Origin of the sequence: Bacillus sp. PAMC28748, assembly GCF_014250415.1 — a bacterium.
Lineage (GTDB): Bacteria > Bacillota > Bacilli > Bacillales > Bacillaceae > Bacillus > Bacillus licheniformis.
The window spans coordinates 862,842-920,512 of record NZ_CP060192.1 but is presented as its reverse complement, the minus strand read 5'-3'; the positions used below and the strand labels follow the sequence as shown (position 1 = coordinate 920,512).

General features: G+C 46.2%; 54 protein-coding genes and 1 pseudogene (1 of these 55 only partly in view). 38 read left to right on the top strand and 17 right to left on the bottom strand.

Going from position 1 to position 57,671, the window contains the following annotated elements:
* Positions 1-119, top strand: partial view of an MFS transporter gene (locus H7F26_RS04785; protein ID WP_003186272.1) — the end only. The gene continues 1,243 nt to the left of window position 1, outside the view; only the last 119 of its 1,362 coding nucleotides appear in the window; its start codon lies off the left edge, out of view; the stop codon is at positions 117-119.
* Positions 120-342: 223 nt separating this feature from the next.
* Here H7F26_RS04785 and H7F26_RS04780 read toward each other — a convergent pair whose 3' ends face one another.
* A complete protein-coding gene (locus tag H7F26_RS04780) occupies positions 343-1,692 on the bottom strand; it encodes a M28 family peptidase (RefSeq protein WP_003186270.1) in 1,350 nt (449 codons plus the stop codon).
* Between the two features lie 229 nt (positions 1,693-1,921).
* Between H7F26_RS04780 and H7F26_RS04775 the strand changes: the two genes are divergently transcribed.
* The 6 genes from H7F26_RS04775 to H7F26_RS04750 all read left to right on the top strand — a co-directional run bounded on the left by H7F26_RS04775 (position 1,922) and on the right by H7F26_RS04750 (position 7,698).
* Positions 1,922-2,680 carry an IclR family transcriptional regulator gene (locus tag H7F26_RS04775; RefSeq protein ID WP_003186268.1) on the top strand — a complete coding sequence of 253 codons (759 nt, stop codon included), beginning with the start codon at positions 1,922-1,924 and terminating at the stop codon, positions 2,678-2,680.
* Between the two features lie 17 nt (positions 2,681-2,697).
* Entirely contained in the window at positions 2,698-3,651 is a 954-nt protein-coding gene (locus H7F26_RS04770; RefSeq protein ID WP_003186265.1) for a sugar kinase, read from the top strand.
* Between the two features lie 27 nt (positions 3,652-3,678).
* Positions 3,679-4,305: a bifunctional 4-hydroxy-2-oxoglutarate aldolase/2-dehydro-3-deoxy-phosphogluconate aldolase gene (locus tag H7F26_RS04765; protein WP_003186263.1), complete on the top strand. Its 627-nt coding sequence runs from the start codon at positions 3,679-3,681 to the stop codon at positions 4,303-4,305.
* A 16-nt stretch (positions 4,306-4,321) separates the two neighbouring features.
* Complete coding sequence (gene dgoD / locus H7F26_RS04760) at positions 4,322-5,470, top strand: galactonate dehydratase (protein WP_003186261.1); 1,149 nt, start codon at positions 4,322-4,324, stop codon at positions 5,468-5,470.
* Between the two features lie 61 nt (positions 5,471-5,531).
* Complete coding sequence (locus H7F26_RS04755) at positions 5,532-6,863, top strand: MFS transporter (RefSeq protein WP_003186259.1); 1,332 nt, start codon at positions 5,532-5,534, stop codon at positions 6,861-6,863.
* A gap of 94 nt (positions 6,864-6,957) precedes the next feature.
* Entirely contained in the window at positions 6,958-7,698 is a 741-nt protein-coding gene (locus H7F26_RS04750; protein WP_003186257.1) for a YwaF family protein, read from the top strand.
* Between the two features lie 96 nt (positions 7,699-7,794).
* On the opposite strand, the gene H7F26_RS04745 is transcribed toward H7F26_RS04750, so the two are convergent.
* From H7F26_RS04745 to H7F26_RS04735, 3 genes are all read right to left on the bottom strand, one after another.
* Positions 7,795-9,969, bottom strand: a complete 2,175-nt coding sequence (locus H7F26_RS04745; RefSeq protein WP_003186255.1) for an MMPL family transporter — start codon at positions 9,967-9,969, stop codon at positions 7,795-7,797.
* 116 nt (positions 9,970-10,085) lie between these two features.
* Positions 10,086-10,724 (bottom strand): two-component system response regulator YdfI, encoded by a 639-nt coding sequence (locus H7F26_RS04740; protein ID WP_003186252.1) that lies wholly within the window; start codon positions 10,722-10,724, stop codon positions 10,086-10,088.
* Positions 10,717-11,940, bottom strand: coding sequence for a two-component system sensor histidine kinase YdfH (locus H7F26_RS04735; RefSeq protein WP_011198417.1), 1,224 nt, complete (start codon positions 11,938-11,940; stop codon positions 10,717-10,719). Before H7F26_RS04735 ends, H7F26_RS04740 begins: the two co-directional genes overlap by 8 nt.
* 270 nt (positions 11,941-12,210) lie before the next feature.
* Here H7F26_RS04735 and H7F26_RS21860 point away from each other — a divergent pair, with 270 nt between their 5' ends.
* The 4 genes from H7F26_RS21860 to H7F26_RS04720 all read left to right on the top strand — a co-directional run bounded on the left by H7F26_RS21860 (position 12,211) and on the right by H7F26_RS04720 (position 14,625).
* Positions 12,211-12,381, top strand: coding sequence for a hypothetical protein (locus H7F26_RS21860; protein WP_003186246.1), 171 nt, complete (start codon positions 12,211-12,213; stop codon positions 12,379-12,381).
* A complete protein-coding gene (locus H7F26_RS04730) occupies positions 12,378-12,554 on the top strand; it encodes a hypothetical protein (protein ID WP_085959885.1) in 177 nt (58 codons plus the stop codon). Before H7F26_RS21860 ends, H7F26_RS04730 begins: the two co-directional genes overlap by 4 nt.
* 121 nt (positions 12,555-12,675) lie before the next feature.
* A complete protein-coding gene (locus H7F26_RS04725; protein ID WP_003186243.1) occupies positions 12,676-13,539 on the top strand; it encodes a glycosyltransferase family 8 protein in 864 nt (287 codons plus the stop codon).
* Positions 13,540-13,677: 138 nt separating this feature from the next.
* On the top strand, positions 13,678-14,625 hold the full coding sequence (locus tag H7F26_RS04720) for a phosphoglycerate dehydrogenase (protein WP_003186242.1): 948 nt from the start codon (positions 13,678-13,680) through the stop codon (positions 14,623-14,625).
* Positions 14,626-14,655: 30 nt separating this feature from the next.
* On the opposite strand, the gene H7F26_RS04715 is transcribed toward H7F26_RS04720, so the two are convergent.
* A complete protein-coding gene (locus H7F26_RS04715) occupies positions 14,656-15,036 on the bottom strand; it encodes a VOC family protein (RefSeq protein ID WP_003186240.1) in 381 nt (126 codons plus the stop codon).
* Between the two features lie 142 nt (positions 15,037-15,178).
* Here H7F26_RS04715 and H7F26_RS04710 point away from each other — a divergent pair, with 142 nt between their 5' ends.
* The 3 genes from H7F26_RS04710 (at position 15,179) to H7F26_RS04700 (ending at position 18,229) form a co-directional block, all read left to right on the top strand.
* The gene (locus H7F26_RS04710) at positions 15,179-16,369 is read left to right on the top strand and encodes a class I SAM-dependent rRNA methyltransferase (protein WP_003186238.1); all 1,191 of its coding nucleotides are present in this window, start codon (positions 15,179-15,181) and stop codon (positions 16,367-16,369) included.
* Between the two features lie 98 nt (positions 16,370-16,467).
* Positions 16,468-17,934 carry a sodium/proline symporter PutP gene (putP, locus tag H7F26_RS04705; RefSeq protein ID WP_003186236.1) on the top strand — a complete coding sequence of 489 codons (1,467 nt, stop codon included), beginning with the start codon at positions 16,468-16,470 and terminating at the stop codon, positions 17,932-17,934.
* 10 nt (positions 17,935-17,944) lie between these two features.
* Positions 17,945-18,229 (top strand): hypothetical protein, encoded by a 285-nt coding sequence (locus tag H7F26_RS04700; protein WP_009329830.1) that lies wholly within the window; start codon positions 17,945-17,947, stop codon positions 18,227-18,229.
* 56 nt (positions 18,230-18,285) lie between these two features.
* Here H7F26_RS04700 and H7F26_RS04695 read toward each other — a convergent pair whose 3' ends face one another.
* Together H7F26_RS04695 and H7F26_RS04690 are read right to left on the bottom strand one after the other, a co-directional pair.
* Positions 18,286-18,969: a CidB/LrgB family autolysis modulator gene (locus H7F26_RS04695; protein WP_003186234.1), complete on the bottom strand. Its 684-nt coding sequence runs from the start codon at positions 18,967-18,969 to the stop codon at positions 18,286-18,288.
* Positions 18,951-19,337, bottom strand: a complete 387-nt coding sequence (locus H7F26_RS04690; protein ID WP_003186233.1) for a CidA/LrgA family holin-like protein — start codon at positions 19,335-19,337, stop codon at positions 18,951-18,953. Before H7F26_RS04690 ends, H7F26_RS04695 begins: the two co-directional genes overlap by 19 nt.
* A gap of 483 nt (positions 19,338-19,820) precedes the next feature.
* Between H7F26_RS04690 and H7F26_RS04685 the strand changes: the two genes are divergently transcribed.
* The 5 genes from H7F26_RS04685 (at position 19,821) to thiE (ending at position 23,035) form a co-directional block, all read left to right on the top strand.
* On the top strand, positions 19,821-20,249 hold the full coding sequence (locus tag H7F26_RS04685; RefSeq protein WP_017474084.1) for a YwqH-like family protein: 429 nt from the start codon (positions 19,821-19,823) through the stop codon (positions 20,247-20,249).
* Complete coding sequence (locus H7F26_RS04680) at positions 20,246-20,515, top strand: YwqI/YxiC family protein (RefSeq protein WP_009329829.1); 270 nt, start codon at positions 20,246-20,248, stop codon at positions 20,513-20,515. Before H7F26_RS04685 ends, H7F26_RS04680 begins: the two co-directional genes overlap by 4 nt.
* 120 nt (positions 20,516-20,635) lie before the next feature.
* Complete coding sequence (gene cidR, locus H7F26_RS04675) at positions 20,636-21,553, top strand: cidABC operon transcriptional activator CidR (RefSeq protein ID WP_003186230.1); 918 nt, start codon at positions 20,636-20,638, stop codon at positions 21,551-21,553.
* Positions 21,550-22,359, top strand: a complete 810-nt coding sequence (gene thiM, locus H7F26_RS04670; RefSeq protein WP_003186229.1) for a hydroxyethylthiazole kinase — start codon at positions 21,550-21,552, stop codon at positions 22,357-22,359. The genes cidR and thiM overlap by 4 nt, the downstream gene beginning before the upstream one ends.
* 1 nt (position 22,360) lies before the next feature.
* Positions 22,361-23,035: a thiamine phosphate synthase gene (gene thiE / locus H7F26_RS04665; protein WP_009329828.1), complete on the top strand. Its 675-nt coding sequence runs from the start codon at positions 22,361-22,363 to the stop codon at positions 23,033-23,035.
* A 202-nt stretch (positions 23,036-23,237) separates the two neighbouring features.
* Here the strand turns inward: thiE and H7F26_RS04660 are convergent, their stop codons facing one another.
* A complete protein-coding gene (locus tag H7F26_RS04660; RefSeq protein WP_003186224.1) occupies positions 23,238-24,401 on the bottom strand; it encodes an ROK family transcriptional regulator in 1,164 nt (387 codons plus the stop codon).
* Between the two features lie 191 nt (positions 24,402-24,592).
* Between H7F26_RS04660 and xylA the strand changes: the two genes are divergently transcribed.
* Together xylA and xylB are read left to right on the top strand one after the other, a co-directional pair.
* Positions 24,593-25,939: a xylose isomerase gene (gene xylA, locus H7F26_RS04655; RefSeq protein WP_003186222.1), complete on the top strand. Its 1,347-nt coding sequence runs from the start codon at positions 24,593-24,595 to the stop codon at positions 25,937-25,939.
* On the top strand, positions 25,939-27,438 hold the full coding sequence (xylB, locus tag H7F26_RS04650) for a xylulokinase (RefSeq protein WP_003186220.1): 1,500 nt from the start codon (positions 25,939-25,941) through the stop codon (positions 27,436-27,438). The genes xylA and xylB overlap by 1 nt, the downstream gene beginning before the upstream one ends.
* Positions 27,439-27,490: 52 nt before the next feature.
* Here xylB and H7F26_RS04645 read toward each other — a convergent pair whose 3' ends face one another.
* The 4 genes and pseudogenes from H7F26_RS04645 to H7F26_RS04630 all read right to left on the bottom strand — a co-directional run bounded on the left by H7F26_RS04645 (position 27,491) and on the right by H7F26_RS04630 (position 30,769).
* Positions 27,491-29,029 (bottom strand): solute symporter family protein, encoded by a 1,539-nt coding sequence (locus H7F26_RS04645; protein WP_003186218.1) that lies wholly within the window; start codon positions 29,027-29,029, stop codon positions 27,491-27,493.
* Positions 29,026-29,340 (bottom strand): DUF485 domain-containing protein, encoded by a 315-nt coding sequence (locus H7F26_RS04640; RefSeq protein ID WP_003186216.1) that lies wholly within the window; start codon positions 29,338-29,340, stop codon positions 29,026-29,028. Before H7F26_RS04640 ends, H7F26_RS04645 begins: the two co-directional genes overlap by 4 nt.
* 168 nt (positions 29,341-29,508) lie before the next feature.
* Positions 29,509-30,078, bottom strand: a pseudogene (locus H7F26_RS22190) (flavodoxin family protein).
* A 541-nt stretch (positions 30,079-30,619) separates the two neighbouring features.
* Positions 30,620-30,769 (bottom strand): anti-repressor SinI family protein, encoded by a 150-nt coding sequence (locus H7F26_RS04630; RefSeq protein WP_003186207.1) that lies wholly within the window; start codon positions 30,767-30,769, stop codon positions 30,620-30,622.
* Between the two features lie 802 nt (positions 30,770-31,571).
* Between H7F26_RS04630 and galE the strand changes: the two genes are divergently transcribed.
* The 13 genes from galE (at position 31,572) to H7F26_RS04565 (ending at position 46,475) form a co-directional block, all read left to right on the top strand.
* Entirely contained in the window at positions 31,572-32,561 is a 990-nt protein-coding gene (gene galE / locus H7F26_RS04625) for a UDP-glucose 4-epimerase GalE (protein ID WP_003186203.1), read from the top strand.
* Positions 32,562-33,032: 471 nt separating this feature from the next.
* Positions 33,033-34,001, top strand: a complete 969-nt coding sequence (qoxA, locus tag H7F26_RS04620) for a cytochrome aa3 quinol oxidase subunit II (RefSeq protein ID WP_003186201.1) — start codon at positions 33,033-33,035, stop codon at positions 33,999-34,001.
* Between the two features lie 17 nt (positions 34,002-34,018).
* Positions 34,019-35,968, top strand: coding sequence for a cytochrome aa3 quinol oxidase subunit I (gene qoxB, locus H7F26_RS04615; protein WP_003186199.1), 1,950 nt, complete (start codon positions 34,019-34,021; stop codon positions 35,966-35,968).
* A gap of 14 nt (positions 35,969-35,982) precedes the next feature.
* Positions 35,983-36,597, top strand: a complete 615-nt coding sequence (gene qoxC, locus H7F26_RS04610; protein WP_003186197.1) for a cytochrome aa3 quinol oxidase subunit III — start codon at positions 35,983-35,985, stop codon at positions 36,595-36,597.
* Entirely contained in the window at positions 36,597-36,962 is a 366-nt protein-coding gene (qoxD, locus tag H7F26_RS04605) for a cytochrome aa3 quinol oxidase subunit IV (RefSeq protein WP_003186195.1), read from the top strand. Before qoxC ends, qoxD begins: the two co-directional genes overlap by 1 nt.
* Before the next feature lie 342 nt (positions 36,963-37,304).
* Entirely contained in the window at positions 37,305-37,937 is a 633-nt protein-coding gene (locus tag H7F26_RS04600) for a response regulator transcription factor (RefSeq protein WP_003186191.1), read from the top strand.
* Positions 37,938-38,287: 350 nt separating this feature from the next.
* Entirely contained in the window at positions 38,288-38,560 is a 273-nt protein-coding gene (locus H7F26_RS04595; protein WP_061565870.1) for a PqqD family peptide modification chaperone, read from the top strand.
* Entirely contained in the window at positions 38,560-39,024 is a 465-nt protein-coding gene (locus tag H7F26_RS04590) for a lasso peptide biosynthesis B2 protein (protein WP_009329822.1), read from the top strand. Before H7F26_RS04595 ends, H7F26_RS04590 begins: the two co-directional genes overlap by 1 nt.
* Positions 39,021-41,021, top strand: coding sequence for an asparagine synthase-related protein (locus H7F26_RS04585; RefSeq protein ID WP_185855238.1), 2,001 nt, complete (start codon positions 39,021-39,023; stop codon positions 41,019-41,021). The genes H7F26_RS04590 and H7F26_RS04585 overlap by 4 nt, the downstream gene beginning before the upstream one ends.
* Positions 41,022-41,063: 42 nt before the next feature.
* Entirely contained in the window at positions 41,064-42,989 is a 1,926-nt protein-coding gene (locus H7F26_RS04580; protein ID WP_016885673.1) for an ABC transporter ATP-binding protein, read from the top strand.
* Complete coding sequence (locus H7F26_RS04575) at positions 42,983-44,791, top strand: ABC transporter ATP-binding protein (protein WP_003186181.1); 1,809 nt, start codon at positions 42,983-42,985, stop codon at positions 44,789-44,791. The genes H7F26_RS04580 and H7F26_RS04575 overlap by 7 nt, the downstream gene beginning before the upstream one ends.
* Before the next feature lie 11 nt (positions 44,792-44,802).
* Entirely contained in the window at positions 44,803-45,258 is a 456-nt protein-coding gene (locus H7F26_RS04570) for a GNAT family N-acetyltransferase (RefSeq protein WP_003186178.1), read from the top strand.
* Positions 45,259-45,275: 17 nt separating this feature from the next.
* On the top strand, positions 45,276-46,475 hold the full coding sequence (locus H7F26_RS04565) for a clostripain-related cysteine peptidase (protein WP_011198409.1): 1,200 nt from the start codon (positions 45,276-45,278) through the stop codon (positions 46,473-46,475).
* A 47-nt stretch (positions 46,476-46,522) separates the two neighbouring features.
* Here H7F26_RS04565 and ywcE read toward each other — a convergent pair whose 3' ends face one another.
* Together ywcE and H7F26_RS04555 are read right to left on the bottom strand one after the other, a co-directional pair.
* Positions 46,523-46,783 carry a spore morphogenesis/germination protein YwcE gene (ywcE, locus tag H7F26_RS04560; RefSeq protein WP_003186174.1) on the bottom strand — a complete coding sequence of 87 codons (261 nt, stop codon included), beginning with the start codon at positions 46,781-46,783 and terminating at the stop codon, positions 46,523-46,525.
* A 423-nt stretch (positions 46,784-47,206) separates the two neighbouring features.
* Complete coding sequence (locus H7F26_RS04555; protein WP_003186170.1) at positions 47,207-48,562, bottom strand: YjiH family protein; 1,356 nt, start codon at positions 48,560-48,562, stop codon at positions 47,207-47,209.
* A gap of 278 nt (positions 48,563-48,840) precedes the next feature.
* Here H7F26_RS04555 and H7F26_RS04550 point away from each other — a divergent pair, with 278 nt between their 5' ends.
* Complete coding sequence (locus H7F26_RS04550; RefSeq protein WP_003186169.1) at positions 48,841-50,025, top strand: FtsW/RodA/SpoVE family cell cycle protein; 1,185 nt, start codon at positions 48,841-48,843, stop codon at positions 50,023-50,025.
* Between the two features lie 111 nt (positions 50,026-50,136).
* Positions 50,137-51,306: an FtsW/RodA/SpoVE family cell cycle protein gene (locus H7F26_RS04545; protein WP_017474080.1), complete on the top strand. Its 1,170-nt coding sequence runs from the start codon at positions 50,137-50,139 to the stop codon at positions 51,304-51,306.
* Positions 51,307-51,333: 27 nt separating this feature from the next.
* On the opposite strand, the gene H7F26_RS04540 is transcribed toward H7F26_RS04545, so the two are convergent.
* A complete protein-coding gene (locus tag H7F26_RS04540; protein WP_003186166.1) occupies positions 51,334-52,509 on the bottom strand; it encodes a M20 metallopeptidase family protein in 1,176 nt (391 codons plus the stop codon).
* A gap of 144 nt (positions 52,510-52,653) precedes the next feature.
* Between H7F26_RS04540 and nfsA the strand changes: the two genes are divergently transcribed.
* Positions 52,654-53,403, top strand: a complete 750-nt coding sequence (nfsA, locus tag H7F26_RS04535; protein ID WP_003186165.1) for an oxygen-insensitive NADPH nitroreductase — start codon at positions 52,654-52,656, stop codon at positions 53,401-53,403.
* Positions 53,404-53,655: 252 nt separating this feature from the next.
* The gene (locus H7F26_RS04530; RefSeq protein WP_003186163.1) at positions 53,656-54,663 is read left to right on the top strand and encodes an LLM class flavin-dependent oxidoreductase; all 1,008 of its coding nucleotides are present in this window, start codon (positions 53,656-53,658) and stop codon (positions 54,661-54,663) included.
* On the opposite strand, the gene H7F26_RS04525 is transcribed toward H7F26_RS04530, so the two are convergent.
* Entirely contained in the window at positions 54,660-54,908 is a 249-nt protein-coding gene (locus H7F26_RS04525) for a hypothetical protein (RefSeq protein WP_009329815.1), read from the bottom strand. The two genes, H7F26_RS04530 and H7F26_RS04525, sit on opposite strands and share 4 nt — an antisense overlap.
* 123 nt (positions 54,909-55,031) lie before the next feature.
* Positions 55,032-57,452, bottom strand: coding sequence for a S8 family peptidase (locus H7F26_RS04520; protein ID WP_003186159.1), 2,421 nt, complete (start codon positions 57,450-57,452; stop codon positions 55,032-55,034).
* Positions 57,453-57,671: the final 219 nt, after the last annotated feature.

The window sequence follows — 57,671 nt, the reverse complement described above, 5'->3', positions numbered from 1 at the left end:
TGTTGTTTGGAGAAGAAATAACCGCGGGGCATTTTCAGGATCTGGGGATGGTCATGATTGCGGTTGCCATCGGCAGCATTTTGATGAGCTTCAGATTTATCAAGCTGATGAAGGATTGAAAAATGGAGCGCGAGATGCGGCTCCATTTTTTTGCTTTCTTTTGGAGATTGGAAAAGCAAAGAGACAAAAATTAACAAATTGATATTGGTTGCTTATTGATTGTTTGATAATAAAGATAACGAATAGCTGAAAAGGTGATGATACGGAAGCGGTGGGGAGGAAAGGCGCTTTGGGTCTATGAAAAGAAGGAGGAGCAGATTTTCAATCTGCTCCTTTTTAAAATTACTGGGCAACTGAGCTGTAAGACGGTTTTCTGTTTTCCTTCTTGGTGAAGTTATACACAGCTGTTCCCGCGATTTGACCGGCTGTTTTCAGCCTGTCTTTGCTGATATGTTCAATCGTGTCGTAAGGGGTGTGGTACCAAGGCTCCAAAGCGCCTGTTCCCGGCTCTCTCCAAATAAAGTTGGCCGAGTCGATGCCGGCTTCATGGAATGGGACATGGTCGGATGATCCGCCTTGATGTAAAAATAATACGTCTTTTCCAAGGCTTAAAGAAGCGGCTTTACTTAGCTGCCAGACGAGGTTTGCCGAACCGTCGGGCGTATTGATGTACAGCTGTGAAGCATTCTCCCAGCTTGTCGCCACCATATCTAAGTTAAAGTTGGCAACGCTCCGTTTGACTTCCTGATTTGACAATGTGCTGACATAATGGCGCGAACCGAGGAGTCCGATTTCTTCGGCTCCGAATGTAATAAAGCGAATTTCTTTGTCGGCTGGCACTGTCTTCAAAATTCGGGCCAGTTCAAGGACGACTGAAGTGCCGGAGGCATTGTCATTGGCTCCCGGTGCATATGGAACGCTGTCATAATGCGAAGTCACATAAACGATGTCAGGATTTTTGACACCTTTTGCTTTGCGGACGCCGATTACGTTTTGCGAGGTTTGATTTTTATGAGCTTTCAGCTTCAGGATCGCTTCTTGTTCAGAAAGCAGCTTTTCCCCGTCTTCCTTTTTGACGCCGACAACTGGAATATCGACTTTATTACCGCTTAGATTCGGAGTCAGAGGGACGAGGCTGTCGACGTTATTATAAATGATAACTCCGCTTGCGCCTGCGTCAGCAGCGTTTTTGGCCTTTTCATAGAATGTCAGCTCTCCTCTCAAAATGACGGCGATTTTTCCTTTCGCTTCTTCTGTGAAGTCGCCGGGCAAGCCGAGGCCGGCATCATAGAGAGGAGCGGCTAAGCCTTCTGCTGCAGTCGGGGCGGAACCGGCGGCAGGCCGCGCAGGCACGTTATTTCCCTGAACGGTAAGCGTTCCTTCCAGCCGGTCAGGTATGCTGAACTTTTGTGTGCTTACTTTCAGATTTGACTTTTTCATCTGTGAGGCGATAAAAGCGGCGCTCTTTTTTTCTTCTGCCGTGCCTGTCACACGCGGCCCGATCGTTTCGCTTAAATGGTAAATCGTTTGATAGGCGCGGTTCTCGTTGAATTTTTTGCTGAATTTTTCGATATCTTTTGCGATGGCTGTTTCCTGAGGGGCCGCTTGAGCTGCATTCCCCGTTCCATCGGCGACCACGCCGCCTGCAATGATCGATAGCGCCAATCCGAACATCATCATTTTTCTCTTCATACATAAACCCCCTTGATGGTCTTGTTTTCCTGAGAAGAGATATTCGCAGCAGAACGGGTGAATCCTGCATGCTTCAGATAAATGATTCGATAGACTGGTAATTTGAAGTTTAATAAAAAAATTTTTTTGTTTGATAGGATGGTTGACGTGAGCCTTCTTTCTGTTTAGAATACGTCCGAATTATCAGGATCCTGATTTTGAATCACATATGTGAATTTTGGAGGGTGTCATGTCAGTAAAATCCGCGGTACGTGTTGTACGTATATTTGAATTGCTGTCAAATCATCCGGATGGATTAACCGTAAAGGAAATCAGCAAAGAACTTTCGCTGCCTCAGAGCAGTACATTCAATTTGGCCGCTACACTTTTGGATGAAGGTTACCTTCAGCAGGATGCTGTCAAGCGTTACAGGCTGGGGGCAAAATTGATTCAAGTTGGAACCGCTGCCATGGAGTCGATAGACATTTCATCGCAGGGCGTTCCTTTTTTAAAACAGCTGATGGACGGCGTTCAGGAAACGGTGTTTATGGCCGTTCTATCCGATGATCAGCTCGTCTACATCGCAAAAATCGATAACAACAGGTCAATCAGAACAACCGCACAGCCCGGCTCGCGCAAACCGCTTTATTGCACCGGGCTTGGCAAGGCATTTTTGGCATTCATGCCGGAGGACAAAAGGGAAGGGCTGCTCGACCGCATGGAGTTTATCCGGTTTACCGGGCATACCATCACTGCCAGAGAAGAGCTGGAAAAGCAGCTGCAGACATTTTTGGAACAGGGATATGCCGTTGACAATGAAGAAAATGAAGAAGGTTTGTTTTGTCTGGCGGCGCCTGTCTATGGTCCGGATGGCGTGATGAAGGCGGCGATCAGCACCGCCGGGCCAAAGGAGCGCATGCTCGCAAGAAAGGCCGTTATCGTTGAGCAGCTGCTTCACACAGCCGGAAAAATTACAGAAAGCATTGGCGGATATAGAAAGCCGCTTTAGCAAAGGAGAGAGTTCTGATGGATGTTATTAGCATAGGAGAGACAATGGCGCTGTTCACTCCGAATGAAGACGGCCCTCTCAGATACGCAAGAAACTATCAGGTGAGAATAGCGGGCGCAGAAACCAACACGCTGATCGGGCTTTCGAAGCTCGGGAAAAAAGCCGGCTGGATTACACGGCTTGGAAAAGACGAGTTCGGGGCGATGATTCTTTCTTCTGTCAGAGGAGAAGGAGTCGATGTGAGCCAGGTGAAGCTCGATGACGCGGCGCCGACCGGTTTGTTTTTTAAAGAAAGGAAAAGCGCGGCCAAAGTCAATGTCTTCTATTACAGGACGCTTTCAGCGGCGAGTTTTTTAAAGAAATGCGATATTGATGAGCAATACATTGAGAAAGCGGGGCTTTTATACATTACGGGAATTACCCCGGCTTTAAGTGAAAGCGCTTCAGATGCGGTGTTTTATGCAGTGGAGCTCGCCAAAAAGCACAATAAATGCGTTGTATTTGATCCGAACTTTCGAAAAAAGCTCTGGGACGGAGAGCGGGCGCGGCAGACCATGTTTGAACTTATCAAACGGTCTGATATCGTGCTTCCGGGGTTGAGCGAAGGGCGTTTTTTGTTCGGCACCGCTGATGAGAAAAAAATTGCGGAAGCCATCCGCGGGCTGGGGGCTGAAACTGCGATCATCAAGCTTGGTTCAAAAGGCGCCTATTATGCCGGCGGGAACGAAAGCGGCTATGCGGAAGGCTATCAGATTCAGGCAGCAGCGGATCCCGTGGGTGCCGGAGACGGCTTTGCGGCCGGCGTATTATCGGGTTTGATTGATCAAATTCCGCTTTCAGAAGCTGTCAAACGGGGCTGTGCCGTCGGCGCCATGGTAGCGGCGGTAAACGGTGATATTGAAGGGCTGCCTGACCGCGAATCACTGTTTGCGTTTATGGAACAATCTGATGAAGAAGATGTCAGCCGATAAAAAAACCGTAGAGAAAGGGTGGCAGAAATGATGGTATTGTCACACATCGAAGAACAAAAACTGATTGCGATCATCCGCGGATACAATCCGGAGGAGGCAGTGAGCATTGCCGGCGCCTTAAAAGCGGGCGGCATCAGGCTTGTGGAGATTACGCTTAATTCCCCTCAAGCGATCAAAGCGATTGAAGCGGTTTCAGAGCATTTTGGGGACGAAATGCTTGTCGGAGCGGGAACCGTACTTGATCCCGAATCTGCGAGAGCGGCGCTTTTAGCCGGCGCGCGGTTTATCCTGTCTCCGACCGTCAATGAAGAGACGATCAAGCTGACAAAACGGTATGGAGCGGTCAGCATTCCAGGCGCTTTTACCCCGACTGAAATATTGACGGCGTATGAAAGCGGGGGAGACATCATCAAGGTATTTCCCGGAACAATGGGGCCTGGCTATATCAAGGATATCCACGGACCGCTTCCGCATATTCCGCTGCTTCCGACTGGAGGAGTCGGATTGGAAAACCTTCACGAGTTTCTGCAGGCCGGTGCGGTCGGAGCGGGAATCGGCGGTTCGCTTGTTCGGGCTAATAAAGATGTTAATGACGCGTTTTTAGAAGAGCTGTCCAAAAAAGCAAAGCAATTTGTTGAAGCAGCAAAACAGTAAAAAGGGGAGATCAGAGATGAAAATAACAGGATTCGAGTGTTTCCTAATTCCGCCGCGCTGGCTTTTCTTAAAAATCGAAACGGATGAAGGCATTACAGGATGGGGAGAGCCGGTAATCGAGGGAAAGGCCGCGACAGTTAAGGCGGCTGTGGGCGAGTTAATGGAATATTTGATCGGCAAAGACCCGATGAACATCGAAGACCATTGGAATGTCATGTACAGAGGCGGGTTTTATCGGGGCGGGCCCATTCTGATGAGCGCGATTGCAGGCATCGATCAAGCGCTTTGGGACATTAAGGGCAAGTTTTACAACGCTCCCGTGCATCAGCTGCTCGGAGGGAAGAACAGGGAATCGATCAAGGTCTATTCATGGATTGGCGGAGACAGGCCTCAAGACGTCGGCCTCGCTGCCAAACAGGTGGTTGATAAAGGCTTTACAGCCGTCAAAATGAACGGCACGGAAGAGCTGCAATACATCGATTCACATGAAAAAATCGATCAGGTGATTGAAAGAATATCAGCAGTCAGAGAAGCGGTCGGCCCGTACATCGGAATCGGCATTGACTTTCACGGCAGGGTGCACAAGCCGATGGCGAAGATCTTGGCAAAGGAGCTTGAACCGTTTCGGCCGATGTTTATAGAAGAGCCTGTTCTGCCGGAAAACAACGAGGCGCTCCGCGATATCGCCAGCCTCGTCTCAATTCCGATTGCGACTGGAGAACGGATGTTTTCAAAGTGGCAGTTTAAAAACCTGCTGACTGACGGCTATGTCGATATCATTCAGCCTGACTTGTCACACGCCGGCGGAATTACCGAATGCAAAAAGATCCTGTCGATGGCGGAAGCATTTGATGTCGCCGCCGCCCCTCATTGTCCGCTGGGCCCGATCGCTCTGGCGGCATGCCTTCAGGTTGATGCAACGTGCCACAATGCATTTATACAGGAACAAAGCTTAGGGATCCATTACAACAAAGGGACGGATTTGCTTGATTATATAGTAGATCAAAAGGTGTTTTTCTATGAGGACGGCTATGTCCGGATTCCGGATGGACCTGGCCTTGGGGTGGACATCAATGAAGATCACGTCCGTAAAATGGCTGATATCGGGCACAACTGGCGCAATCCGGTATGGCGGCACAAGGACGGAAGCATAGCTGAATGGTAAAAATGATACCGTTTTCAAAAGGTGTCCGTCATTACAATCAAATAAAAGGAGAGGGCCTGTCATGAAACAAACAACTTTAAAAGAGAAGCCGACAAAGGTTAGAGTGCGGGTACTGCTGTTTATTTTTGTATGTGTCGTGATCAATTATATGGATCGAAGCAATATCTCTGTTGCAGCTTCTGCAATCGGGGACGATTTAAACTTGTCTGCCGTTCAATTGGGCTTGATTTTTTCAGCTTTCGGCTGGGCTTACTGCGCACTGCAAATACCGGGCGGCGGGCTTGTCGACCGGTTTGGCCCGAGGCTTGTCTACGGCTTTACCTTGGTTACATGGTCGCTCGCAACATTGCTTCAGGGGTTTGTCCGCGGCTTCGGTTCGCTATTCGGCTTGCGTCTTGCGACCGGAGCGTTTGAAGCGCCGGCTTTTCCGACCAATAACCGGGTGGTGACTTCATGGTTCCCTGAACAGGAAAGAGCTTCAGCCATTGCATTTTATACGTCGGGGCAATTTGCCGGCCTTGCATTTTTGACGCCGGCGCTCAGCGCCATCCAGCATGTCGTCGGCTGGCGCGGCCTTTTTATTGTAACAGGGGTGATCGGCATCATCTGGGGCCTGATCTGGTATATCTTTTATCGTGATCCTGATCGTCATCCAAAGGTAAACAAGGCTGAACTTGACCATATTGAAAAAGGCGGGGGTATCGTCCGCCGCGGCCGGACTTCCGAGAAAGAGAAATTGGCATTTACTTGGAAGCATTTTAAACAAGTGACCGCTCATCGCAAGCTGTGGGGCATATATATCGGACAGTTCGCCGTTAATTCGACTTTATGGTTTTTTCTGACGTGGTTTCCGACATACCTTGTAAAATATAGAGGCCTTGATTTTCTCCAATCCGGTTTTCTCGCCTCGCTTCCATTTCTTGCGGCATTTACCGGTGTTCTGTTGTCCGGCTTCCTGTCCGACTTTTTGATCAAAAGAGGCGTATCGGCCGGGGTTGCCCGCAAAACACCGATTATTACCGGATTGTTCCTGTCTATTTCAATTATCGGTGCCAATTATGTCGATCAGACATCTCTGATCATTTTGTTTATGACGCTCGCCTTTTTTGGAAACGGTTTGGCCTCCATTACATGGGTGCTTGTATCGTCTTTAGCGCCTAAGCATTTGATCGGGCTGACCGGCGGAGTATTTAATTTTGTCGGCAGCCTCGCCTCCGTTATCGTTCCGATTGTCATCGGCTTTCTCGCCAACGGCGGAAGCTTTGCGCCCGCCCTCGTCTTTATCGGAGCCCTCGCCCTTGCGGGAGCGCTTTCCTACATCTTTCTTGTCGGAAAGGTTGAACGGATTCAGGTCAATGATAACGCAGAGGAAAACGATTCTATTTCTATGTGACACCCGGCTGCCGGATATTCGGCGGCCTTTTTGAATAATAGATCATGGTTTGTCACAAAATAACGTTCAAATATTTTGATGACAGGTGCTCAGGATGAAAACATACTTTCAAAAAGATTATCAGCTCGGCTCGTTTCAATTTTTTTCAACATCTCATATACTGACTTTGCTGGTGCTTGCAGCGCTCGGCGTTTGTTTGTTCGTCTTTCGCAAGACGTTGCAAAAACCGCGGTGGAACCGGGTGATTCGCTATGCCTTTGTGGCGGTTTTATTGATTTCTGAAATCAGCTACCACTCCTGGTTTATCTATGTAAATTCATGGACGCCGCGCTATTGTTTGCCGCTCCACCTCAGCGACCTTTCGGTTTATCTCGTCATCATTCTGTTATTGACGAAAAACCTCAACTTGTTTAAATTTCTTTATTTTGCCGGTTTGGGAAGCGCGCTGCAGGCGATTCTGACGCCTGACTTGGGAAGGTACGGCTTTCCTCATTTCCGCTTTTTTGAATTTTTCATTTCCCACGGGATCGTCGTTCTCGCCTGCCTCCTGATGATTGCAGCCGAAAGGTATAAGCCGACGGTTCGCTCTCTCTGGGTCACGTTTCTTCTTGTCAATGTTTATGGTGCTCTCATTTTTTTGATCAACCGTTTGCTGAACTCGAACTATATGTACATGATGAAGAAGCCCGGCGGCGGAGCATCGCTGTTAGATGTGCTCGGGCCATGGCCGTGGTATCTTTTATCAGCTGAAGCGGTCACGATCGTCTTCTTCTATCTTCTCTATTTGCCGTTTTGGATTGCCGGGAAGGTGAGAGAAAAAAAGGATCATGCATGATTCTTTTCCATGGCTGATATTAGCGATTAACCTTTTCTAAAAAATAAACGTTTGTATGAAGCAAAAAAGCAGATCTCGTAAAAGATCTGCTTTCTATTACATACTGATTTGTTTCTTTTGTTCATGAGCTGTTTCTGGCTGTATTTCCTTCGTGAGTTGATGCCCTTCTATGTCTACATTCGGAATAATCTTGTCCAGCCATTTTGGCAAATACCAGGCTGCATTCCCCATCAGCTTCATCAGACTTGGAATCAGTGTCATTCGTACAATAAATGCATCAAAGAGCACACCAAAGGAAAGAGCCGACCCGTTGGCTTTAATAGAAGCTTCACCAGCAAAGATAAACCCTGCAAAAACGAATATCATGATCAGGCCGGCTGCGGTGACAACAGGACCGCTGTGTTTTAATCCAGCCTGAATGGCTTGTACTGGATTCTTTGTTTTTACATATTCTTCACGCATTCTGCTTACAAGGAATACTTGATAATCCATCGCTAATCCGAACAGAATCCCAATGGATAAAATCGGCAGGAACGCGAGTATCGGCCCTTTTTCAGGTATTTTGAAAAAGTCGATGAGATTCCCGTCTTGTAAAACAAATACACAGATTCCAAGAGTGGCTGTCATCGTCAATATGAAACCTGCGACAGCAACAAGAGGCACAAGCAACGAACGGAATACGATTGTCAGCAATACAAACGCAAAACCAACAATGAGTACAGCAAACACCGGTATCGCATCATTAAGGCGATCTGAAATATCAATATTCACTGCGGTTGATCCAGTAACGAGCAAATCTACTCCGTTTTTATCTGATAAGCTGCGTACATCCTTTACCAAATCCTTCGTTGCTGCATCATTTGGACCTGTTTCAGGAACTACTGTAATGATGGCAAAGTTCCCTTCTTTATTAGGCATTGCCGGAGTGACACTCGCTACATGGTCCAGTTCCTTTATTTCTTTCACTGCATCTGCGAAGGCTTCCGCCTTATTTTCTGTTACACTTGCGGCATCCGCTACGATTGTTAATTGACCATTAAATCCTTCTCCAAAACCGTCGGCAAGCAAGTCATAAGCCCGGCGATCCGGGTTATCCTTCGCTTTCATCCCTGCATCAGGCAAGCCCAGCTCCAAATGCATAGATGGGATACTAATAACGAGCAAAATCAGAATGCTGCATACACTTAGCATGATAGGATTCTTTGTGACAAAGCGTCCCCAGACATTTGTTTCCGCGCTTTGTTTTTCTTTTTTCTTGTTTGCTTTCGGAACCATCCGTTTCCCCGCTATCGACAAGACGGCAGGCACAAGCGTGATTGAAGCGAGAACAGCCATCAGTACACTAAGTCCTGCTGTCAGCCCCATTGCAGACATAAAAGGAATGTTAACGACAGTCAATCCGCAAAGTGCTACGATAACAGTAAGTCCGGCAAAAACGACTGCACTCCCGGCTGTTCCTGTAGCTCTCGCAATTGATTCATTTTTTTGTATACCTTCGCCTAAAAACTGGCGGTGCTTCGTAAAAATAAATAAAGCATAATCAATTCCAACTGCAAGGCCAATCATTCCGGCTAATGATAGACTGACGGAAGCGATATCGAATACTTGTGTCCCAATCAAAACAAGCCCAATACTTACACCTAATCCAATCAGTGCTGTTAAAATCGGCAAACCTGCTATTAATAAAGAGCCAAACGTAATGGCCAAAACGATAAAGGCCAAAATAATGCCGACAATTTCAGAGATACCGCCTATCTCCATCTCAGCTCCTGGTACATCTCCGCTTAGTTCAGTTTGCAATCCTTCATAATCAGCCATTTTCAAACTGTCTTTTAAGTGTTTGATAGAGTAATCTTTAATATCATCTGCTGATGATTTATACTTGATATCAGCATAGGCAACTGTGCCATCTTTCGCGATTGTTCCTGTCACAAAAGGACTTGCAATCGAGTCAACGGAACCATCTTTATCGATTTCCTTTAACGTATTTTCTATTGCTTTTTCCGCTGACTTCGAAGTCAGTTTCTCCCCATCTTCAGCACCGAAAATAACCCGTATGCTCCCTTTATCAGGACCGTGGGGAAATTCTTTTTGAATGACATCCATCGCTTTTTCCGAAGGTGTGTCAGGTATGGACATATCCTCAGAAAAACTTGGTTTTAACGTGATTGCAAGGCCTATCGAAGCAACTAGCACAACGATCCATGCGCATATTACTTTTATGCGATTGCGAGCAACCCATCCTCCTAATTTATATAACATTTTTGACATGATAATCTCCTTTCAACACATTGCTTGATCACATTCTTTCTCATTGTAGTGGACAATGAAATAAAAAAAACGTACATTCGGGCATGTACGTTTGGGCAAATTTTAATTTGATATTATTAGTCTAATGTCAGAACGCCTCTTTGCATGGCAATCGTCACTGCTTCAGTTCTTGAATTCGCGCCTAATTTATTGTAAATGGACGTTAGTCTAGACTTTACTGTTCTCTCAGAGACGCCCAAATCAAAGGCAATCGCTTTGCTTTTAAGACCTTTAGCAATTGCTTTTAGAACTATGACTTCCTTTTCTGTCAGCTGCGTATCACTGCTCTGCTTCTTCATCCGCTCCAATTGGATTTCTTGCAGACGTTTTAAGATATCAGGCTGCAATAGTACGTTTCCTCTTATTGCTGCGTCCATCGTATGAAAAAGGGTTTCTGAACTTGTATCCTTCAATAGATATCCTTTCGCCCCTAATTCAATTCCTTCGATCATTAAGTGATCTTCATTATACGTAGTCAAAATAATGATGGGGATGTCGTGTTTTTCTTTTATTAGTTTAATGGCTTCTAACCCGCTCATCTCCGGCATATACAAATCCATGAGAATAATATCCGGTTTTAATTCATCTGCAAGGCGAACTGCTGCTTTGCCATTTTCCGCCTCTCCTATGATGATGTAGTGATCATTCGTTTCAATTAAAAGCTTCAGACCTTCCCTCACGACAAGATGGTCATCAACGATTAAAACCTTATTCATCTGGCATCTCTCCCTGAATTGGTACAGTGATATCAATTTGTGTTCCTTTAGATGTTGTACTCTTTATATTGAATTGGCCTTTCATTGCTCTGACGCGTTCTTCTATGCCGAGAAGCCCATAATGTCCTCTCTTTTTCTTGCCTTTTTCAACATCAAATCCTTTGCCGTTATCCTTGACGGTTAAATGGAGCCTCCTCTTATCATCATCCCAAATGGACACTGAGATCGTTTCTGCTTCAGCATGCTTTACGGCATTCGCTATGCATTCTCCAATGATGTAATAACAGTTTTCAGCTGTTCGAACGTCCGGCACTTGGTCTAATCTGTAGTCTAAAAAGCAAGCCATGCCTGTCGACTCTTGAAAATGATCCATTAATGAGGTAATTCTTTCTTTTAAAAAACCGATTTCTTCTGATTTGCTGCGCAGATCGTCAATCGCTGAACGTGCATCAGCTAGTGTGCTTTTCACTCTATTCATAGATTGTTGAACGATTTCTTTTGCTCTCTCTGTGTTGTCTTTGGCGAGATGAACATGAATAGCGTCCAGCTGCATATTTAAACTGACCAGCCCCTGAGCAAGCGTATCGTGCAAGTCCCGGGCCATACGCTGTCTCTCGTTTTGCAGCGTCAGCTGTTCTACCTGCTGATGAGCCAGCTCCAGCCTTTCAAGAGTCAGCTGCGCTTTTGTCTTTTCATCGACTTGGGCAAAAAATGTAGCGGCATATGTGATAATCACGATCATAATAGGTACTGCTATGACAAGAAAATGCAAATATTCACCTTTGTGAATATGATATAGTACAGTGATTGACAGCAGAAGCAATAAATAAAGGATGAGGAACGTCTTTCTTCTGTCTGCCATTCCTATAATCTGTCCGATCAAAAATGCATAAAGGCCAATGATGATCAGCACTAAAAAGCCTGACATGACATTAGCAAGTGTAAAAGTGATCAAACCTTGTAATACGAAGTACAGAATCACCCTTTTCTTAACCCAGCGATATGAGTGCCAATGCAACAAAGCAAAGATGGCGGTCAATACCGTAAACACATTAAGCAATAAAATGGACCAGCTCCCATTAAGAAATTGCAGCACGATAGAGGCGACATAGATCATGAGAATAAAAGCCAGGCCCGGCACTCTGAGTGCAAGCATATTTAATGCCCGCCTATCATGTGAGTAGTATTTTTCTTTGAAAGGATTCCTTATCAGCAAACCTCATCCACTTCCTTTAACAGTTTAACCAAAAAGAGACTTATGAAAATCGATCCCATTTCATTGAACGTGCAACATATATTTATCCAATCATTTTATAGGAAGAGAAGGAACACAACAATACCAATGTGCAGTGAACCATTAGATCTTCCCAACATATGAACATTGCCCAAACGTACATATGCATTCTGCCTTTATGTACGTTTTATCTTTCCAAATTTACATTTAAAATAATGAGGAACTCACTATTGATTAAAGGAATGATCAACATTGAAATCGATTGATCTCACAATTTTATCATTAAAAAGAAAAGGAATCCGAACTGAGAAAGTGTCAAAAAATCAGTGCCCTGATCGATTAAGCAATGCGAACGAAAAAACAGACAAGCATAGATACAAAAATCGTCAATCCAAGAACAAGCGTAAAGAAAAAGAGGAATGAAGATGTATTGGTTCTTAGGTGCTTTATTATATTTTCTCGTCGGTACTTGTATTTTCATTGGAGTCATTAGAGGCAGTCACTCAGGCTCATGGATACTCCTTGCATTAGCAGCTCCGCTTATCATTGTTGGCTATCCTTACTTTTATTTAAAGCAGCATCTTGCTAAAAGATAGCAAAATAGACGCTATACAATCTGAGGATCTTGCATGATCCTTTTTTTTTTCGGCCTATCAACGGTGTTTATTTTTCGAAAAAAGGGAATAGAACAAAAAAAGAAAAGGAGATGGACGACATATGAAAAGCGACCGAACCATGCATATTATTTCTTGTACAGACAATAACTACGCACAGCATTTAAGCGTGATGTTCTCATCATTGCTGACGAATATGGATCAGACGCGCGAGGTGAAACTGTATGTCATCGACGGAGGGATTGAACCGGAGAATAAAAAGCGTCTGGAAGAGACGACCCTCCAATTCGGAGCTCCTATTACATTTCTTAATGTGGAAAAAAGCCAGTATGACAAAGCGGTCGAAAGCAGCCATATTACAAAAGCGGCTTACTATCGAATTTCCATTCCCGATCTGATTGATGACGAATCCGTTAAACGAATGATCTATGTCGACTGCGACGCCTTAGTTTTAGAGGATATATCGAAGCTGTGGGACATGGACATTTCACCTTATTTCGCGGCGGCGGTTGAAGATGCAGGCCAGCATGAACGGCTGAAAAAGATGAACATCAGCGATGAAGCAAAATATTTTAACTCGGGCTTAATGATCATCGATATGGAAGCTTGGAGAAAAAACGACATTTCGAAAAAAGTCATCGACTTTATCAATAACAACGATGAAGACATGTTTGTGTTTCATGACCAAGACGCATTGAACGCGATTCTTTATGATCAGTGGCTCGAACTTCATCCGAGGTGGAACGCCCAAACACACATTATTTTAAAAGAAAAAACACCGGCTTCCCTCATCGATCAAAAGCGCTATATGGAAACAAGGGCAAACCCGGCAATCGTTCATTTCTGCGGCGGAAACAAGCCTTGGAATTCAAACACCTCACACCCGTACGCCCGTCAATATTTTAAGTATTTGCAGTCCACAGCCTTTAACCAGCCGGCCAAATTGTCTAAAAACCATGTCAGCTAACATGCCAATCTCATTTTAAATCGCAGGATGAATCGATATAATGACAACAAACCCTGACGTATCCCCATATTCGCTTGTTTCCTTCGGAAACAAGCATTTTTCTGGTCGGGAAAATTCCTGCTGAATGGAGGAGAGCTTTTGGTTAAAGTGCTGTTGACGCTCAACGGACTGTTTTACCGCGCTGCGCCGCGCTTGAGAGAAAGGGTCGAACGGCTCGGCGCCGAATTTGCGTTTTTGGATTCAAATCGGTTGACGAGACAGGATTTACTGACTCATATCAAGGATGTCCATATTTATATCGCCGGCGTTGAAAAAGCGGACCGGGAGCTGATCGACGCCGCTCCGGGACTCCGGTATATCATGAAATTCGGCGCGGGAATCGACAATATTGATGTGGAATATGCAAACGAAAAAGGGATTCTCGTCACGAATGCACCCGGCCAAAATGCCTCGGCGGTCGCCGATTTGGCATTCGGTCTTCTGCTGTCTGGCGCCCGTTCGATCCCGCAGTCAAACGCGGCAGTCAAAGCGGGCTTATGGCAAGCGGCGATGGGCTATGAGCTCGATGGAAAAACGCTGGGGCTTATCGGTTTTGGGGAAATCGGCAAAAAGGTTGCAAGGCGGGCTGCCGGGTTTAATATGAACGTTTTGGCGTACGGCACATACAAAGACTACAATGCAGCCAAACGGCTGAATGTGCGGTTCGCCGAGCTTGACGATCTCCTGGAAAAATCGGACTTTGTATGTATCAGCACATCATTGAGACCTGCCACCTATCATTTAATCAATCAAGAAAAACTGGCAAAAATGAAGAAAACCGCGTACCTGATCAACATTGCCCGCGGAGAAGTGGTGGACGAAAGCGCGCTTATTCAAGCGCTTGAGCAAAAACAGATCAGAGGCGCAGCATTGGACGTCTTTGAAACCGAACCGCCGGCTGCCCGGATCGCCGGTCTCAGCAATGTCATTTGCACGGCGCATATCGGCGGCGCTACGTATGAGAGCATCAGGCGCATCGAAGAGATGACATATCAAAACATCAAAAGGTTTATCGAAAAACAGCAGCCGGCTTTCCGCGTTCAATAAAAACCGGAAACGGCGATAAGCCGCGTCCGGTTATGTTCTTTGAAAAAACTCGACCATTTCTCCTTCGGGCCCAAAAAGAAAAAAATAGCGGAAGCCGTTCGGCAATACGGTAATCTCATCTTCCATCAGCTTGATGCCGGCGCCTTTTACGCGATCAAATTCAGCCTCGATATCATCGGTCGAGACGGCAAAATGATGAACTTTTCCTTCCTGAGGAAGGTTGTCGTTATATCCCTCGATCAGTTCGAGCTCTGTCTCGTCTCTGTTCTCAAAGCCTAAAAAAGCGAGTTTCATGACGCCGTTTGTATGGGTCATTCTGCCTTTCAGCGTCATTCCGATCACATTCTGGTAGAATGCGATCGAAGCATCAATGTCTTTCACCATCAGTCCTACGTGGTCAATTCGCGCCATTTCGCCATTCCTCCTTTAGTTTCTCCATCATCTTAGAAAAATCGGAATCATCTGTCAATTATATCGATTACATGATGAATAAGAACATCTATCAGGCGTTATGGTAGGATAGAGAAGACTTTAAGATAAGGACTGAATTAAAATGCATACATTAAAAATAAAACATCCATTCGCTGCAAAAATGAAAAAGGGCTATCCCCTAATCGAAAAAGAGGCCGTTTCTTCGCAAGAAAACGGCATAAAAGAAGGATCGCTGATCAGGATAACCGATGAAAACGGCAGGTTTTTAGGAAAGGGCTATTATGGCGAGCAAAACAAAGGGATCGGCTGGATTCTGACTCGAAACGAGGGGGAATCGATTGACCAGTCATTCTTTTTAAGCAGGCTGGCGAAAGCATTTCAAGCCAGAAAATCGCTTTTTCAAGACCCGGATACAACCGCTTTTCGTTTGTTTAACGGGGAAGGCGACGGAATCGGCGGCTTTACGATTGACTATTATGACGGCTACTATTTGTTCCAATGGTACAGCAAAGGGATTTATACGCTTAAAGAAACGATTATGGAAGCCCTTGATGAATTGACGGATTATAAAGCTGTTTATGAGAAAAAACGGTTTAATACGGCCGGGCAGTATGTGGAAGATGACGACTTTGTCAAAGGCGAAAGAGGAGACTTTCCGATCATTGTGAAAGAGAACGGCATTCATTTTGCCGTTTACCTCAATGACGGAGCGATGACCGGCGTTTTTCTCGATCAGCGCCATGTCCGCAAGGCGGTTAGGGACCGGTATGCGGAAGGGAAAACCGCGCTCAACACATTCTCATATACCGGCGCATTTTCTGTGGCGGCGGCGCTCGGAGGCGCTGAAAAAACGACGAGCGTTGATGTTGCAAACCGCAGCTTAAGCAGGACGATCGAACAATTCAGTGTGAACGGGCTGGACTATGAAGCTCATGAGATTAAAGTCATGGACGTTTTTAAATATTTTCAATACGCGGCCAAAAAAGAACTCGCCTTTGACCTTGTCATCCTTGATCCCCCTTCATTTGCGAGAACGAAAAAGCATACATTCAGCGCGGCAAAGGATTACAAAAATCTGTTAAAAGACGCGATTCGAATCACTAAAGATCAAGGTGTGATCGTCGCTTCGACGAACAGCAGCGCATTTGGAATGAAAAAATTCAAAGGCTTTATCGAAGAGGCATGCAAAGAAACGGGGACGCGCTTTACAGTGCTTGAGGAGCATTCGCTTCCCGAAGATTTTAAAACGGTGAAAAGCTATCCTGAGGGCGATTATTTAAAAGTTGTCTTTTTACAGGTTCGCCATCGTTAATGTAAGGCTGGAGAAAAAATTTGCGATAAAAACAATACCTGTCGGTCAATTATTCATGTATATTGATATTACGCAAATCACACAGGCAGGGGGAAGCTATGAATTACGGAATTTTAATATCGATAGGTATTTATATGGCGGGAATGCTTTTCATCGGATATTTTGCATATCGCAGGACATCAAATTTGACCGATTACATGCTTGGCGGAAGAAATCTGGGTCCCGCCGTTACCGCGTTAAGCGCAGGAGCTTCCGATATGAGCGGCTGGCTATTAATGGGGCTGCCCGGTGCGATGTTCCTGAACGGATTGAGCAGCGGCTGGATCGTTGTCGGTCTGACAATCGGCGCTTATTTGAACTGGGTGTATGTCGCGCCGAGGCTAAGGACGTATACGGAAACGGCCGGCAACAGCATTACTATACCCGATTATTTCGAAAACCGTTTTAAAGACGGTTCAAGACTGTTACGGATGACGTCGGCTTTTGTTATTTTAGTATTTTTCACTTTTTATACATCATCCGGAATGGTGGCGGGCGGAGAGCTGTTCAGAACCGCATTCCACCTGGATTATCGGATCGGCATCTGGCTGACGGCCGGGGTTGTCATTCTTTATACGCTCTTCGGAGGCTTTTTGGCTGTCAGCTGGACCGATTTTGTTCAAGGGACGATCATGTTTATCGCGCTCATCTTAATGCCGGTAGTCGTGTTTGTTCAACTGGGGGGAATTGCGCCGGCGTTTTCGGAAGTGAACGCGGTTAACCCGGATCTCCTCCGTCCGTTTCAAGGAACAACCGTAATCGGTATCATATCTTTACTGGCATGGGGTCTCGGCTACTTTGGACAGCCTCATATTATTGTCAGGTTTATGGCGATTTCAAGCGTGAAAGAATTGAAGAGTGCCAGAAGAATTGGCATGGGCTGGATGATCTTTTCGATTTGCGGAGCGATGCTGACAGGACTCGTCGGCATTGCCTATTTCAGTGCGAATCATCTTACGTTAAAGAATGCCGAGACGATATTCATTAAGCTTGCCGACCTTTTGTTCCCTTCAATGATTACGGGGTTCTTGCTGGCCGCCATATTAGCAGCGGTGATGAGCACAATTTCTTCACAGCTTCTTGTAACCTCAAGCGCGCTGACAGAGGATTTTTATAAAGCGTTTATCCGGAAAGGGGCTTCTGATAAAGAACTTGTACTTGTCGGAAGGCTGTCTGTCCTCGCCATTTCACTGATCGCACTCTTGATGGCGCTTCATCCGAATGAAACGATTCTGAATCTTGTCGGCTATGCATGGGCAGGCTTCGGGGCGGCATTTGGCCCTGTCGTTTTGCTGAGCCTGTATTGGAAACGAATGACGAAGTGGGGCGCGCTTGCAGGGATGCTGTCCGGAGCGCTGACCGTTATTGTGTGGGAGCAAGTGAAAGCGTTTGACCCGGTTTATGAAATCATTCCCGGATTTATTGTTTGTACAGTCGTGATCATCGCCGTCAGCCTGATGACAAAGAAGCCGCGGGCAGAGATTGAAAAGGAATTTGAGACTGCGGTTGAACAGCTGAAAGGTTGAGAATCTAGTGATGGCCTTTGTCAAAGTATTGTTGACGACCGCTTTTCTCACAGGGGCTTTCGCAGGATTCCTGTGGGCATTTTCCAAAGAAAAAGGCGATGGATTTTTCTCGGAAATGGCGGCGGATGGATCGGGAGTCTTCACACTTTTCGGTTTGATCGGTTTACTGAACGTCAAACTGTTAAAAGCAATTTCCCCAAAACTGCTGCATGACAGGTCTTTTAGGTGTATATCTTTTATTCTGGCCGTTGTATTATTGATGATGTCTATATTCATATGGCTGATCGATTTCTAAATGAAAAAACCAAATTGGCGGAAAAACCTTCACCAATTTGGTTTTTTTTTCGGCTATTACACTGCAATAAGGGAAATCAGAAACGGCGCTGCGCAAAGCGTGATGATCGCGGCCAGGATCATCGACACGCTTGAGATCGTTCCGGACACGGAGCTCAGCTCAAATGCTTTTGACGTACCTGCGCCGTGGGCGCTTGTGCCAAGCAGTACGCCCCTCGCGATTTCATTATCAATCCGGAAGTAGCGAATGACCATCGGTCCGATCACTGATCCGAACAAGGCGGTCAATATGACAAAAACAGCGGTCACCGCCGGCATTCCGCCGATCATTTCAGAAACGTTCATTGCAATTGGCGTTGTGACAGATCTGGGAACGAGGCTCTCGATCAGGTCTTCATTCAGCTTGAAGAGTTTTGCGATAAACGCTGTTGACAGGATCGCGATACAGCAGCCTACAGCCACGTTGATAATGATCTCAACCGCGTATTTTTTTAAGACTGGAAAGTATTTGTACAGCGGAATCGCAAAAGCCACGGTTGCCGGCTGGAGCATGTCCGTCAACAAGCGTCCGCCCGCATTGTACGCTTCAAAAGGGACGTTGATGAAAAGCAGCAGGCCGACCAGTATCACCGGCGTGACCAATAAAGGTGACGCATACACCTTTGGATGGCGTGAATACACCGCTTTTGCGCCCAAATAGATTAAAACTGTTGCGATCAGGCTTAAGCATCCGATGAGCATGTTTTTTTTCTTTCCTTTCTTTTGGCAATCAATTGAGTCAGCATTCCGGTCGACACCATGACGACGAATGTACTGATGAGGACAACGAGTATAATGCTTGTGCCGAATTCAGCCAGAATATCTCCGTAGTTCATAATCCCGACGGCTGAAGGGACGAAGAACAAAAGCAGCTCCGCGAGAAGCCACAGCGCGCCGATTTCAATCCATTCCAGCTTAATGATTTTGAAATGGAGAAGCGCAAAAATGACGATAATCCCGAGAATGCTGCCGGGAATGTTTATATGAAGAACCTCGACAATCAGATTCATGAAACGGGCGAATAAAAACAAAAGAGCGACCTGACCTAATCCTTTAATGAATGTTTTCATGTCATTATCCCCCTTTCTAAACAAGAGTGTACATGAGTTTCAAGTATAGGTAAAATACATATACAGAATATATATTATTCATTTTGTCTATAGTTAAAAGCGCAAATCAGGTCAAAAGCAACAGTTTAATAACTAAAATTGGAAAACGTCATACGGAATCATTTGGCGATTTTTTGTGACCATTAAACCGCCGTGTTCCCGTGCCTTTAGACTTGTCCGCAATGAAAGCGGTGTACAGATGATTCAAAAAGACGGGTTATATGTCCTTGAAATGCGGTGTGAGGATGATGGCGAACTGTGTATATATCCCTAAAAACAGTCTTTAAAGCCTATTCAACATCCGTGATTTTCGACTTAAACTATAAATATTGGAAATGAGAGCAAGTCTAGTCAAAGATGTGAATCTATGAAAAACAAACCGGATCATGATTTGACAAGGAAATAATCAATGCGAATCATACTGCAATTTCAGAGGTGACAATAATGGACTACTCAGACACGCTGCAAAAAATACACGGTGTCCTCTCCCATAAGGCGGCAGAGCTGGAAGAACAAATTGCAAGGCTGGAGCGGGCAAAGCGCGATGTAGAGCGGGAACAAAACCTCGGAATCGAAGAAATCAGGCAGATTTTGCGGCCGAATCTTAATGAGTCGTGGACCGGAAGCAGGGCAGCCGATTTTAACGAAGCACGTGATGAAGCGCACACGGCAATGTACAGAATTTTCACCGATGAGTATGATCGGTATATTCATAAAATCGATTTAAAGATATTTGCTTTAGATGCTGAAAAAGGAGCTGTTCAGGCTGCAAGCTGGTCAGCCGACCGGGCGGACTTTCTGATGGAAAAAGGAGAGGAAGCCGTCGACGCTCTGCACAGCACAATCAACGGTTTAAAAGGATGGTTGAAATGAGCAAAACGATTAAACTTAACCATGCAGCGGTTATGAAGAAGCTGGAACAAGTAAGCAGCACGCTTCAAGCCGTATCTTTAAAAAGCCCGCCAGCCGGAGCGCTCGGGCGGAACAACCTTGATTTTACGAAAAAGTGGCTTGAACGAGAAGCCGAAATTTGCAATATGGTCAAACAGTATAAAGAGGCTGTTCGTAAAAACATTGAGGACACCCGCTCAAATGTGGACACGCTGAAGGAACAGGATGAGGCGATTGCCCGAAGATAGGCGCTGCCGGCTGTATGCCGGCGGCGTTTTTTTTATTGTGGCTCTCGCGGGGGTGCAGAAAACAATGAATTTGGTTTAGAATATGAATACACGCAGGAACTCTGAAAGGGTGTCAAACAAATGGACATACGCCACTTAACCTATTTCTTGGAGGTAGCCCGTCTGAAAAGCTTCACAAAAGCCGCTCAGTCATTATACATATCTCAGCCGACGATTTCCAAAATGATTAAAAACCTTGAAGAAGAGCTGGGCATCGAGCTGTTTTACCGGCGCGGCCGGCAGATCGAGCTGACTGATGCGGGGCAAAGCATGTATGTGCAGGCCCAGGAAATCACCAAGTCATTTCAAAATTTAACTTCTGAGCTGAACGACTTGATGGACGTCAAAAAAGGGCATGTGAGGATCGGTCTGCCGCCGATGATCGGCTCCGGTTTTTTTCCGAAAGTGATAGGGGATTTCAGAGATAAGTATCCGAACGTCACCTTTCAGCTTGTTGAACACGGGTCTGTGAAAGTGCAGGAGGGAGTAGAGGACGGATCGCTTGATATCGGCGTTGTCGTCCTGCCTGCAAAAGAGGAGATTTTTCACTCCTTTACAATTGTTAAAGAAGACTTAATGCTAATCGTCCACCCGTCCCATCGTTTTGCCGATGCGGAAGAGATCGAGCTTCGGCAGTTAAGCGAAGAACCGTTTATTTTCTTCCGGGAAGACTTTGTTCTTCACGAACGGATCATTACGGCCTGCTTGAAGGCGGGATTTCAGCCGAATGTCATTTATGAAACCTCACAATGGGATTTCATCAGCGAAATGGTTTCCGCGAACCTTGGGATAGGTCTTTTGCCCGAAAGGATCTGCCGGGATCTTGACCCTGAAAGGGTGAGGATCATTCCGCTGGTGAGGCCGGCCATTCCTTGGCATGTCGCCGTCATTTGGAGAAAAGACCGCTATCTGTCGTTCGCGGCGAGGGCGTGGATTGATCATACAAAATCGTATATATGGAGCGAGAATTCAAAAACAGAAAGGAATGCAGGCGAATGAATATGGAAGATGCCGCAAGGGGAATTGAGTTAGTCAGAAAGCAAAAACCGCTCGTACACAATATGACAAACAATGTCGTCACCAACTTTACGGCAAACGGTTTGCTGGCTCTCGGCGCATCGCCGGTGATGGCGTATGCGAGGGAAGAGGCCGCCGACATGGCAAAGATCGCCGGAGCCCTTGTGCTGAACATCGGCACGCTCAGCCGTGAATCTGTTGAAGCGATGATTATTGCAGGAAAGTCAGCTAATGAACATGGGGTGCCGGTTATTTTTGATCCGGTCGGTGCGGGGGCGACGCCGTTTCGAACGGAATCGGCTCAAGCGATCATGCGCAAAGTGAAGGTTTCTGCCGTCAGAGGCAATGCTGCGGAAATTGCCAACACGCTTGGGGAAGACTGGCTGATCAAAGGCGTGGACGCGGGTGAAGAGAGCGGCGACAGAACGGAGCTCGCAAAAAAAGCCGCGAAATTATGGGATACAGCAGTCATCATAACCGGTGCTGAAGACGTGATAACGGATGGTACAAAAACGTATACCGTGGGCAACGGACATCAGCTGCTTACGAAAGTGACGGGGACAGGCTGCTTGTTTACCTCTGTCATCGGTGCGTTTTGCGCCGTTGAAAAAGACGTTTGCCGTGCCGCTGTATCTGCAGCCGCTTTTTATGGAACAGCGGCCGAGTTGGCCGCGGCGAAAACGGAAAGCCGGGGGCCCGGAAGTTTCCAAATCGAGTTTTTGAATCAGCTTGCTGCCGTTGAAGCTATGGATATAAAAGAACGCGGCAGGATCAGAGAGGTGGAATAAGATGACGCGAGTCTCAGAAGAAGCAATGAAAGATCTGTTGTCGGTCTATTTTATTATGGGGTCAAACAATACCGCAGGGGATCCTTTAACTGTTATTGAAAAAGCTTTAAAAGGCGGTGCGACCCTTTTTCAATTCCGCGAAAAAGGCGAGGGTGCGTTGAAAGCCGGAGATCAAACGGCGTTTGCCCGACAGGTGCAGGCGCTGTGCAAACAGTTCAATGTACCGTTTATTATCAACGATGATGTAGAACTCGCGCTTGAACTTGACGCAGATGGCGTGCATATCGGCCAGGATGATGATAAGGCCGCAGACGTCAGAGCGAGAATCGGGGACAAAATCCTCGGCGTTTCCGCGCATACACTTGAAGAAGTCTTAAAGGCGGAAAAGGATGGAGCGGATTACATCGGTGCGGGGCCTGTTTACCCTACTGAAACAAAGCGGGATACAAAAGCTGTGCAGGGCGTCTCGCTCATTCAAGAGATCCGCAGGCAGGGAATTGGCATTCCTGTGGTCGGAATCGGCGGGATCACGGTCGAAAACTGCGTCCCCGTCATCGAGGCCGGGGCGGACGGCATCAGTGTCATCAGCGCCATCAGCAAAGCCGCCGATCCAAAGCAGGCCGCCGAGGCGTTTAGCGAGAAAGTCCAAGCTGCCAAACAAAGCGCACATTCCTAAATGGAATATGCGCTTTTCAGCGTGTCGAGAAACCCTCGCATTCGTTGTCAGGCCTGCGCGTCGGTGCTCACGAATTCCAACATTCGCTCCGCTCCGATGCTCGACCTTCCTAGACTGCAAGGGTTTTCAATCACGCTGAAAGGATGATAAAATCTGCAAAACGCACATTCCTAAATGGAATATGCGCTTTTTTATATGAAGATTAAAATCTCTCGTTCATAAACCGTTCCAGAAAACGTTCGGTTACAAGGGAGGACATCCCAAGCGCTGAGGCGGTGCGGCCGAGCGTGGAGATTTTTAAATGATAATTAGACAAGGCTTCTGCTGCGCTTCTTGAGGCAATCGTTTTTTTGATCGCATCGACGATGCTCGGATAGGATTCCACTATGGTATTCCGCAAGATAATGGTGTCGGGATTCAACGTTTTCAAGATGTTGAGAAGCCCGATGCCGATATGAAAGCCAAAGCGTTCAAACGTCTCCATCATGCCCGGATCACCGCGGTCTGCAAGTTCTTTAACGGTTTCGTAAAGCTGGGCCCCGGAATTCGCTGCATAGTGAGAGAAGACGGCTTTTTCTGAAGCGTAAAGCTCCCAGCAGCCTCTATTTCCGCACCGGCATAACGGACCGTCAAAGTGAATGGACATGTGCCCGGCTTCTCCGGAAAAACCTTGCACACCTCTAAACAATTTTCCATTCATTAAAATCCCTAAACCGATCCCGGTATTAATGCTGACAAACACGGCATGCTCAAGCTGGCCGCCTTCCCCGTATTCCTTCTCGCCAACGGCGCCGGCGTTGGCTTCGTTTTCAATTAAAATGGGAACGCCGAACCTTTCTTCCAGTTTTTCTTTTATCGGAATCAAATGGATCGGCTTATTTGGCGTAAAGACTACATGCCGTTCGTTGTCCACCAAGCCGGGCACGCACACGCCGATTCCGGTCAATCCGAATGGGGAAGGCGGTATTTTGTCAACGGCAAGCCCCGTCAATTCGATTAATGCCTCTTCTGTCGCCTGAATGTCTTCTTCATCAAGCGTTCGTTCGAATTGTTCAATCAAATGCCCTTCAAGGTCGGTTAACGCAACAATTATATAATTGGTTCCGACATCTACACCGACCGCATAGCCGGCTTTTCGATTGAATTTCAGCATAACGGGCCTTCTGCCGCCGCTTGACTCGCCGGGGCCGGTTTCATAAATGATGTCCTTTTGAAGCAGGGAAGACACTTGGGAGGAAACGGTCGCTTTATTTAATCCTGTTATTTCCGAAAGTTTGGCCCTTGAGACGGGTCCGTTTTCAATAATCTGCTCAAAAATCAGGGCTTTGTTCATTTTTTTTACAAGGGCTTGATCCGCTGTATTCAATGTCAATCACTCCATTGCTTTGAAGCTGTGAATTTATTATAGTATAACAAATTTTGAAAACTTATTTTTTCCTCTATTTCCATTGAAAGCGATTAATTGATCCTGTAAAATACATACAAGGAAGTTAGTTTAATGGTTAAACAAACATTGTTTTTTAACGTTTGCAAGGAAAAGTGAAGGGGGAGATCGGAATGTTTTTTAGAAATATCGGAATGATTGAGTATGAAGGGGCCGATTCGGAAAATCCTTACGCATTTAAATATTACAACCCTGATGAATTTGTCGGCGGCAAAACGATGAAGGAACACCTTCGCTTCGCTGTTGCGTATTGGCATACCTTTGATGCGGACGGGAAAGACCCTTTCGGCGACGGGACGATGTTCCGGGCGTGGAACCGGCTGACACATCCTTTGGATAAAGCGAAAGCCAGGGCGGAAGCGGCTTTTGAATTTTTTGAAAAGCTCGGCGTGCCCTATTTCTGTTTTCATGATGTTGATATTGTCGATGAAGGAGCAACATTGCGTGAAACTTTCACGTATTTGGATCAAATGTCGTCTTTTCTCAAAGAAATGATGGAGACAAGCCATGTTCAGCTGCTTTGGAATACAGCCAATATGTTTACGCATCCGAGATATGTCCACGGGGCCGCAACTTCTTGCAATGCAGACGTCTATGCCTATGCAGCTGCAAAAGTGAAAAAAGGCCTGGACATCGCCAAAGAGCTTGGAGCGGAAAACTATGTGTTCTGGGGCGGAAGAGAAGGTTATGAAACATTGCTGAATACAGATATGAAGCTTGAGCTCGAAAACTTGGCTTCATTTTATAGAATGGCAGTTGAGTATGCGCGTGAAATCGGTTTTGACGGCCAATTTTTAATCGAGCCGAAGCCGAAGGAGCCGACGAAGCACCAATACGATTTTGATGCAGCCACAACGATCGCTTTTTTAGAAACTTACGGTTTAAAAGACCATTTTAAACTTAATCTTGAGGCGAACCATGCGACATTGGCCGGGCATACATTTGAGCATGAACTAAGGGTGGCTGCCTTGCACGATATGCTGGGTTCCATTGATGCCAACCAGGGCGATTTGCTCTTGGGCTGGGATACCGATGAGTTTCCGACCGATCTGTATTCTGCGGTTCTGGCGATGTATGAAATTTTGAAAGCAGGCGGGTTTAAAACCGGCGGCATCAACTTCGATGCTAAAGTAAGGCGCCCGTCATTTGCCGATGAGGACTTGTTTCACGCTCATATCGCAGGAATGGATACGTATGCAGTCGGCTTGAAAGTCGCCTCCCGTCTGCTTGAAGATAAAGCGCTCGATCAGGTTATCGAAGAACGTTATGAGAGCTATACGAAAGGCATCGGGCTTGAAATCAAAGAAGGCCGCACCGATCTGAAAAAGCTCGCCGCTTACGCTCTTGAAAACGACCATATTGAAAATCAGTCAGGCCGCCAAGAACGGCTGAAGGCGACCGTTAACCGTTACTTATTGAACGCTTTGCGCGAAGCGCCGGCAGGAAAGGAGACACGCTAGTGGAATACGTAATCGGGGTCGATCTCGGCACCAGCGCGGTTAAAATCATCCTTGTCAATCAGCGGGGAGAGCTGTGCGGCGAGGTCTCCAAACCGTTTTCCATCATTGAGCCCCATTCCGGTTATTCCGAACAGGATCCCGCAGAATGGGCGGACAAAACGAAGGAAGCCATTAAGGAATTGGTCGGGCATTTCCCGGGAAAAGCATCTCAGATTAAAGGGGTCAGCTTTTCCGGACAGATGCATGGATTGGTACTTTTAAACGGCAAAGGAGAGGTTTTGCGAAACGCGATCCTGTGGAACGATACACGGACAACCGAACAATGCCGGCTGATTAACGACAAAATCGGAAAGGAGCGCCTGCTCGAGATCGCGAAAAATCCGGCGCTCGAAGGTTTTACCCTTCCGAAGCTTTTATGGGTGAAAGAATATGAAAAAGAGTTGTTTGAAAAGGCGGCCGTTTTTTTGCTGCCGAAAGACTATGTCAGGTACACCATGACGGGGCGTCTTCACAGCGAATATTCAGATGCGGCCGGAACGCTCCTGCTAGATGTGAGACATCAAACATGGAGCGGGGAAATCTGCAGAAAGCTCGGCATCCCGGAGTCCTTATGTCCGGATTTGATTGAACCGGGCGCTTGTGTCGGCGGCCTCAGACCGGAATTCGCGGCCGAAACCGGGCTGTCTCCTGAAGTCAAGGTGTTTGCCGGCGGCGCTGATAATGCATGCGGCGCTGTCGGCGCCGGTATTTTAAAAGAAGGAACCGCCCTTTGCAGCATAGGCACCTCGGGGGTTGTTCTCACATATGAATCAAACCGTGATCAAGAGTTTAATGGCAATATTCATTTTCTGAACCATGCAGCCCCCGATGCGTTTTATTCGATGGGAGTGACGCTTTCTGCAGGACGCAGCTTCAGCTGGTTTAAAGATGTATTTGCCGGGCAGGCGTCATTTGACGAATTAATCAGCGATATTGGCCATTCCCGTCCCGGGGCCGGGGGACTGCTGTTTACCCCTTACTTGTCAGGGGAGAGAACTCCTCATGCCGACGCAGATATTCGCGCCAGCTTCATCGGGATGGACAGCGCACATACACGGGCGGACTTTGTCAGAGCCGTTATTGAAGGCATTACATTCTCCCTTCATGAAAGCATTGAACAATTCCGTGCCGGGGGAAAAGACATCAGCCGTGTGATTTCAATCGGAGGAGGCGCCAAAAGCAATCAATGGCTGCAAATCCAGGCGGATATCTTCAACGCCGACATCATCAGACTGACAAGCGAACAGGGGCCGGCATACGGTGCAGCCATGATTGCGGCCGTCGGGTGCGGCTGGTTTCCGTCGCTTGAGGCTTGTGCAGACCGATTCGTTCTCATCAAAGAAACCTTTTCGCCCCGCCGTGAATACAGCAGACAATACGAAGCTCTCTTTCAAATTTACAGAGATGTCTACCGGCACACGAAAACGCTGAACGAGCGGCTGGCAAGCTTTCGGGAATAAATAAAAACTTATGGGCCGGCCGGCTCATAAGTTTTTTTCGGCTGCACACGGTTTAAGATTGATCCATGTGGATGCCTGTATGCGCTTTGACCTGAATTTCTGCAAACGCGTCTTGACCAGGGGTTTTTGAAGATAGAATCGTTCCAAGATAAGCGCCTAAAAAGCCGAGCGGAATAGAGATGATTCCCGGGTTGGAAAGCGGGATGAGCGGGTCTCCAACAAAGATGGCGTTTCCGGCCGGGTCCCATACGCTCGGGCTGATGGAGACAAGGATCAGAGCGCTTAAAAGGCCGGTCAGGCTGCCGGCCAAAGCGCCGGCGGCATTGAATCTTTTCCAGAAGACGGTGAAGATAATGAGCGGCAAATTGGCGCTTGCCGCCACGGCAAATGCAAGCGAGACAAGAAACGCGACATTCAGCGATTGGGCAAAGACAGCAAGCAGAATTGAAAGGACGGATACGCCGATGGAAGCCCACCTTGCAGCAATCATTTGCTCTTTTTCCGTAGCCGCGCCTTTTCTGATAATCTGGCTGTATATATCATGCGCAAAAGCAGAAGCCGCCGACAGGACAAGTCCTGTAACTACCGCCAAAATCGTGGCGAAAGCGATGGCTGAGACGAAGGCGAACAGAAAATCTCCGCCGAGCGCCTGAGCAAGCAGCGGTGCGGCCATATTCCCCGCTTTATCGGCAGCTAAAATGTTTTCAAAACCGACAAAAGCGGCAGCACCAAAACCGAGAAAGACCGTCATAATATAAAATATACCGATAATCCATGTTGCCGAGACAACCGATTTCCTTGCCGTTTTGGCATCTTTTACTGTATAAAAGCGGATGAGAATGTGGGGCAGGCCGGCTGTTCCAAGGACGAGCGCCAAATTGAGTGAAAGTGTTTCAAGAGGAACTTTATACTTATTGCCGGGGTTTAGAAAATCCGCCCCGAGCGGAGTAGCTGTTTTCATTTGTTCGAACATGTTCGTCAGGCTGAAGCCGAATTTTGAAAAAACGATGACCGAAATGATGAGCGTCCCCGCCATCAAAAGAACGGCCTTGATGATCTGGACCCAGCTGGTTGCAATCATTCCTCCGAATACGACGTAGATGGTCATCAAAACCCCGACAATGCACACTGCCAGCGTATAATCGATGCCGAGCAGAAGCTTGATCAGCGCGCCGGCGCCGACTAACTGTGCAATCATATAAAAGGTGGAGATCGTGATTGTGTTTAATGCGGCGACACCGCGAATTTTCTTTTGTTTAAAACGAGAGGCAATCATGTCCGCCATTGTAAATTTGCCGAGGTTTCGGAGCGGTTCTGCCACAATATAAAGGACAACTAAATAAGCGACGAGGAAGCCGATGCTGTAGAAGAAACCGTCAAACCCGTTCAAAGCGATCATCCCGGCAATTCCGAGGAAAGAAGCCGCTGACATGTAATCTCCCGCAATAGCCAGTCCGTTTTGAATGCCGGTAAGTCCCCCTCCCGCCGTGTAAAACTCATTGGCCGTTTTTGTCTGTTTAGCGGCGAAATACGTAATGACAAGCGTGAGGGCGACAATGGCAAGAAACAAAATAAAGGCTGTGGCACTCATGAATCAACGCCTCCAATCTTCTTTTTGAAATCGCTTGCAATTTGATCGAATTGACCGGCTTTTTTCGTATACACAATGCACAGCGTCCACGTCATAACAAACTGAGCAATCGCGAAAACCCATGCCCACGTGATGGCCCCGACTGCCGGCTGATTCAAAAATGTGAAGTATGATGTCATAACCGGCAGCAGGAAATAAAAGAGCAAAAAGAAAATCGTCATCGGTACAATAAAAGCCCGTTTCCGCTTTAACAACCGCTGGAACTCCGGAGATGCCGCAGCTTTGCTGTAATCTATTTTGCCTTCTCCCATTTGTTCTTTGACCCTCCTTGTGTTTGTCTGAAAAGATACAACAAAGGTATGTAACAAGCTCCGGATTTATTCTTCAATTTTCACAAAGCCTTTTATTTATATAAGATGAAAGACCTGATCATCTCGAATAAATGCTTTTTCCATAAATAAAACCGTTTGTTCGCCTTTTTATTTGCCATGCTTTTGCCCCGTTTCCGCCTCTGCCAGCTTCCTTCTCAGTTCATTTGCAGACACAATCGCTGTCCGGTCTGTCACCACGCCGCCGGGCTTGTTCCCTTTGCCGAGCAAATAGCCGTCGAATGTCATGTTCATAAAATCAAAGATATATTGAAACTGTTGAATAAGCGGCAGCCCTTTCAAGCGGGGATCATCGTCTCCGACAGCCGCGACGTAGACCGTTTTTTTCGCCATTTGCTGTTTAAATGCAGATCTCCCGTGCTCAATCAATGTCTGTGACCAGCGGTCAATAAAGTTTTTCATCAAACCCGACATTCCGTACTAATAGATCGGAGTGGCAAAAATCAGGATATCCTTCTCCAGCACCCGGCTGATCAGGTCTCTGTAGTCATCATCAGGATACAAAGGGGCTGTATTGCCGTGCCTGTAGTCCGATACGGGCTCAATGTGATAGTTTCGCAGGTAGATCTTATCGGCATCAAGTCCGTCTACTAATCGATTCACCAACTCTTCCGTATTTCCGTTTTCGCGGGAGCTTCCGCAGATTGCTGCTATCCCCATATTCATCATCCTCCTCTGGAATGGGTCATGAATTCAGTTTAAGATAACAACAACCATCAGTAAAATTGATATTTTAGATATTTAACATCGAAAAAACCGATTATATAGGCGGATGGTTAACAGAAAAGGGAGTATGGAAAGGAAGCCCGAGGATGGTATCAAAAGGATTAAGGCCAAAAGCTCCGCCCCCTTTCAGGAGAAAGGCAATCGAAACCGATACAGAAGAAAGTGTATGGGGCTGCTGGCATCAGCGTTGGTCAGCAATGCCTCTAAAACGCCTTAATCAATCCGGTCTGGTACCCCTTAAGAGAGTGAAGCTGGAAAAAGTGAAACAACCTATGTACAGGGCAAAAGGTAAGGCTGCTCCTTAAAATGCTCGTTTCTATGGAGCAGACAGAATCTATACACAGGCAGCAAGCCTGCTGCTCAAATACGTCATTATCAATTAAAACACTCGTTAAAACAGCCGGTTGGATCATCTTGATAGACCAAGATTCAACAGAACCGCCTGTTTTTTTGGATAACTGATGCTTTTAAACGCTTATTGCTTTATCTGTTTTTCAGCATCGCTTTGGATGGGCTGACTGCGAAGAAATTCTTTCACATCTTCAATTTGCAGCCCAAGTTTTTTCGCCTCCTTCATCAAAATCACCCAATCTTTGTCCAACTTGTGTTTCGTTTGAGTATTCATAGCTTCCTCCAATATGATAAGACGTTGTTCACCTCAAAGAAAAAACGGTTCTTCCTTGAGATGCAATAAAAGTTATAAAACAACAGCCATGTGAAAACAATGACAAATTTCATAAAAAATTCACAAAGTCATCATTGATAAACCTACCTATTCCCTAAATAACTGACTAAAAAAACCAAAAAATCTTAGATTCTTACTTATAATAATAAACAATCAATTACTGACTGGATAGTATTCAAATAAAAATGATCATTTTTCCCTATTAAGAATTTCTCAATTGCAGCCGAATATCCTTTGAATATTCTAAAAACAAGGAAGGGATTTTTGAGAGGTCATTGTGTGGAAATATTGGAAAATCGATGGTTTGAAGGGGTTATTTAGATTAAAGATCTAATGGGTGGAGAGGGTTCTTTGGGCTTAGTTGCTGTATGGGTTAAAGAAGGGTAATACGAAAATACTATTATCGATCAGCATTAAGTGGAAAAAAAGAACATTGGTTTCAAATGCAGTGAAAAAAGTATAGCTTTTGCCTCAAAATCGCGTTGATTCACCAAGAGAAAACCATTGATATGGATAAAAACCCGAACTATTCCTTGTAAGGTATTTAATGGAATGAAGGTCTCTCAATTCGTTTTTCCCCCAACTTTTTATTTGAAGAAATGATGAAAAATGCAAGCCGGAAAATGCTGAAGGTGGTAAAATGAAAAAAGCAAATATATCATCTTTGTTTGAAAAAGAGATTCACAGGCGTTTTATAGATTTTAAAATAGAAGGATAACGCCGCTGAAAGGAGAGAAATGAATTGGCAATATTAGTATGCGGAGGGGCGGGCTATATTGGAAGCCATGCTGTAGCGGAACTGTTAAGCCGCAATGAAGATGTCGTAATTATTGATAACCTGCAAACTGGACATGAAGAGGCGGCTTTAAAGGGAGCTTCTTTCTATAATGGAGATCTGCGCGATGAAGCATTTCTAAGAAAGGTGTTTCAGGAAAACGACATTGAGGCTGTCATGCATTTCGCGGCCGATTCATTGGTTGGAGAAAGCGTAACAGATCCTCTCAAATATTATGACAACAACGTTTACGGAGCTGTTTGCCTGTTAAAGGTCATGAAAGAGTTCGATGTGAAGCAAATTGTTTTCTCATCAACCGCTGCAACATACGGAGAACCGGATCGGGTGCCGATTATGGAAACAGATCCGACGGATCCGACAAACCCGTACGGGGAAACGAAGCTTGCCATTGAAAAAATGCTGAAGTGGTCTGAAAAGGCATACGGAATCCGTCATGTCGTCCTTCGCTACTTTAATGTTGCCGGGGCGCATGTAGACGGCTTGATCGGCGAGGACCACCAGCCTGAAACGCACCTGATTCCGATCATTCTTCAAGTCGCGCTAGGCAAACGGGACAAGATTATGATTTTCGGCGACGACTATCCGACTCCGGATGGCACGTGCATCAGAGACTACATCCATGTGATGGATCTGGTCGACGCGCATATTCTCGCTGTCGAGAGGCTTCGAAACGGCGGAGAAAGCGCCGTATACAATCTCGGAAACGGAACGGGCTTCTCAGTCAAAGAAGTCGTTGAAACTGCCCGGAAAGTGACAGGCTGTCCGATACCGGCGGAGGTTGCAGAGCGCCGCGCAGGAGACCCGGCACAGCTGATCGCCTCTTCGGAAAAAGCGGTGAAAGAGCTTGGATGGCAGCCGAAGTACGCCGAACTGGAAACGATCATTGACAGCGCGTGGAAGTGGTTTAAAGCACATCCGAACGGCTATCAAAGCTAGAATGCGATAACGCCTATTATATAGGATAAAAAAGAGCTTTCAGTCACAGAAGAAAGCTCTTTTTTGATGTTCTTTAGTTTAAAACCGGTTGTCAGCAGGGAAAAGGAAGGGAGAAGGATAATGATTCACCATGAAAAAATTTAACAATGTGAAATTAATGATTGACCAAAGTTTTTTATTGTGGTAAACCTAAATTTGACAGATTTTTTGTTCCGGAGGGATTTGTCAGCGCTTGCTATGTGTGTAAAAAGAACTAAAAAATTACCAGTCTTTTTCCTTTGTTATTCATAATATCATGAACAAATTTTGACGATTTTGTGACATTTGGGTGAAAAAAAGGTGAACAATCGAAAAAAATAAGGCTAATTGGTGAAGATTTTGATAGCATAGCAAGGTAGAAGAAAAAAGTTTTTCAGAATCCTTTTATCTTAGATATTCTGACCAAATTTTAGACATCATTAAGGAAGGATGGTGATCCTCTTGTTCAGAGCATTTAAACCACTGATTATGCTGACTCTGCTTTCCTCCGTTTTTTTATTGGGCGGCTGCAGTCAAATCGCGGTATTGGATCCTAAAGGACCGGTTGCTTCGCAGCAAAGAGATCTTATTCTATTATCGATTGGATTTATGCTGTTTATCGTAGCGGTCGTATTTGTCCTTTTTACTGTGATGATTGTGAAATACCGTGAGCGTAAAGACAGAAAGTCTCCTTACAGCCCGGAAGTAGAAGGCAATACATTTTTAGAAATCGTCTGGACAGTGGTTCCGATTTTAATTGTTATTGCGCTGTCAGTGCCGACAGTTCAAACAATTTATTCTCTAGAAGAGGCTCCAAAAGCATCAAAGGACAAGGAACCTTTGGTCGTATATGCTACATCTGTCGATTGGAAATGGGTATTCAGCTATCCGGAACAGGATATCGAAACGGTCAACTATTTGAATATCCCGACAGACAGACCGATCTTGTTTAAAATCTCATCTGCCGACTCTATGGCATCTCTGTGGATTCCGCAGCTTGGCGGGCAAAAATACGCCATGTCCGGAATGGAAATGGAGCAATATTTACAGGCAGACCATGAGGGTACTTATAAAGGCCGAAATGCAAACTTCACAGGCGAAGGTTTTGCAGAACAAAAGTTTAATGTCAATGCGGTATCTGAAAGCAAGTTTAATGACTGGGTGAAGAAAACGCAGAAAGAAGCTCCCAAGCTGACGAAAACCCAGTACGATGAACTGATGCTTCCTCAGCATGCGGACGAAATGACGTTCTCATCTACACACCTGAAGTACGTTAATCACGGAAATGATGCGGAATACGCCATTAAAGCGCGCGAAAGACTGGGCTATAAACCGTTGTCTCCGCACTCTAAATCAGATCCGTTTGAAAACGTAAAGACAAACAAAGATCAAAAACAATCTGAAGACCAAGATTCTCACTAGGAAAGGAGGAAGCTTGCATGAATTTGAAATGGGACGAATTCATAATTACAGGTGACCCATTAATTCTTGGAGCACAGATTTCCATTTTGCTTACTTCAATTGCAATCGTATTTGTGCTGACATACTTCAAAAAATGGAAATGGCTTTGGAGAGAGTGGATTACCACCGTCGATCATAAACGTTTAGGAATCATGTACATCATTGCCGCAGTCATTATGTTCTTCCGCGGCGGTGTCGACGGGTTAATGATGCGTGCCCAGCTCACGCTTCCTAATAACGGCTTTTTAGATTCCAACCACTATAATGAAGTATTTACGACTCACGGTACGATCATGATCATCTTCATGGCGATGCCGTTTCTTATTGGGTTAATGAACGTGGTCGTACCGCTTCAAATCGGTGCGCGGGACGTTGCTTATCCTTACTTGAACAACTTGAGCTTCTGGACCTTCATGGTCGGAGCGATGCTGTTTAACATTTCATTCGTCATCGGCGGATCGCCGAATGCAGGATGGACGGCTTACATGCCGCTTGCAGGCAATGAGCTGAGTCCTGGACCTGGACAGAACTATTACTTGCTCGGACTTCAGATCGCGGGTATCGGTACGCTTCTCACCGGGATCAACTTTATGGTTACCATCCTGAAAATGCGTACAAAAGGCATGACTCTATGGCGGATGCCGATGTTCACTTGGACAACGCTGATCACTTGTGTGATTATCATTTTCGCCTTCCCTGTCTTGACAGTGGCTTTGGCGCTGATGACATTTGACCGCTTGTTCGGAACAGCCTTTTTCACTTTGGCAAACGGCGGTATGCCGATGCTATGGGCGAACCTGTTCTGGATTTGGGGACATCCTGAGGTTTACATCGTTATTTTGCCTGCTTTCGGTATTTTTTCAGAAATCATTGCAACATTTGCGAGAAAGCAGCTGTTCGGCTATAAAGCGATGGTTTATTCCATTGTGGCGATTTCGGTTCTCAGCTTTATCGTTTGGCTGCACCACTTTTTCACAATGGGCAACAGCGCGGCGGTCAACTCGTTCTTCTCGATTACGACAATGGCGATATCGGTGCCGACCGGGGTTAAAATCTTTAACTGGCTGTTGACGCTGCATCGAGGCAGAATTAAAATCACAACGCCGATGCTGTGGTCGCTTGCATTTATTCCGAACTTCGTCATCGGCGGTGTTACGGGCGTTATGCTTGCGATGGCAGCTGCGGATTATCAATATCACAACACATACTTCCTCGTATCGCACTTCCACTACGTGCTGATCGCGGGTACTGTGTTTGCATGTTTCGCCGGATTGATCTTCTGGTATCCGAAAATGTTCGGTCACAAACTGAACGAACGCATCGGAAAATGGTTCTTCTGGCTGTTCATGACGGGCTTTAACATCTGTTTCTTCCCGATGTATTTCCTTGGATTGCAGGGAATGCCTCGCCGTATTTACACATACGGAGCAGAAGACGGCTGGACTGCATTGAACATGATTGCGACATTCGGCGCATTGCTGATGGCCGCAGGATTCATCGTTCTCTGCTATAACATTTTCTACAGCTTCCGTCATTCAAAACGCGAGGAATCAGGAGATGCTTGGGGAATGGGTCGCACGCTTGAATGGGCTACATCTTCTGCGATCCCGCCGCACTATAACTTTGCGGTTCTGCCTGAGGTCACTTCACCTGACGCATTTGCGCAAATGAAGGAAGACAATGTCGAGATTCATCCTGAAAGCAAGTTTAAAAAGATTCATATGCCGAGCAATTCAGGCCGTCCGTTTATCATGTCATTATGCTTCGGATTTGCTGGATTCGGGCTTGTCTTTGAATGGTTCTGGATGGGAATCGTCGGTCTGATCGGTGTATTCCTCTGTATGATTCTTCGTTCATTTGAATATGACGACGGCTACTATGTAAGTGTTGAGGAAATAAAAGAGACTGAACGAAAGAATGCCAAGTAAAGGAGGCGGGATTGATGGAACATGCAGAACACAGCAATTCTAACGCTCCTATGGAATACCGTTCTGAAATCGGAAGGTTGAATATCCTTGGCTTTTGGATTTTTCTTGGAGCGGAGATTGCTTTATTCTCTACGTTATTTGCGACCTATGCTGTTCTTCATAACAGAACAGCGGGAGGCGTACTGCCGGCAGAACTGTTCGACGCGAAGCTCGTTTTAATCATGACGTTCCTGCTGTTAACGAGCAGTTTCACATGCGGCATTGCAGTGCATGAAATGCGCCGCGGCAGTTTGAAAGGCGTGATGATCTGGATGATCATTACCCTGTTGCTCGGTGCTGGCTTTGTCAGCTATGAGCTTTATGAGTTCAATCATTATGTACACGAAGGTGCCACTTTATCGACAAGTGCTTACTGGTCAGCATTCTTTGTTCTATTGGGAACCCACGGACTGCACGTATCGATTGGTATCTTCTGGATTATCGGCATATTGCTTCAGACGAAAAAGCGCGGCCTCACCCCGCAAACGTCTGCTAAGCTGTTTATCTCAAGTTTGTATTGGCACTTCTTAGACGTGGTATGGATCTTCATCTTTACCGGTGTCTATTTGATAGGGTTGGTGAATGTATAATGGCAGCAAAACAATCGGCTGAACACAGCCACTTTCCTTGGAAGCATATTGTCGGGTTCGTGTTGTCCATTGTGCTGACCTTATTGGCCTTGTGGGTGATCTATACGGATTTAAGCATGGCTGCAAAGCTGTGGATTATTTTCGGTTTTGCGATCATTCAAGCTGGACTTCAGCTCTTAATGTTTATGCATATGACTGAGAGTGACAGCGGCAAAATCCAAGTCGGGAATACGCTGTTTGCCGCGTTTATTGCGGTTGCGATTATTGCCGGTTCCGTCTGGATCTTCGCTGCTCACAACTATCACGGAGACAACCCTGAGGGCGGTTCTCCAGGTGCAAAACATTCTGAGCACAGCGGACATTAATTGATTGGCAAAAGAGTGCGGATTTCAACTATCCGCACTCTTTTTCATACACTCTTAACCGCGTTTTACGCCGCGGCCGAATTTGCCGTCGCCCGGCTTGCTCTTTTTAGAAAGAGTAACAGTCAGGAATGAACCATAGCTTTTAACTTGAGCACTTTCCAATTTGCGCATCTGTGTCACCTCCTTATTACTTCCAGTTGATTACATAATCATGCTATCATAGAATATAGTGGTAAAAACCACAAAAAGGCACTAAAACCCGACATCATCCTTCAATTCTATTCATGGGGTTTTTATTGCGGTATTTGTTCGGAGGAAACTGATTTAAGGAGAGTGTTACTGATGATACGCGTGTTGTTAGTAGACGACTACAGGGTTCTGACATCCGGAATGAAGGAAATATTAAAAAAATATAATATGGATGTCATCGTTTGCCACGAAGGAAATGAAGCTCTCGACCTCTTAAAAAACCAAGAGGTACATATAGACGTTTTTCTTTATGATTTAAAAATGCCGGGGATGAACGGGTTGGAACTGTCTCTTAAAACGCTGGAAATCGAACCTCAATCCAAAATTATCATTATGTTTTCGGGAGATGAAATTCACTCATATTTTAATAAGTTGATCGAGGCCGGAGTTAAAGGGTTTATAGATAAATCGTATACAGACAGCATGATAGCTTCGAGTATTTTATTGTGTTTAAAAGGGGCTGTGTTATTTCCCGACGGCTTGCTGCAAAAACTGAGGCTCGACTCCGATCTCTCGGTGGACGAGCATTTAACAGACACAGAACTGGATATTTTGCAGAAGGTGGCCAGCGGTAAAACAAATAAAGAGATCGCAGCAGACCTGCAAATGTCGACGCGGAACGTAGAGTATCACTTGAGCAAAATCTATAAAAAGCTCAAAGTAACGTCGCGGTACTGCGCAGTAAAAAAAGGGACGATGCTTAATTTGATCAAGCAGAAAGTATAGACAAAGTATATATTCGTTTTTCCCTGCAAAAGAGAGTCGATAGGCTCTCTTTTTCTTTTTCCTCCGAATAAATCCCGTAATAATGGCCCATTGATGCCATTGGCTAATCATGTCGGTTTTCGGTAGTTTTTTGCGGTTTTTTTAATATTGTCCTGTGATAATCTGATTCATGTGATCAGTTGGTAAATTCAGGGGCATCGTCGCATTGCAGGCTCTTTTTAAAACGCTCCAGCGCTGAAATGATAACGAGGGCGTGGAAAGAACATCATGCATAAAGTGCTGAAAGAGAGCTTGCCGGCTCTCTTCTCCTTTATTTTTCTGAAATCATGCATACCGGGGAGGTCTAATCTTTGAAAATTATTCGAAATCAAGAGACAGCGACAACCGTGTTGGAAAATGAATGCATCGTCCTAAACCTGGACAATGGGCAGTATTTCGGATTGGAAGGGGCTTTAAAAGAGCTGTGGATCGAAATTGAAAATGAGCGAAAGGATAAAAAAGATATTCTGATCAAGTGGCAATCGGCGTTCGATCAGACGGAAGAAGAACTATCAGCGATATTAAATGAGGCGATACAGGAACTGACACATCATAAGCTCATTAAAATAGAGAATAAAAGCTGATGAAAAAAAGAGCGCTTGTCAAAAACCACGAATATTTTACAACCGTTCATGCTTTTGTACGTATGATGCTGTTAAATTATGACTTTGAAGAAGCTTATGAAAAAATTGCGATCCACCTGTTTCCGCTGTATGCGAGCGCAAAGCAAAGAGGTGCAGGGCTTCTTGATATAGACGAACTGCACCGGAACGGCGAATATTTGTATTCCCTTGATGAAGACGACCATTTGGTCACTTCATGCGTTTCTATTGCATTAACGATTCAATCTATATTATTCAGCAATGGGTCTGATGCTGATCTCATGATCGGGGTCAAGAAAATTGATGACAAGCTGTTTTCTCACGCGTGGGTTCAAATGGAAAACGGCAAATCGATCGATCCGAATCATAAAAATAAGAATTTAAAAGTTTTACAGACATATAAGATGAGCGCTTACGCTGAAAGGTGGGTGTTATCTCTAGTATGAAAATATGGTTTGGAATGCAGGGAAACAACACCGCTTTATGGCAAGAGTGGGTTTCCGCCGTCAAGAAATGGGGACGGGCGGAACGGATTCACAGCTACAGCTGCGGGATCGCAAACATGGCTGAAGCGCATATCCGATACGATGAAGCTTTTAGACCTTCAACTCAAATAAATCTTTTGCACCCCGTCATCTTAGACGGCTGGATCAGCGGCGGTCTTAACGCAAAATCGGATGGCACCCGAAAGATCGAGCAATATGACAAGCTGTACGCATCATTGAAGCAGGACAAAGCTGCCATGCTGTCTCACTCGCATGGCGAATATACGATGGTCTGGTGGGATGACAGTCTGCATAGCCTTGTTTTGGCGACTGATACATACGCAACCCGTCCGGTTTACTACTGGGTCAGTCCGAAAGGAGAATGGTATGCAGCGAATGACATGCGCATCCTTTTGCTTGTTCATGACATTCCTTTTGCGATCGATCAAGATGTGTGCAGAATGTTTCCTACTTCGGGCTTTGCTGTAGGAGAAAACGGCTTTGAAGATCGGACATTTTTTAAAGGAATACGCAAAGTGCCTGCGGCGTCCTACGCTTTTCTCGGCCGGGATCAAGCGGTTCACGTGCACAGCTATTGGGGGCTTCCGCAGCTATTAAACGAGAAAGATCTTGCTGGAGACGCTGTTCCGAGGTTCCGGGAGCTTTTTCAGGAAGTGACAGCAGATCGTTTAAAGGATGAAAGGCATATTGTCGAATTAAGCGGCGGACTGGATTCAGCTGCCGTAACCGCCGCCGCAGTTGCAGGCGGACGCAAGGAACAGCTGCTGGCCGTCAATATATCATTTGCCGAACCCGACATGATATTAAGCCACGACAGGGACCTTGTAAAGAATATGATGCGAGATATGGATATCCCCGGCCTGATCATTCTTGGAGACGCTACAGCCAAAATTCCAAACGCGGAAATTGGGCGTGATCCGCTTTGGTTTGTAGACGGTCCTGATCCGAGAGCCAATTCACTGGTTAATGAGACTTTTACAGTGATCGCTGAGGAGTATGGTGCCTCGTCTGTCCTTACAGGTGAGGGCGGGGATTTCATTTTTAGCGGAGAAGTGTCAGTGATCGATTCCTTGCTTCGGCAGAGACGGTTTTCTGAAATCTACAAATTGCTTCGCGAATGGTCAGGCGGCAGCATGAAAGAGATGCTGAAGCTCGGATTTCAATACGGAATCGCCCCTTTCATGCCTTATATTGGAGAAAAGCTCTATTACGACCTGCTGTGGTCAGATACGGAATATGAGCTGCCTGAATATTTCACTGAAGAACACCGAAAGAGAGAATGGGAGATCAATAAAGAGGATCATCTACGCTATCGAAAAAGCCGGGAGCTCTCAGTGTGGGGCAAGAGGTTTCACTATGACTTTTTGTGGCCGAGAGCGAGGTACATGGATGCTGTTGGTGTGACATTGCATACGTACCATCCATTTTTGGACCGGCGGCTGATCGAGTTCTCATTTTCTGTACCGCCTGAACAGCATTTTGATGTTTTAAAAGGGCTTGAAGAACATTATGCAGGCTCTAAAATGCTTCTTCGCAAATCTTTCACCGATATCCTGCCTGCCAATGTTTATAACAGATCAACGAAAACAACATATGCCCATATGGCCAGGAAAAGCTTTATGAATGACCGCAGACACGTTCTTCAGTTATTTGAGCCGGGAGAGCGCGTCTTCGTTGAAGAACTCGGCATCATTAAGCGCGATATATGGTGGAAACACTTGCTGGCTATGGCTATCCGCTCTGAAGATCCAAATAATGATCTGGGCATGGGCTATCAGTACATGAGATCTGTTATTGACTTGGAAATATGGCTAAGAGAAGCATCCAAGGGGAAGGAGCACCTTCTCGACCGGAGCCGTCCGGTAAAGCCAAGGGTCATGGCTGATATCGAAACCGTCAATACGCCGGAGAAAGCCAAAATATACTCGTATCAATGACCACAATAGGTATAGAAAATGAAGGTGAAGCATGTGTGGAAGATGAAGCATATTCAAGAGCCGCTGCAAACGGCGGGCCTGCTTGGGAAAATGGTCTGGAAATCCGGTCCGCGGCTGATGATTTGCATGGTTATCTTCATGCTGATCGAAGCCGGAGCACCTTTAATCCAATTGTACGCTTCAAAGCAAATGATCGACGGCATTGTCGATCAGGAAGCCGTCATCTATGCAGAAATATGGGCTGTCATTTATGCGGGAAGCCTGGTCATGGTCAGTGTCGTTAAATCATTGGAAAAATGGGTGAAGGCAATGCTTTCTGAGAGGTCGATGATCACAGTCAACAGTTTGTTGATCGACGCTTTTGACCGCATTCCGGGGATGCGTTTTTTTGAGGATCCAAAGTACAGGGACCGGCTGGAAACACTGCGGGATCGTTCGACATGGCTTCCTTCCCAATTCATTAATATCAGTTCGAACTTGGTGACCGCCGTTATGTCTTTGGCGGGCGTCGTTTTGATCATCGCCTATCTGTCGCCCGTCCTTGCTTTCATCCTTATTTTGTCGACCGCTCCATTTGCTTTTGTCCATAATCATTACAATGAAATGGAGTGGGAATATCACAAGGATTATGCCCCTGTAAGAAGGAGGGCCGCATATGCGCGCCACATTCTGCTCGGGAGACGATCGGCCAAAGAAGTACGCCTTTTTGGCCTGGGGTCTTTCTTTCTTGATTTATATCAATCTGCTTTTAAAGGCCTATATTCTGTGCTGCGGAATATTCAGGTCAGAAGCGCGCGCTGGTCGGTTTTAACGGGTTTCTTATCGGGGGCGGGAACGGGTTTGGGGTACTTTTGGATTCTGTCCCAATCCCATTCAAGCAGTTTTTCTGTGGGGGATATATCGCTGTACTTGGGGGCCGTGTTCCAATTATCAACGGCACTCCGGGATATCGCCAAAGAAGGTGCAGATACGTTGGATATATGGAGAATGGGAAGAGACTTTTTTCTTTTTATGAACGCCGAAAAGGATATCAGGCTTCCTTCCAATGGCGAATCTCTCGAGGGCGAAGGACCGCTGGCAGTCGAATTCAAAAATGTCACCTTCCGCTATCCTTTCAGAGAAGCGGCTGCCGGCTCCCGGGTAAATGAAGCTGATGTGGATGAGGAAGACTTGGATATGCTCGATGAGCTTGAAGATGAAGAGATGCGGGGACAAGACGAACAGCCTGAATCGTATGACATGCACACAGGCTATGTTCTGAATCGAATTAGCTTTTCAGTATCACCGGGAGAAAGAATTGCCATTGTAGGGGCGAATGGATCTGGGAAAACAACGCTCATCAAACTGCTCTGCCGTTTTTATGAGTATGATGAGGGTGAGATTAAAGTGAACGGCAAAGACATCCGCAAGGTCGATCTTCAACAGCTGAGAAACAAAATGGCGGTCGTGTTTCAGGAGTTTGGCAGATACGAATTGTCACTCCGGCACAATATCGCGATAGGCCGAACGGAAGCTTTAGGCGATGAAGAAAAACTTCGCGCCGCCGCTCGGGCCGCCAAGCTGGAACCGATTGTCGAAGAGTTGCCTGAAGGGCTGGAAACAATGATCGGCCCTGAATGGGGCGGCACCGATTTTTCTGGAGGCCAATGGCAGCGGATCGCTTTAGCCAGATCGTTTATGAAAGATGCCGGACTTGTCATATTGGACGAGCCGGCCGCATCTTTGGATATTCGGGCTGAATATGATATTTTCCGGCAGTTTCAAAGCTTCACAGAGGGAAAAACGGTGATCATGATTTCCCATCGGTTCAGTACGGTAAAGATGGCTGACCGCATACTGGTTTTGAAAAACGGAAGAATCGCAGAAGAGGGAAGCCATCAGGAACTTATGGACAAGAACGGGGAATACAGCAGAATGTTCCGCATGCAGGCCAAATCGTTTCAGGGGAAGGATGAGGTATATTGCTGAAATTTTATTCGTTTTTCAAAAAGCTGCCTCAAACCGCTTCCATCATATTTTACGGTTTAACGTTGTTTTGGCGCTGCGATCCTTTTAAGTCGGCGGTTCTGTTTTTAATTACACTGCTGAATGCAATGCTCGGACCTCTCCTAGTCTGGCTGAGTGCAGAGGTGATCGATGAGATTGCACGGGCGCCGTTTGAGCTGTCTTCTTGGAATGCACTGGTTTGGGCGGCCTTTGCATACATTGCTTTTACGCTGATCGTAGATGCCCTTCAGCCTGTAGCTGAAATGCAGAAAAGGCTCCTTACCGCCAAGCTCGAAGCTTATCTTGATGAAATGCTCATGAAAAAGGCAATTTCCATTCCTGATATCGCGGCTTTTGAAGACGCATCTTTTCATACCAATACACAAATCATCCGCTATAATGAATATTTTGTCACGATGTGGGTTTCCATCGTGTCTCAAACCTTCGGCGGAATGGTGATGATTGCAGCCAGCAGTTTATTGATTGGCATGGCTGCACCGTGGGTGCCGCTGCTGTTTCTCATATTGGCCGTTCCCAAACTGTACTGGGAGGCGAAGTTAAACAACGCGACCTTTGAAGGACGGAAAGAGGTTCAGGAACTGAGGCGGCGCGCGGAATATTATGCAGGTGTCCCTCTTATGTCTGAAACAGCCGGAGAGGTCAAGATATACAATCTTGTTCCTTTTTTTAAATCCTTTTATAAAAACACCTCAATGGAGCTCCTCCATACGCTGTCCAACGATCAAAAAAAACTGGCGCTGTATCAGCTGTTCTGGTCGGTATTACAATCTTTGGCCGCAGGTGCCGTCCTGATTTACATCGTTCACCAGGCTTTTCATGGGGGATTATCCATCGGGGATGTGATGCTGTTTATCGGAGCCGCGGTTCAGTTCAATGAAGGAATCAATGAAATGTTCGCTGCTTTTGCGATCGGAGCAAGAGAAACGAGGCACCTCGGAAATGTGCATTCTTTTTTAAACAGCAAAAATTCCATGGAAAATGGGGAAACCGCTCCAGCTGTTCAAAAGCAAAAAGGATTTACATGTGATCAAGTGGAATTTTCTTATGATGGAACCAAAACGGTACTTGATATTCAACAGCTTGATATTCCATTGAATAAGACGACCGTTCTCGTGGGAGAAAACGGATCAGGCAAAAGCACACTCGTTAAATTGCTTCTGCGTTATTTTGATCCCAATCAAGGCACGATCTCGTATAATGGTTTACCGCTTTATAAGTATGATATAGAGCATTACCGGTCAAATGCCGCGGCCGTGTTTCAGGATTTTTTGCGGTACGAAATGACATTGAAATACAATATCGGTCTGGGCGACATTTCTTCATGCACCGACTTGGCCAAAATAAAAAGTGCTTCGGCTTTCGGCGGAGTGGATCAGTTTTTGCATAAGCTTGAAGACGGCTATGAAACAGAGCTTGGCAGATTGTTCGGCGGCAGGAATTTGTCGGGGGGAGAATGGCAGCGGATCGCCATATCCCGCGCATTTATGCGTGATGAGTCTGCCGACATTTTAATATTTGATGAACCCTCTTCTGCGCTGGATGTATTTATTGAGGAAGAGATATTTGATAAGCTGCAAAAGCTGACGCAGGGCAAAACAGTCATTATTGTCTCGCACCGGTTAAGCACGGCCCGTTTTGCCGACCACATCATCTTTTTAGAAAAAGGAAGGGTGGCGGAGGCCGGAACCCATCAAGAATTGATGAAAAATCAGGCACAGTACGCAGAGCTTTATCGCCTGCAAGCTGAAAAATACGCGCAATAAAGGAGAAAGCAATGAGCAATATAGAAGAACTTCGTCTTTTTCGAAAAGAAGATATTGAATGGCTGCAGACCTGGTTTGAGGATGCAGAGGTGAAAAGGCGGCTGGAAGGGATGCTCCCTCTTGACGAATGGTTCAATTTTGCAGGCGGTAATGAAAACTACCGGGTATGGGCGGCTTTAGAGGACGGCAAGCCTGTCGGCGTTGTCATGGTTGAAGTTGAGGAGGACTTGACCGGGAACATTGCCCTTTTAGTCGATCCGTTTTTGCGCGGAGGGGGATATGGAAAAGCGCTCATCAAAAGGACGATGGCATTGCCGGAAATGAGCCGGATCAACAAATGGTTCGCCGGAATTGAAGAGGATAACAAGAGGTGCTTAGCGTGCTTCCGATCCGTCGGGTATTCATTGGAACACGAACAGCCGGACGAAGACTGCTACTACTCTCTTATTTATTTCCCGGAATCTTAAATAAGGAGCATAAGAAGATGAACTTGATCAAATGGATTTTGTTTTCCGTTATTTCATTCGCCTTTTTTCAGCCGGCACCAGCCGCTCTATTAAAAGAAAAGGACGACTATACTATTCTTGTTTATATGATTGGTTCTGACATGGAAAGCGATTTTCATATGGCAAGCGATGACATTCAGGAAATGATGGATGCGGGTTCATCTTCAAACGTCAATGTCGTTCTTCAGACAGGAGGAGCAAAAAAATGGGCGAACCCGTCGATCAGTCACAAGGTGAATCAGAGGTGGAAAGTTGAACATCAGAAGCTGGTGCCCCTCGAAAATGTCGGGAAGAAAAATATGGACAGTCCCGGCTCCGTCACAGATTTTATCACATGGGGAGTCAAAACATATCCGGCTAAAAAATATGTATTGATCTTTTGGGGGCATGGGCTTGGCTCAGTTGACGGCTACGGGGGAGACGAAAACTTCGGCAATAAGAAAATGAAAATAAGCGAGCTGCAGTCGGGAATCAAAACGGCCTATGAACATACGAAGCAAAAGTTTGATTTAATCGGTTTTGACAACTGCAAAATGGCCGGGATTGAAACGGCATATGCCTTGAGGGATTATGGTAAGTACATGCTGGCTTCAGTCGACTATACGAATCAAAACGGCTGGGATTATAAAAGGGCGCTGCAGTCTGTACAAGACGACCCTTCAATCGATCCGAAAGAGCTTGGCAGGGAAATCGCTGCAGGCTACGTACAGCAGTCAAAAGAAAACGGTGAAACAGAAGACCTGCAGCAGTCTTTAATTCAATTGAACCGTGTCAAAGACGCTGTCGATGCCCTCGACAGATTGAGCGTAAACATGAACCTGGCATTGAAAGAGCCTGACGGAAAGCGCCTGCTCCACTACGCGCGTCTCGCTGCTGAAGATTATGCAGATGAATCGGATATGGTTGATTTGGCGGATTTGTCAAGCTTGATCGGTCAGCAGATCGGAGCCGAGAAAGAAGCAAAAGAGGTCGTAAAATCCGTCAAGAAGGCTGTCATCATGAACATCAAATCTCCGGAGCATCCAAGAGGAAGCGGCATGTCCGTTTATTATCCGGCCAGAGACAACCATAAGCGGTTTGCGGAAAAATCGAAAATATACCGCCTGCTTGACTTCAGCAGCCGGTATCAAACATTCATCAAAGATTACTCGCATTCAACATTTAACTTTGATCTATAGTTGCGTTTAACAGCAAAAAAGCGCCGGCGGAAAAACCGGCACTTTTTTTATCGGCTCATGTGCTTCCGGATCAATGGAAGTCCGTAGATGATGAAAGCGGCGACATGGGCGATGACAACGTTGAGAATAAAGAGTGCGATCATGAGAGAGTGTCCTGTAGGAGAAAGGCTGCTGGTCATATAGAAAAAGAAGAATACCCACATTAAAATGATGGGCGGAATAGAAGAAATTGCGACCTTTTTGTTGTCCAGCCATAAAAATAAAGGAGTGGCGCTTGCAATCAGCAAGTAAGCGAAAAACATATCCATGCGTTTTCAGCCCCTTTCGATAATGATAGCGCTGTCAAAAAAAGCGGAATGAAACATCAATTGTGTCTAATTGGAGAATATTTTGTGAACATTCTGTTACATTTATTATACCACGTTCTTCGAAAAATGATACATACTGGAAAGCATTTTCCGCTCCAACTATCGGCTCAATTTTCACGGTGATTCAGTTAGGACATAAAGGGTGAAGGGGAGAAGAAGTGAATAGCGAAAATGCGTGGAGGAGATTGATCATGCGAAAGTTAGCCAAGAACCGCGCGTTTCCTATACGAGGCCGGCAGGCTTACGGGAAGCGAAGAAGCGGACAGGCGGATCGTACGATAAGGCCGCAGACCCCTTGGATCAACGATTTTTTTCTAAACAAAAAAGGCCCTCGGCATTTGGCGCCGGGAGCCTTTTATTTGTCTAAAAAATAAAGTTGGCACACAGTACAATGACAGGCAGCGTAATAAGCGTCCGAACGAGAAAAATCAAGACGAGGTCAAGGAACGTCACCGGGATTTTGGAACCTAGCAAAAGGCCGCCGACTTCGGACATGTAGATTAATTGTGTAACCGATACACAGGCGATGATGAACCTGGTCATTTCACTTTCAATGCCGCTTCCGAGCACGGACGGCAGGAACATGTCGGCAAACCCGACGACAAGCGTTTGTGAGGCCTCAGCGGCTTCAGGAACCTGCAGCAGCTCGAGAAGAGGAATGAACGGCAGTCCAAGCCATTTGAAAACCGGCGTATATTCAGCGACAATCAGCGCGGCTGTGCCGAGCGCCATGACGACGGGAGCGACGCCCATCCACATATCGAGTACGTTTTTAGCCCCGTCCTGCAAGAAATCTTTGACGCTTGTATTTTGTTTTGCTTTTGCGACAGCCTGGCTGAGCCCCCATTGGAACGGAGTGTATCCTTCGGGAATCTTCTCTTGATCCTGATCCGCTTGATCTGTAATATAAGTATCAGCCTTTCTTGATAAAGGCGGAATCCGCGGGCTGATCACCGCAGCTGCGGCACCCGCCAGCAATATCGTCAAATAAAACGGAACGAACATATGAGGAAGGCCAACCTGTGAAATAATCACAAGGCAAAACGTGATGGAGACGACTGAGAAAGTCGTGCCGATGACGGCGGCCTCACGCTTCGTGTAGAATCCTTCTTCATACTGTTTGCTCGTCAGGAGCACGCCGATCGTGCCGTCGCCGAGCCATGAAGCCATACAATCGATCGATGACCGCCCCGGCAGCTTAAAGACAGGCCTCATCAGGTTTTTCATCAAAGCGCCGCACAGTTCGAGCAAGCCGAAATTCAACAGAAACGGCAGAAAAAGGCCTGCAAATAGAAAGACGGAGAAGAGAACGGGAAGCAGGCTGAATAATAATGTTCCGCCGGTACTCTTGGCATACACCGCTTCAGGTCCGATCTTAAAGTACGCCATCACGGCGAAAATCATGCCGACTAGGCGGACGATATACCAAAATAAAGATACATTCAGCAGGTTATAGAAAAACTCGCTTTTTTTGATGAAAGCCGGATGAAAGGTTTTGGTGATAAAGGTTAAGATAAATGTTGCGGTTACGATGACCGTCATGATCAGCGGCAATTGCTGCTGAAGCAGCTCCTGCAATGCATTTGAAAAAACAGCAATTGGAATCGTTAAATTTCCTTCAATTTTAACGGGAATCATAAACAGAATAATTCCGATAAGCGAAGGGACCAAAAATTTTATGATATCAAGCCGTTTACGCTTTTGAAGTGCTTTATCCAAATGAAAAACTCCTTATGAATTGGTGATTCTGTACCACTTCTGCCGGAGGCAAAAGTTTAATTTTATGCAACATTACTCATTTTAATACATTTCAAGCAAAAATCAATGAATTTATCACATTCGACAATAGTTGGAAAAATCCTTTAAAATAGAATAGGAATTTGTTCGCAATAAAATCGAAACATTTTGTTCTTTTGTACGTCATATCATTTGTGAGGAAGCGGATGCCGTCTTCCTGCATTAATTCATTGTGTCATATTATAAGGGCGGGATTTCGAATGAGTCAGAAAAAGAATATTACAAATCCCTTTTACCAGGGGGATTTGATTTTTGTCTATATTGTCTTTTTTATCATAAGCGTTGTGGCTGTGTACGCTGCTCAGCAGTTTAATCAATATAATGAACCCTTTGCGATGAAACAGTCCCTTTACTATTTACTGGGGGCCTTCATCATCATCGTGTTTCTTTATTTTGATTTGGAGCAGCTTGAAAAGCTCAGCTTTTATTTCTATCTGCTCGGCATTTTGATGCTGATCGTGTTAAAGTTCAGTCCGGCATATATCGGATCATACAGGTTTGCGCCGGTCATCAACGGTGCCAAAAGCTGGTTTATGCTTCCCGGGTTTACGCTGCAGCCGTCGGAATTTATGAAAATCGGGCTGATCATGTACTTGGCTTCCTTCATGTCTAAAAACGGCCCTGTCGGCAAGCGTACGTTGAAAGAAGACTGGATTTTTCTGCTGAAAATCGCCGGTATCATCATTGTTCCGTTCGGCTTGATTTTAGAGCAGGATACGGGTACAGCCGGGATCGTCGCGTTTGTGATCCTTGTGATGGTATTCCTGTCGGGCGTGAACTGGAAATTGATCTCTCTTATCTTCGGAACGGGTCTTGCAGCCGTTGCTTTGATTTTATATGTCATCATCAAATTTCCCGATGTTGCGGGAGCGCTCGGGGTTGAACAATACCAAATCAACCGCGTTATGACCTGGGTCAATCCGAGCGAACAGAATGCCGACGATAAAATGCAGGTCGAAAGGGCGCAAATGGCGATCGGTTCAGGAAAAGTATTCGGAAATGGTGTAAGCGATCTTCAAGTCTATGTACCTGAGGCGCAAACAGACTTTATTTTTGCCGTCATTGGCGAGAGTTTCGGGTTTGTCGGATGCACTTTTGTTGTCATTATGTTTTTCTTCTTAATTTACCGGCTTGTCGTGCTCATCGACCGAATACATCCGTTCAGCAGGTTTGCCTCATTTTTCTGTGCGGGCTTTACCGCTTTAATTGTCATTCATACCTTTCAAAATATCGGAATGAATATCGGCATTATGCCCGTGACCGGCGTCCCACTGCTTTTGGTCAGCTATGGGGGCAGCTCAGTCGTAGCAACCTTGCTCGGCTTCGCGGTTGTCTACAATTCAAGCTGCCAGTTAACAAAGTATCAAAGCTATATGTTCAAATAACAGCCTGATGTATGCGGGCTGTTATTTTATTCACCCTTTTTCGCAATGTGAACGGTTGTTCATGCTATAATGAAAGTTAGTGCTTTTGATGAAGAAATAAGGCGGGGTATAATGGGCCAGAAGAAAAATACGACAAGTCCCTATTATCAGGGCGATTTGATTTTTATATTAGCCATGTTCTTTTTAATCAGTGTGATCGCTGTTTACGCTGCGGAGCCGTCTTTTTCACCGAAGGGTTATCCGGCAAAGCAATTGTTCTTTTATCTGCTCGGCATTTCGGTGATCGTCGGCTTTCTCTATTTTGATCTGGAGCAGCTTGAAAAGTTAAGCATTTACATATATTTATTCGGCATCTTGTCGTTGCTCGTGTTAAAAGTTAGTCCGGAGTCGATCGCTCCGATTAAAAACGGCGCAAAAAGCTGGTTTCAATTTGGTACGATCACGCTGCAGCCGTCGGAATTTATGAAAATCGGCCTGATTATGATGCTGGCTTCGGTGATTTACAAAGCAAGTCCGAAAGGCTCGCGCTCGATGCAGGAGGATGTTCGCCTGTTGCTGAAAATCGCGGGAGTGTCGGCGGTTCCGGTCGGATTGATTTTAATGCAGGACGCCGGTACGGCCGGTATCTGCATGTTCTTTGTCGCCGTTATGGTGTTTTTATCAGGCGTGAACTGGAAGCTGATTTTCATAGTCGCGGGATCGGGCATCACGCTCGTACTGCTCGTTCTGTTTTTGGTGATCAATTTTCCGGAGTTTTCAAAGGATACATTGCATATCCAGCAATATCAGATCAACCGGGTGATGACATGGGTCGATTCGAGCCAGCAGGACGCGAATGATACGTATCAGACCGAAAAAGCCGTTACGGCGATCGGCTCAGGAGAAATCTTCGGAACGGGCATTAACAATTTGAAAGTATACGTTCCTGAAGGCCAAACCGATTTCATCTATGCCGTCATCGGCGAAAGTTTCGGCTTTATCGGCTGTACATTTGTCGTCATCATGTTTTTCCTTCTCATTTACCGGCTTGTCGTGCTGATTGATAAGATACACCCGTACAACAAGTTTGCATCGTTTTTCTGTGTTGGGTATACGGCGCTGATTGTCATCCACACATTCCAAAATATCGGAATGAACGTCGGGCTGATGCCGGTTACGGGCGTTCCCCTTCTGTTCATCAGCTACGGAGGGAGCTCTGTATTGTCCGCGCTGATCGGCTATGCGATCGTTTATAACGCCAGCTGCCAGCTGACGAAATATAAAGGCTATATGTTTAAATAAAAAAGACAGCCGAATCAGGCTGTCTTTTTAGTCTTGGTTTAAAAATGCTAGAGCCGCCGACACAAGAATTTTCGCCGCGTTCAGCATGCCTTTTTCATCGATGTCAAACATCGGGTGATGGTGCGGGTAAACGGCTCCAGTCTGCGGATTGCCCGCGCCGGTAAAAAAGAATGATCCAGGGACATGTTCAAGATAATAAGAGAAATCTTCGCCGATCATATTCGGTTCGAGTTCGATGACGGCTTCAGGGCCGACGACATGTTTGGCGCATTGACGGACGATGTCCGTTTCATTTTCATGGTTGACGACAGGCGGGTAGCCTTTTTCATAATCGAGTGAAAACGAGGCCCCGTTGCTGTCGCAGACGCCTTTAATTACGCGTTCGATCTCGGCGATGATCGTTTCCTGGACATGCTTTGAAAAGGTGCGGACCGTTCCTTCAATGACCGCTTCTTCGGCAATGACGTTAAATGCCTGGCCTGAATGAAATGTTCCGATCGACAAGACGGCTGCTTCTGTCGGATCGATTCTGCGGCTGACGATTTGCTGGAGATGGTTGACGACCGAGGCTCCCGTGATTAAAGCGTCTGTCGTTAGGTGAGGCGCGCCTCCGTGTCCGCCCCGCCCGGATATCGTGACTTTAAATTTATCAGCGGCTGCCATCATCGGGCCTGATTTGACACCGACTTGACCGACGGGCATCGGAGCCCAGATGTGGGTGCCGAAAATGGCATCCACGCCTTCGAGACAGCCGGCTTCAATCATCGGCTTGGCGCCGCCTGGTGTAACCTCTTCACCGAATTGATGGATCAGCACGACATTTCCCTTCAAGTCTTTTCGATGCTTTGCCAGGGCTTTTGCGGCTGTGAGGAGAGCAGACGTGTGGGCATCGTGCCCGCAGGCATGCATGACGCCGGGGACAGTCGACCGGTACGGAACATTTTTTTGATCCTGTAAAGGCAGAGCGTCGAAATCGGCTCTCAAGGCGACCGTCTTGCCGGGGCGGCCGCCTTTAATGTGACCGACGACCCCTTGGCCGCCGACATTCGTTCTCACGCCAATCCCGAGGCTTTCCAAGTAATTTGCAATGGTGAGCGGTGTATTGACCTCGCGATGGGAAAGCTCCGGATATTGGTGAAAATGTCTCCTTAGTTCGATCATTTCCGGAAATAATGCATCTAATTCTTCAATTACGGATTTCACCGTCATCTCCCTTTCCGATTCGAAAATAGTAAGACAATTCTATCATTTTACCATATGAAATTGAATCCATCTGCAGTCCGCCAAACCGTTTTGCTTTAGAGAAAAGCAGATATTGGATATGATAAAGGTTGAGGAGGTAAGAGGATGAATAAAACGATTGAAACTATTTTAAATCACCGTTCGATCAGGTCTTTTACAGATCGGCTCCTGACCGAAGAAGAGGTTCGCCTGCTTGTGGAGAGCGCTCAAAGCGCATCGACGTCAAGCTATATTCAAGCATATTCAATCATCGGTGTCACCGATCCGGACAAGAAGCGCAAGCTTGCGGAATTGGCCGGGAACCAGCCATATGTTGAAAAAAACGGCCATCTGTTTGTATTTTGCGCAGATCTTTACAGGCATGACAAAATCGCTCGGAAAAAGGGTGTAGATATTACAGCTTCTCTTGAAGGGACGGAAACCTTTATGGTCAGCGTCATCGATGCAGCGCTTGCCGCTCAAAATATGTCAATAGCGGCCGAATCAATGGGCCTCGGCATCTGCTATATCGGTGGGATTCGCAACAATTTGAACGAAGTCTCCGAGCTTCTTGAAACACCTGAATACGTTCTTCCGCTGTTCGGGCTTGTCGTCGGCCAGCCGGCCAACCCTTCGGCCAAAAAACCGCGTCTGCCGCTTGATCACATTTATCATGAAAATGTCTATCAAGCGGATGATGCCGAGTTTGAAAAGCATTTGTCCGCATATGACGAAACGATTTCAAACTATTATCAAAAGCGGACGGACGGCAAACGGTCTGACAAATGGACAGACCAGATCACCGGCAGCCTCAAAAAGCCGCCGCGTGCGTATATGAATGAATTCGTTAAAGGAAAAGGTTTGAACAAAAGGTAAGGAACCTCCCCTCCGACTCGGAGGGGACTTATCTTATCAGCATGTATTGAAGGAAAAGATAAAACATCAGCCAAAAGGGCAGACTGAAAAGGATTCCGAATAAACAGCCTTTTGCAAAGCGTTCTTCTACGGCTGGCGGGTGCGTTTTTTGCTTCGTCTCATTCATCAGTACTGGGAGCTCCTTTAGTTTATCCATGATACTATTATTTCTTTTTGCGCAGAAAAAGTAAACGAAGATTTGGGGTGAAAAAGATGTTGTCATTAAGCATACTGGATCAGACTCCTGTTTCTGAAGGAAGCAAACCTGAACTGGCTTTGCAGCATACGGTGGAGCTTGCGCAAGCGGCGGAGCGGCTCGGATACAAGAGGTTTTGGGTTTCTGAGCACCATTTTTCCAGGAACTTGGCAGGGTCAAGTCCGGAGGTTCTGATCGGTTATCTTGCGGCTAAAACAGAGAAGATCCGTATAGGATCCGGCGGCGTCATGCTTCCGCATTACAGCGCCTACAAGGTGGCGGAAAACTTCCGCGTCTTGGAAGGACTTGCGCCCGGCAGGATTGATCTAGGTGTCGGACGTGCTCCGGGAGGGATGCCGATCGCTTCAATGGCCCTTCAAAATGGAGGAAGACGGATGGCTGACCAATATCCAGAACAAATTCAGGACCTCGTCACATATTTATACGATCAAGCCGATGAACATCACCGCTTTCCCAACTTGACCGCAACGCCGAACATCGCCACAGCGCCCGCTGTTTGGCTGCTCGGCTCCTCAGGGGAAAGCGCAAGGCTTGCCGCCCAAACAGGGGCATCATATACATTTGCTCAATTTATTAACGGTGAAGGCGGAGAAGAGGCGGCCAGACTGTACAAAGAGAGGTTCGAACCTTCTGTATTAGGGGAACAGCCAAATGTGATCGTTGCCGTATTTGTGATTTGCGCTGAGACAGAAGAGAAAGCGGAGAACCTTGCCAAAAGCTTGGATTTTTCTTTATTGGCCAATGAACAGGGGATGGTGACCGAAGGCTTTCCATCATTGGAAACGGCCCTGTCCTATCAATATTCTCCTTATGAAAGAAAGAGAGTGGAAGACAATCGAAAACGGATGGTCATCGGAACGCCGCAGCAGGTAAAGGAACAGCTGCTTGAACTGGCCGGCGCTTACGGAACGGACGAAATCATGGCGGTGACGATCACCCACGATTTTCAAGACAGATTGGATTCATACCGGCTGCTGGCCGAAGCGTTTCATCAGTCAATTTAGCGTTTTTGCTGAAAAAAATCGAGAAAATGGCGGATTGGGAAAAGAATAAACAGAATGCATATGTATAAAGCGGTAAACAGCCAGCTGAGCGGAATGAGGATGATGGTATCGACGGTTTGCTCCGCAGCTTTTTGAAAAGGCTTGGGCTCGCGCTTCTGCAGGTTGACGGCGAAGTACAAAATCGTGAAAAATATAAAGCAGACAATAATGAAGGATAAGCCGAATAATACGATAAAAGAAAGCATATACACGATGTCCTCCGATTGCTTTTTTCACGTTTTGAAGAGAAGGGGGAGCTTCTCCTGAACGCATTATCCGTATTTTAACATAAAAAAGCCTTGTTGAGTGGTTCTCAACAAGGCTTGTCATTATTCGACGATAAAAGGGTCTTCCGTCAATACGTAGCTTGATTTCCCTTTGGCGGATGCATAGGCAAGCATATAGTATTTTCCGGACTTAAGGGATGCGGCGTCATTGATTTTGCCGTTCCATTGATAAGATTGATAGCCTTTGCCCTGGTTTTTGTAAACGCCGGCCTGGCCGAGAAGGTTCAGGTTTTCATCATAGACGAGAAATGCGAGCTCTTCAGCCCCGCCCGGCAGGTAGGCTTCGATCGTGTAAGCGCCCTGCTTTGCTCCCGGTTCAACTGTTACGGATGTGACGCGCGGGTAGTCTGGCTCTTTGACGATCAATAGGAGCGGGATTTCGGCGACTTTTCTTCCGTCTTCACGGATGTAAACCGTGCCTTCATATGTGCCTGCTTTCGTTTTCGCGGAATTGACGGTTACTTTTGCCGCTGCTTTACCTGTTTGATTGGCCGGTACCACGACTCGTTCCGTTCCTGATACCGTGATGCCCGTTCCTTTAAAGGAGTATTCGAGCTGATAGGCTTTTCTGTGTGAAGAAAGGTTTTCAATCGTGAACGCTTGTTTTTTCGTCTGTTTCCCTTTGTCTTTCAGGAATGTTCCGTATGAATGGCTGCCCGGCGTTACAATGGATGAAGCTTTAAGGGCCTCCATGATGCGGATGCTGCCCGCTCCTTGCGTATTGTGAGGGAGAGGCTTTCCATTTTCATCCGTCAGTTTTTCCGCCGTATTCATCAGTACGCCTTTGATTTGCTCAGGCGTCCAATCCGGTTTGGCCTGCTTTAATATGGCTGCCGTTCCCGCGACATGCGGGGAAGCCATGCTTGTTCCCTGTTTTGAACCGTAACCGTACGGGTTTTTCGGATCGTGGGTCGGAATGGTGCTGACGATGTTGACGCCTGGCGCTGAAACGTCAGGTTTAATCATCCATGTATCCATGACAGGCCCGCGGGACGAGAATGAGGCAATTGTTTCCCCCAGCTTTTTGTCCAATTTGAAAGAAAAGACAACGGAGTGTTTCCCTTCTTTGATCTGTTGAACAAGCTTTTCGCCCTCTTCTTTTGACAATTTGACGGTCGGTACGGCCATCCCCATGACGTTGGCCTCGATTTCCCCTGTTGCATTATTGTAAATCACGGCTCCGATAGCGCCGGCGTTTTTGGCATTTTCAGCCTTATCAACAAATGGTATGACGCCTCTCTGGATAACCGCAACTTTTCCTTTCACATCTTTGCCTGAGAAATCGTCAGCTTGTCCGAGGCCGGCTTCAACGAGTTCCACCTCTTGACCGTTCAATGCTTCAAGATCCTTTTCCTCTTGGTATCCCATCACCTTTGCTGATGAATACGAAGGAAGCGTCACCGAATACTCATTATACGGAAGCTGTGATGCGCCGACGGAAATCGCATCCCTTGATGTTCCCGGCGAGCCGACCGTCCAGTTTTCCGGTCCGCTGTTACCGTTTGACGTAACGGCGACAACCCCTTCAGCCATCGCCCAGTCCAGTGCGATGCTTGTTGCATAATCAGGGCTGTTCAGCGAATTTCCCAATGAGAGGTTCATCACTTTTGCTCCGTCTGCAACGGCTTTTTCAATGCCCGCAATCACATTCTCGGTTGTGCCTGAGCCGCCGGGGCCGAGCACGCGGTAAGCAAGAAGCGTTGCTTCAGGCGCCACGCCTTTAATCTGTCCGTTCGCGGCGATTGTTCCTGCAACATGAGTGCCGTGATCAGTCGCTCCGCCGCGCGGGTCGCCTGTCGGTGTTTCCTGTGGATCATAATCATTATCCACAAAGTCATAGCCCTTATATGGGCCGAAATTATTCTTTAAGTCGGGATGGGTGTAATCCACGCCCGTATCAATAACGGCTACCTTAATGCCTTTACCGGTATAGCCCGATTTCCATGCCTGATCCGCTCCGATGAACGGGGCACTTTTATCCATCTGTGGATAAATGGCGTCTGCTGCAAGTGTCACGTCTTTTCCTTTTACGCTGTCAGGTTTGTAAGTTGCGTTTGGATAAACCGCTTTAACTTCCTTGACGGCGAGCAGCTTTGGAATTTCACTGGCCGGCAGTTTCATAGAAAAGCCCGAAAATACACGGTCGTATTCGCGGTTTACTTTCGCTTTTTTAAGTGTTTTCAGCGCTTTGCTTTTCGCTTTGCTTCGAGCTGTTTTTAGAGAAGCCTTCGTTTGTTTTTCTCCGTCCGCTTTTGCTTCGGCAAGCGACTTTTCTTTCAGTTCCACGATAACCGTCGTCTGTTTATCAGACGTCACATCAATATCACCGTAGATTTCAGCTTTCTCAAGCTCAGGCGACTTTTTATCGGGAACGGAAGTTGCCTGCACTCCGGTGAGGAATGTGGATAACGCAAATAATAGAATAAAAGCCATAACAAAATAGCGCACGATACTTTTTCTCAATCTGTTTTCCCCCTTCTGGATAAATGTTTCTTTGTAATTATTAGAGTTTCGAACTTTTAAAATATTCTCTCAGTTTCAAAAAAATCCTTCTATATATAGAAATAATTTTCAAAGATTCAATGTATTGGAGTGAATTTCTCTAGATTTATGCACAATTTACTGTGTATAAGTGAATAAACTTGTGTATAGATATTGTAGGGAATATACGTTCTTATACTA

What these genes read in the sequence shown, in the direction of transcription:
- H7F26_RS04780 (WP_003186270.1), bottom strand. Translation starts at nt 1,692, where the DNA reads ATGAAGAGAAAAATGATGATGTTCGGATTGGCGCTATCGATCATTGCA.
- H7F26_RS04775 (WP_003186268.1), top strand. Translation starts at nt 1,922, where the DNA reads ATGTCAGTAAAATCCGCGGTACGTGTTGTACGTATATTTGAATTGCTG.
- H7F26_RS04770 (WP_003186265.1), top strand. Translation starts at nt 2,698, where the DNA reads ATGGATGTTATTAGCATAGGAGAGACAATGGCGCTGTTCACTCCGAAT.
- H7F26_RS04765 (WP_003186263.1), top strand. Translation starts at nt 3,679, where the DNA reads ATGATGGTATTGTCACACATCGAAGAACAAAAACTGATTGCGATCATC.
- dgoD (WP_003186261.1), top strand. Translation starts at nt 4,322, where the DNA reads ATGAAAATAACAGGATTCGAGTGTTTCCTAATTCCGCCGCGCTGGCTT.
- H7F26_RS04755 (WP_003186259.1), top strand. Translation starts at nt 5,532, where the DNA reads ATGAAACAAACAACTTTAAAAGAGAAGCCGACAAAGGTTAGAGTGCGG.
- H7F26_RS04750 (WP_003186257.1), top strand. Translation starts at nt 6,958, where the DNA reads ATGAAAACATACTTTCAAAAAGATTATCAGCTCGGCTCGTTTCAATTT.
- H7F26_RS04745 (WP_003186255.1), bottom strand. Translation starts at nt 9,969, where the DNA reads ATGTCAAAAATGTTATATAAATTAGGAGGATGGGTTGCTCGCAATCGC.
- H7F26_RS04740 (WP_003186252.1), bottom strand. Translation starts at nt 10,724, where the DNA reads ATGAATAAGGTTTTAATCGTTGATGACCATCTTGTCGTGAGGGAAGGT.
- H7F26_RS04730 (WP_085959885.1), top strand. Translation starts at nt 12,378, where the DNA reads ATGAAGATGTATTGGTTCTTAGGTGCTTTATTATATTTTCTCGTCGGT.
- H7F26_RS04725 (WP_003186243.1), top strand. Translation starts at nt 12,676, where the DNA reads ATGAAAAGCGACCGAACCATGCATATTATTTCTTGTACAGACAATAAC.
- H7F26_RS04715 (WP_003186240.1), bottom strand. Translation starts at nt 15,036, where the DNA reads ATGGCGCGAATTGACCACGTAGGACTGATGGTGAAAGACATTGATGCT.
- H7F26_RS04710 (WP_003186238.1), top strand. Translation starts at nt 15,179, where the DNA reads ATGCATACATTAAAAATAAAACATCCATTCGCTGCAAAAATGAAAAAG.
- putP (WP_003186236.1), top strand. Translation starts at nt 16,468, where the DNA reads ATGAATTACGGAATTTTAATATCGATAGGTATTTATATGGCGGGAATG.
- H7F26_RS04700 (WP_009329830.1), top strand. Translation starts at nt 17,945, where the DNA reads ATGGCCTTTGTCAAAGTATTGTTGACGACCGCTTTTCTCACAGGGGCT.
- H7F26_RS04695 (WP_003186234.1), bottom strand. Translation starts at nt 18,969, where the DNA reads ATGCTCATCGGATGCTTAAGCCTGATCGCAACAGTTTTAATCTATTTG.
- H7F26_RS04690 (WP_003186233.1), bottom strand. Translation starts at nt 19,337, where the DNA reads ATGAAAACATTCATTAAAGGATTAGGTCAGGTCGCTCTTTTGTTTTTA.
- H7F26_RS04685 (WP_017474084.1), top strand. Translation starts at nt 19,821, where the DNA reads ATGGACTACTCAGACACGCTGCAAAAAATACACGGTGTCCTCTCCCAT.
- H7F26_RS04680 (WP_009329829.1), top strand. Translation starts at nt 20,246, where the DNA reads ATGAGCAAAACGATTAAACTTAACCATGCAGCGGTTATGAAGAAGCTG.
- cidR (WP_003186230.1), top strand. Translation starts at nt 20,636, where the DNA reads ATGGACATACGCCACTTAACCTATTTCTTGGAGGTAGCCCGTCTGAAA.
- thiM (WP_003186229.1), top strand. Translation starts at nt 21,550, where the DNA reads ATGAATATGGAAGATGCCGCAAGGGGAATTGAGTTAGTCAGAAAGCAA.
- thiE (WP_009329828.1), top strand. Translation starts at nt 22,361, where the DNA reads ATGACGCGAGTCTCAGAAGAAGCAATGAAAGATCTGTTGTCGGTCTAT.
- xylA (WP_003186222.1), top strand. Translation starts at nt 24,593, where the DNA reads ATGTTTTTTAGAAATATCGGAATGATTGAGTATGAAGGGGCCGATTCG.
- H7F26_RS04645 (WP_003186218.1), bottom strand. Translation starts at nt 29,029, where the DNA reads ATGAGTGCCACAGCCTTTATTTTGTTTCTTGCCATTGTCGCCCTCACG.
- H7F26_RS04640 (WP_003186216.1), bottom strand. Translation starts at nt 29,340, where the DNA reads ATGGGAGAAGGCAAAATAGATTACAGCAAAGCTGCGGCATCTCCGGAG.
- H7F26_RS04630 (WP_003186207.1), bottom strand. Translation starts at nt 30,769, where the DNA reads ATGAATACTCAAACGAAACACAAGTTGGACAAAGATTGGGTGATTTTG.
- qoxB (WP_003186199.1), top strand. Translation starts at nt 34,019, where the DNA reads ATGAATTTGAAATGGGACGAATTCATAATTACAGGTGACCCATTAATT.
- qoxC (WP_003186197.1), top strand. Translation starts at nt 35,983, where the DNA reads ATGGAACATGCAGAACACAGCAATTCTAACGCTCCTATGGAATACCGT.
- qoxD (WP_003186195.1), top strand. Translation starts at nt 36,597, where the DNA reads ATGGCAGCAAAACAATCGGCTGAACACAGCCACTTTCCTTGGAAGCAT.
- H7F26_RS04600 (WP_003186191.1), top strand. Translation starts at nt 37,305, where the DNA reads ATGATACGCGTGTTGTTAGTAGACGACTACAGGGTTCTGACATCCGGA.
- H7F26_RS04590 (WP_009329822.1), top strand. Translation starts at nt 38,560, where the DNA reads ATGAAAAAAAGAGCGCTTGTCAAAAACCACGAATATTTTACAACCGTT.
- H7F26_RS04585 (WP_185855238.1), top strand. Translation starts at nt 39,021, where the DNA reads ATGAAAATATGGTTTGGAATGCAGGGAAACAACACCGCTTTATGGCAA.
- H7F26_RS04580 (WP_016885673.1), top strand. Translation starts at nt 41,064, where the DNA reads ATGAAGCATATTCAAGAGCCGCTGCAAACGGCGGGCCTGCTTGGGAAA.
- H7F26_RS04570 (WP_003186178.1), top strand. Translation starts at nt 44,803, where the DNA reads ATGAGCAATATAGAAGAACTTCGTCTTTTTCGAAAAGAAGATATTGAA.
- H7F26_RS04565 (WP_011198409.1), top strand. Translation starts at nt 45,276, where the DNA reads ATGAACTTGATCAAATGGATTTTGTTTTCCGTTATTTCATTCGCCTTT.
- ywcE (WP_003186174.1), bottom strand. Translation starts at nt 46,783, where the DNA reads ATGGATATGTTTTTCGCTTACTTGCTGATTGCAAGCGCCACTCCTTTA.
- H7F26_RS04550 (WP_003186169.1), top strand. Translation starts at nt 48,841, where the DNA reads ATGAGTCAGAAAAAGAATATTACAAATCCCTTTTACCAGGGGGATTTG.
- H7F26_RS04545 (WP_017474080.1), top strand. Translation starts at nt 50,137, where the DNA reads ATGGGCCAGAAGAAAAATACGACAAGTCCCTATTATCAGGGCGATTTG.
- nfsA (WP_003186165.1), top strand. Translation starts at nt 52,654, where the DNA reads ATGAATAAAACGATTGAAACTATTTTAAATCACCGTTCGATCAGGTCT.
- H7F26_RS04530 (WP_003186163.1), top strand. Translation starts at nt 53,656, where the DNA reads ATGTTGTCATTAAGCATACTGGATCAGACTCCTGTTTCTGAAGGAAGC.
- H7F26_RS04525 (WP_009329815.1), bottom strand. Translation starts at nt 54,908, where the DNA reads ATGCTTTCTTTTATCGTATTATTCGGCTTATCCTTCATTATTGTCTGC.